Source organism: Rhabdonatronobacter sediminivivens, assembly GCF_013415485.1.
GTDB lineage: Bacteria > Pseudomonadota > Alphaproteobacteria > Rhodobacterales > Rhodobacteraceae > Rhabdonatronobacter > Rhabdonatronobacter sediminivivens.
Genome location: NZ_JACBXS010000008.1, coordinates 1 through 55568 on the forward strand (window position 1 = coordinate 1; position 55568 = coordinate 55568).

General features: G+C 65.8%; 53 protein-coding genes, 1 tRNA gene and 2 pseudogenes (1 of these 56 running past the window's edge). 18 read left to right on the forward strand and 38 right to left on the reverse strand.

Annotated features, from left to right (window positions below; all coding sequences use genetic code 11):
* From HUK65_RS05280 to recR, 3 genes and pseudogenes are all read left to right on the forward strand, one after another.
* Positions 1 to 534 (forward strand): annotated as a pseudogene (locus tag HUK65_RS05280) (DNA polymerase III subunit gamma/tau); the annotation flags it as partial.
* Positions 535 to 555: 21 nt separating this feature from the next.
* Complete coding sequence (locus HUK65_RS05285; protein ID WP_179905105.1) at positions 556 to 900, forward strand: YbaB/EbfC family nucleoid-associated protein; 345 nt, start codon at positions 556 to 558, stop codon at positions 898 to 900.
* A gap of 15 nt (positions 901 to 915) precedes the next feature.
* Positions 916 to 1521 carry a recombination mediator RecR gene (gene recR / locus HUK65_RS05290; RefSeq protein ID WP_179905106.1) on the forward strand — a complete coding sequence of 202 codons (606 nt, stop codon included), beginning with the start codon at positions 916 to 918 and terminating at the stop codon, positions 1519 to 1521.
* A 92-nt stretch (positions 1522 to 1613) separates the two neighbouring features.
* Here the strand turns inward: recR and ykgO are convergent, their stop codons facing one another.
* The gene (gene ykgO / locus HUK65_RS05295) at positions 1614 to 1739 is read right to left on the reverse strand and encodes a type B 50S ribosomal protein L36 (protein WP_072247233.1); all 126 of its coding nucleotides are present in this window, start codon (positions 1737 to 1739) and stop codon (positions 1614 to 1616) included.
* 66 nt (positions 1740 to 1805) lie between these two features.
* Positions 1806 to 1880, reverse strand: a tRNA-Val gene (locus tag HUK65_RS05300).
* Between the two features lie 165 nt (positions 1881 to 2045).
* Here HUK65_RS05300 and HUK65_RS05305 point away from each other — a divergent pair.
* Positions 2046 to 2912 (forward strand): N-formylglutamate amidohydrolase, encoded by an 867-nt coding sequence (locus HUK65_RS05305; RefSeq protein WP_179905107.1) that lies wholly within the window; start codon positions 2046 to 2048, stop codon positions 2910 to 2912.
* Positions 2913 to 2917: 5 nt separating this feature from the next.
* Here HUK65_RS05305 and HUK65_RS05310 read toward each other — a convergent pair whose 3' ends face one another.
* The 3 genes from HUK65_RS05310 to HUK65_RS05320 form a co-directional block, all read right to left on the reverse strand.
* Positions 2918 to 4171 carry a DNA polymerase IV gene (locus HUK65_RS05310; protein ID WP_179905108.1) on the reverse strand — a complete coding sequence of 418 codons (1254 nt, stop codon included), beginning with the start codon at positions 4169 to 4171 and terminating at the stop codon, positions 2918 to 2920.
* A 142-nt stretch (positions 4172 to 4313) separates the two neighbouring features.
* On the reverse strand, positions 4314 to 6326 hold the full coding sequence (locus tag HUK65_RS05315) for a M3 family metallopeptidase (protein ID WP_179905109.1): 2013 nt from the start codon (positions 6324 to 6326) through the stop codon (positions 4314 to 4316).
* A gap of 64 nt (positions 6327 to 6390) precedes the next feature.
* Positions 6391 to 7482 (reverse strand): glycosyltransferase family 2 protein, encoded by a 1092-nt coding sequence (locus tag HUK65_RS05320; protein WP_235441780.1) that lies wholly within the window; start codon positions 7480 to 7482, stop codon positions 6391 to 6393.
* Positions 7483 to 7523: 41 nt separating this feature from the next.
* Here HUK65_RS05320 and lysA point away from each other — a divergent pair, with 41 nt between their 5' ends.
* Positions 7524 to 8789, forward strand: coding sequence for a diaminopimelate decarboxylase (lysA, locus tag HUK65_RS05325; RefSeq protein ID WP_179905110.1), 1266 nt, complete (start codon positions 7524 to 7526; stop codon positions 8787 to 8789).
* A 25-nt stretch (positions 8790 to 8814) separates the two neighbouring features.
* A complete protein-coding gene (locus HUK65_RS05330) occupies positions 8815 to 11265 on the forward strand; it encodes a DUF4175 domain-containing protein (RefSeq protein ID WP_179905111.1) in 2451 nt (816 codons plus the stop codon).
* A 219-nt stretch (positions 11266 to 11484) separates the two neighbouring features.
* On the opposite strand, the gene ruvB is transcribed toward HUK65_RS05330, so the two are convergent.
* From ruvB to ruvC, 4 genes are read right to left on the reverse strand one after another with little or no spacing between them, the layout of a single operon-like run.
* Positions 11485 to 12516: a Holliday junction branch migration DNA helicase RuvB gene (gene ruvB, locus HUK65_RS05335; RefSeq protein WP_179905112.1), complete on the reverse strand. Its 1032-nt coding sequence runs from the start codon at positions 12514 to 12516 to the stop codon at positions 11485 to 11487.
* Complete coding sequence (locus HUK65_RS05340) at positions 12513 to 13391, reverse strand: GIY-YIG nuclease family protein (RefSeq protein ID WP_179905113.1); 879 nt, start codon at positions 13389 to 13391, stop codon at positions 12513 to 12515. Before HUK65_RS05340 ends, ruvB begins: the two co-directional genes overlap by 4 nt.
* Before the next feature lie 6 nt (positions 13392 to 13397).
* Complete coding sequence (ruvA, locus tag HUK65_RS05345) at positions 13398 to 14087, reverse strand: Holliday junction branch migration protein RuvA (protein WP_179905114.1); 690 nt, start codon at positions 14085 to 14087, stop codon at positions 13398 to 13400.
* Positions 14084 to 14593, reverse strand: a complete 510-nt coding sequence (gene ruvC, locus HUK65_RS05350; RefSeq protein ID WP_179905115.1) for a crossover junction endodeoxyribonuclease RuvC — start codon at positions 14591 to 14593, stop codon at positions 14084 to 14086. The genes ruvA and ruvC overlap by 4 nt, the downstream gene beginning before the upstream one ends.
* Positions 14594 to 14855: 262 nt before the next feature.
* On the opposite strand from ruvC, the gene HUK65_RS05355 reads away from it, so the two are divergent.
* The 4 genes from HUK65_RS05355 (at position 14856) to ettA (ending at position 18255) form a co-directional block, all read left to right on the forward strand.
* Positions 14856 to 15065, forward strand: coding sequence for a DUF1127 domain-containing protein (locus HUK65_RS05355; RefSeq protein WP_235441781.1), 210 nt, complete (start codon positions 14856 to 14858; stop codon positions 15063 to 15065).
* Positions 15066 to 15411: 346 nt separating this feature from the next.
* A complete protein-coding gene (locus tag HUK65_RS05360) occupies positions 15412 to 15723 on the forward strand; it encodes an ETC complex I subunit (protein ID WP_179905116.1) in 312 nt (103 codons plus the stop codon).
* Between the two features lie 237 nt (positions 15724 to 15960).
* Positions 15961 to 16476, forward strand: a complete 516-nt coding sequence (locus HUK65_RS05365; protein WP_179905117.1) for a Hint domain-containing protein — start codon at positions 15961 to 15963, stop codon at positions 16474 to 16476.
* A 123-nt stretch (positions 16477 to 16599) separates the two neighbouring features.
* The gene (ettA, locus tag HUK65_RS05370; RefSeq protein WP_179905118.1) at positions 16600 to 18255 is read left to right on the forward strand and encodes an energy-dependent translational throttle protein EttA; all 1656 of its coding nucleotides are present in this window, start codon (positions 16600 to 16602) and stop codon (positions 18253 to 18255) included.
* Between the two features lie 52 nt (positions 18256 to 18307).
* On the opposite strand, the gene HUK65_RS05375 is transcribed toward ettA, so the two are convergent.
* The 6 genes and pseudogenes from HUK65_RS05375 to HUK65_RS05395 all read right to left on the reverse strand — a co-directional run bounded on the left by HUK65_RS05375 (position 18308) and on the right by HUK65_RS05395 (position 23229).
* Entirely contained in the window at positions 18308 to 18520 is a 213-nt protein-coding gene (locus HUK65_RS05375) for a hypothetical protein (protein WP_179905119.1), read from the reverse strand.
* The gene (locus HUK65_RS05380; protein WP_179905120.1) at positions 18507 to 19016 is read right to left on the reverse strand and encodes a hypothetical protein; all 510 of its coding nucleotides are present in this window, start codon (positions 19014 to 19016) and stop codon (positions 18507 to 18509) included. The genes HUK65_RS05375 and HUK65_RS05380 overlap by 14 nt, the downstream gene beginning before the upstream one ends.
* Before the next feature lie 366 nt (positions 19017 to 19382).
* Positions 19383 to 19493: pseudogene (locus tag HUK65_RS18655) on the reverse strand (30S ribosomal protein S15); the annotation flags it as partial.
* A gap of 42 nt (positions 19494 to 19535) precedes the next feature.
* Positions 19536 to 20324, reverse strand: coding sequence for an FAD binding domain-containing protein (locus HUK65_RS05385; RefSeq protein WP_179905121.1), 789 nt, complete (start codon positions 20322 to 20324; stop codon positions 19536 to 19538).
* A gap of 12 nt (positions 20325 to 20336) precedes the next feature.
* The gene (locus tag HUK65_RS05390) at positions 20337 to 22706 is read right to left on the reverse strand and encodes a xanthine dehydrogenase family protein molybdopterin-binding subunit (protein WP_179905122.1); all 2370 of its coding nucleotides are present in this window, start codon (positions 22704 to 22706) and stop codon (positions 20337 to 20339) included.
* Between the two features lie 31 nt (positions 22707 to 22737).
* Positions 22738 to 23229: a (2Fe-2S)-binding protein gene (locus HUK65_RS05395; RefSeq protein WP_179905123.1), complete on the reverse strand. Its 492-nt coding sequence runs from the start codon at positions 23227 to 23229 to the stop codon at positions 22738 to 22740.
* Between the two features lie 254 nt (positions 23230 to 23483).
* On the opposite strand from HUK65_RS05395, the gene leuB reads away from it, so the two are divergent.
* On the forward strand, positions 23484 to 24590 hold the full coding sequence (gene leuB, locus HUK65_RS05400) for a 3-isopropylmalate dehydrogenase (RefSeq protein ID WP_179905124.1): 1107 nt from the start codon (positions 23484 to 23486) through the stop codon (positions 24588 to 24590).
* Positions 24591 to 24604: 14 nt separating this feature from the next.
* On the opposite strand, the gene lnt is transcribed toward leuB, so the two are convergent.
* The 7 genes from lnt to dalA form a co-directional block, all read right to left on the reverse strand.
* Positions 24605 to 26134 carry an apolipoprotein N-acyltransferase gene (lnt, locus tag HUK65_RS05405; RefSeq protein ID WP_235441782.1) on the reverse strand — a complete coding sequence of 510 codons (1530 nt, stop codon included), beginning with the start codon at positions 26132 to 26134 and terminating at the stop codon, positions 24605 to 24607.
* A gap of 4 nt (positions 26135 to 26138) precedes the next feature.
* Positions 26139 to 27008, reverse strand: a complete 870-nt coding sequence (locus HUK65_RS05410; RefSeq protein WP_179905125.1) for a hemolysin family protein — start codon at positions 27006 to 27008, stop codon at positions 26139 to 26141.
* An 18-nt stretch (positions 27009 to 27026) separates the two neighbouring features.
* Positions 27027 to 27530 (reverse strand): rRNA maturation RNase YbeY, encoded by a 504-nt coding sequence (gene ybeY, locus HUK65_RS05415; protein ID WP_179905227.1) that lies wholly within the window; start codon positions 27528 to 27530, stop codon positions 27027 to 27029.
* Positions 27531 to 27546: 16 nt separating this feature from the next.
* The gene (locus HUK65_RS05420; RefSeq protein ID WP_235441783.1) at positions 27547 to 28560 is read right to left on the reverse strand and encodes a PhoH family protein; all 1014 of its coding nucleotides are present in this window, start codon (positions 28558 to 28560) and stop codon (positions 27547 to 27549) included.
* A gap of 122 nt (positions 28561 to 28682) precedes the next feature.
* Entirely contained in the window at positions 28683 to 28895 is a 213-nt protein-coding gene (locus tag HUK65_RS05425) for a DUF2798 domain-containing protein (RefSeq protein ID WP_179905127.1), read from the reverse strand.
* A gap of 57 nt (positions 28896 to 28952) precedes the next feature.
* Entirely contained in the window at positions 28953 to 31904 is a 2952-nt protein-coding gene (ileS, locus tag HUK65_RS05430) for an isoleucine--tRNA ligase (protein ID WP_179905128.1), read from the reverse strand.
* A gap of 205 nt (positions 31905 to 32109) precedes the next feature.
* Positions 32110 to 32652, reverse strand: a complete 543-nt coding sequence (gene dalA / locus HUK65_RS05435; RefSeq protein WP_235441784.1) for a divisome-associated lipoprotein DalA — start codon at positions 32650 to 32652, stop codon at positions 32110 to 32112.
* 334 nt (positions 32653 to 32986) lie between these two features.
* On the opposite strand from dalA, the gene HUK65_RS05440 reads away from it, so the two are divergent.
* Entirely contained in the window at positions 32987 to 33184 is a 198-nt protein-coding gene (locus HUK65_RS05440) for a hypothetical protein (protein ID WP_179905130.1), read from the forward strand.
* A 223-nt stretch (positions 33185 to 33407) separates the two neighbouring features.
* Here the strand turns inward: HUK65_RS05440 and HUK65_RS05445 are convergent, their stop codons facing one another.
* Together HUK65_RS05445 and HUK65_RS05450 are read right to left on the reverse strand one after the other, a co-directional pair.
* Positions 33408 to 33908, reverse strand: a complete 501-nt coding sequence (locus HUK65_RS05445) for an Lrp/AsnC family transcriptional regulator (protein ID WP_179905131.1) — start codon at positions 33906 to 33908, stop codon at positions 33408 to 33410.
* A gap of 119 nt (positions 33909 to 34027) precedes the next feature.
* Positions 34028 to 35593 carry a trimethylamine methyltransferase family protein gene (locus HUK65_RS05450; RefSeq protein ID WP_179905132.1) on the reverse strand — a complete coding sequence of 522 codons (1566 nt, stop codon included), beginning with the start codon at positions 35591 to 35593 and terminating at the stop codon, positions 34028 to 34030.
* Between the two features lie 147 nt (positions 35594 to 35740).
* Between HUK65_RS05450 and HUK65_RS05455 the strand changes: the two genes are divergently transcribed.
* Positions 35741 to 36613 (forward strand): LysR family transcriptional regulator, encoded by an 873-nt coding sequence (locus HUK65_RS05455; protein ID WP_179905133.1) that lies wholly within the window; start codon positions 35741 to 35743, stop codon positions 36611 to 36613.
* 20 nt (positions 36614 to 36633) lie between these two features.
* On the opposite strand, the gene HUK65_RS05460 is transcribed toward HUK65_RS05455, so the two are convergent.
* Genes HUK65_RS05460 through ubiA form a run of 3 tightly spaced genes read right to left on the reverse strand, consistent with a single transcriptional unit; the run spans position 36634 to position 39972 of the window.
* Entirely contained in the window at positions 36634 to 36951 is a 318-nt protein-coding gene (locus HUK65_RS05460; protein ID WP_179905134.1) for a hypothetical protein, read from the reverse strand.
* A 40-nt stretch (positions 36952 to 36991) separates the two neighbouring features.
* The gene (locus tag HUK65_RS05465; RefSeq protein WP_179905135.1) at positions 36992 to 38932 is read right to left on the reverse strand and encodes an OmpA family protein; all 1941 of its coding nucleotides are present in this window, start codon (positions 38930 to 38932) and stop codon (positions 36992 to 36994) included.
* Between the two features lie 59 nt (positions 38933 to 38991).
* Positions 38992 to 39972 (reverse strand): 4-hydroxybenzoate octaprenyltransferase, encoded by a 981-nt coding sequence (gene ubiA, locus HUK65_RS05470; RefSeq protein ID WP_179905136.1) that lies wholly within the window; start codon positions 39970 to 39972, stop codon positions 38992 to 38994.
* 12 nt (positions 39973 to 39984) lie between these two features.
* On the opposite strand from ubiA, the gene HUK65_RS05475 reads away from it, so the two are divergent.
* From HUK65_RS05475 to HUK65_RS05485, 3 genes are read left to right on the forward strand one after another with little or no spacing between them, the layout of a single operon-like run.
* Entirely contained in the window at positions 39985 to 40719 is a 735-nt protein-coding gene (locus HUK65_RS05475; protein ID WP_179905137.1) for a 16S rRNA (uracil(1498)-N(3))-methyltransferase, read from the forward strand.
* Positions 40716 to 41237 (forward strand): hypothetical protein, encoded by a 522-nt coding sequence (locus tag HUK65_RS05480; protein WP_179905138.1) that lies wholly within the window; start codon positions 40716 to 40718, stop codon positions 41235 to 41237. Before HUK65_RS05475 ends, HUK65_RS05480 begins: the two co-directional genes overlap by 4 nt.
* A gap of 56 nt (positions 41238 to 41293) precedes the next feature.
* Positions 41294 to 42667 (forward strand): glutamate--cysteine ligase, encoded by a 1374-nt coding sequence (locus HUK65_RS05485; RefSeq protein ID WP_179905139.1) that lies wholly within the window; start codon positions 41294 to 41296, stop codon positions 42665 to 42667.
* 197 nt (positions 42668 to 42864) lie between these two features.
* Here HUK65_RS05485 and ccoS read toward each other — a convergent pair whose 3' ends face one another.
* The 9 genes from ccoS to ccoN all read right to left on the reverse strand — a co-directional run bounded on the left by ccoS (position 42865) and on the right by ccoN (position 52105).
* A complete protein-coding gene (gene ccoS / locus HUK65_RS05490; RefSeq protein ID WP_179905140.1) occupies positions 42865 to 43041 on the reverse strand; it encodes a cbb3-type cytochrome oxidase assembly protein CcoS in 177 nt (58 codons plus the stop codon).
* 49 nt (positions 43042 to 43090) lie between these two features.
* Positions 43091 to 45277, reverse strand: a complete 2187-nt coding sequence (locus tag HUK65_RS05495) for a heavy metal translocating P-type ATPase (protein ID WP_179905141.1) — start codon at positions 45275 to 45277, stop codon at positions 43091 to 43093.
* A 12-nt stretch (positions 45278 to 45289) separates the two neighbouring features.
* Complete coding sequence (locus HUK65_RS05500; protein WP_179905142.1) at positions 45290 to 45766, reverse strand: FixH family protein; 477 nt, start codon at positions 45764 to 45766, stop codon at positions 45290 to 45292.
* Positions 45763 to 47190 (reverse strand): cytochrome c oxidase accessory protein CcoG, encoded by a 1428-nt coding sequence (gene ccoG / locus HUK65_RS05505; RefSeq protein ID WP_327787036.1) that lies wholly within the window; start codon positions 47188 to 47190, stop codon positions 45763 to 45765. The genes HUK65_RS05500 and ccoG overlap by 4 nt, the downstream gene beginning before the upstream one ends.
* Before the next feature lie 254 nt (positions 47191 to 47444).
* Positions 47445 to 48344 (reverse strand): LysR family transcriptional regulator, encoded by a 900-nt coding sequence (locus HUK65_RS05510; RefSeq protein WP_235441785.1) that lies wholly within the window; start codon positions 48342 to 48344, stop codon positions 47445 to 47447.
* A 271-nt stretch (positions 48345 to 48615) separates the two neighbouring features.
* Positions 48616 to 49536, reverse strand: a complete 921-nt coding sequence (ccoP, locus tag HUK65_RS05515) for a cytochrome-c oxidase, cbb3-type subunit III (RefSeq protein ID WP_179905143.1) — start codon at positions 49534 to 49536, stop codon at positions 48616 to 48618.
* On the reverse strand, positions 49536 to 49751 hold the full coding sequence (locus HUK65_RS05520) for a cbb3-type cytochrome c oxidase subunit 3 (protein ID WP_179905144.1): 216 nt from the start codon (positions 49749 to 49751) through the stop codon (positions 49536 to 49538). Before HUK65_RS05520 ends, ccoP begins: the two co-directional genes overlap by 1 nt.
* A gap of 10 nt (positions 49752 to 49761) precedes the next feature.
* Entirely contained in the window at positions 49762 to 50493 is a 732-nt protein-coding gene (gene ccoO, locus HUK65_RS05525) for a cytochrome-c oxidase, cbb3-type subunit II (RefSeq protein ID WP_179905145.1), read from the reverse strand.
* Between the two features lie 10 nt (positions 50494 to 50503).
* On the reverse strand, positions 50504 to 52105 hold the full coding sequence (ccoN, locus tag HUK65_RS05530; RefSeq protein ID WP_179905146.1) for a cytochrome-c oxidase, cbb3-type subunit I: 1602 nt from the start codon (positions 52103 to 52105) through the stop codon (positions 50504 to 50506).
* A 206-nt stretch (positions 52106 to 52311) separates the two neighbouring features.
* On the opposite strand from ccoN, the gene HUK65_RS05535 reads away from it, so the two are divergent.
* Entirely contained in the window at positions 52312 to 53151 is an 840-nt protein-coding gene (locus HUK65_RS05535; RefSeq protein ID WP_327787037.1) for a universal stress protein, read from the forward strand.
* Positions 53152 to 53250: 99 nt separating this feature from the next.
* Here HUK65_RS05535 and HUK65_RS05540 read toward each other — a convergent pair whose 3' ends face one another.
* On the reverse strand, positions 53251 to 53967 hold the full coding sequence (locus tag HUK65_RS05540; protein ID WP_179905147.1) for a class I SAM-dependent methyltransferase: 717 nt from the start codon (positions 53965 to 53967) through the stop codon (positions 53251 to 53253).
* Positions 53968 to 54139: 172 nt separating this feature from the next.
* Between HUK65_RS05540 and HUK65_RS05545 the strand changes: the two genes are divergently transcribed.
* On the forward strand, positions 54140 to 55012 hold the full coding sequence (locus tag HUK65_RS05545) for a BUD32 family EKC/KEOPS complex subunit (protein WP_179905148.1): 873 nt from the start codon (positions 54140 to 54142) through the stop codon (positions 55010 to 55012).
* A gap of 122 nt (positions 55013 to 55134) precedes the next feature.
* On the opposite strand, the gene fnrL is transcribed toward HUK65_RS05545, so the two are convergent.
* Positions 55135 to 55568 carry the 3' portion of a transcriptional regulator FnrL gene (gene fnrL / locus HUK65_RS05550; protein ID WP_179905149.1) on the reverse strand. 319 nt of this gene lie beyond the right edge of the window, so 434 of the gene's 753 nt are visible here — the last part of the coding sequence; its start codon lies beyond the right edge, outside the window; it ends in the stop codon at positions 55135 to 55137.

Genomic DNA, 55568 nt, shown 5'->3' on the forward strand with positions numbered 1-55568 from the left:
CCCGCGCCCGCGCCCTCCGCCGCGCCTGCAGGGCGCGGCGTGCGGCCCGGTTCCGGGCCGCAGGCGGCGCTCGCCCCCACCCCGGACGATCCGCTTGTGGCTTACGGGCAATTCGACGCCGTTGTTGCCCTGATCCGCGAACGGCGTGACATGCGCCTGCTGGTCGAGGTCGAAACCTGCCTGAAACTGGTGCGCTACAGTCCGGGCCGAATCGAATTCGAACCCACGGCCGAGGCTGCCCCCGATCTGGCTGCCCGGCTGGCGGGGCGGTTGCAGGACTGGACCGGCGCGCGCTGGGGGGTCTCGGTCGTGTCTGGCGGTGGGGCGCCAACCATCGCCCAGACCCGCGATGCCGCCGAGTCCGCCGCGCGCACCGCCGCGCTGGACAACCCGCTGGTCAAGGCTGTCTTCGATGCCTTCCCCGGCGCGCGGATTGACGCCCTGCGCCACCCCGACACCCGCCCCGAGACCGCCGCCGCCAGCGAGGCGCTGCCCGAGGTCGAGGATGAATGGGACCCGTTTGAACAGGACTGAAAACAGGAAAGGAACTGCACGATGCTGAAAGGTTTGGGCGGCCTGGGTGACATGGGCAAGATGATGAAGGCTGCACAAGAGATGCAGACCAAGATGACCCAGCTCCAGGAAGAACTGAAATCCATCATGGTGACCGGCGAATCCGGCGCCGGTCTGGTCAAGGCCACGGCCACCGCAAAGGGCGAATTGACGGCGCTTGATATCGACCCGTCGATCTTCAACTCCGACGACAAGGAAGTGGTCGAAGACCTGATCCTGGCCGCGATCAAGGATGCCCAGTCAAAAGCGCAGGCCCGCGCGCAGGAAGAAATGGGCAAGATCGCCGAAAGCATGGGCCTGCCGCGCGACATGAACCTGCCGATGTAAGCGGGGTCGCACGACATGTCGCCGCCGACGGAGCCGGGCGAGATCGATGCGCTGATCGCACAGGTTGCGCGTCTGCCGGGACTGGGGCCACGCTCGGCGCGGCGGCTGGTGCTGCATCTGGTGCGACGTCGCGCGCAGGTGCTGGACCCGCTGGCCCGCGCCCTGGCACGCGTCGCCGAAGCCGCCCGGGAATGCAGCCTGTGCGGCAATATCTCCACCTCCGAGATCTGCCCCATCTGCACCGATCCGCGCCGCGCCTCCGGGGAAATCTGCGTGGTCGAAGAAGTCTCGGACCTCTGGGCGATGGAGCGCGGCGGCGCCTTTTGCGGGCGCTACCACGTGCTCGGCGGCACGCTCTCGGCGCTGGATGCCATCGGCCCCGAGGACCTGCGCATTCCCGCACTGGTCAACCGTGTTCGGGATGAGGGTATTTCCGAGGTCATCCTGGCCCTGAACGCCACCGTGGATGGCCAGACCACTGCGCATTACATCGCCGAGATGCTGGAACCCTGCGGCGTGCGCGTGAGCGCCCTGGCCCAGGGCGTGCCCATGGGCGGAGAGCTGGACTATCTGGACGATGGCACCATCGGCGCGGCCCTCAGGGCACGCAAGACCCTGTAGCACCATCGCATTCCGGCACTGGCCAAAAGGAAAGCCGCCAGCTCCCTTCGAAGCCGGCGGTCAATCAATTCCATGCTCAAGAAGCCCGTGACTCAGCCCTGGCGTGCCTTGAACTTCTTCTGGGTCTTGTTGATCACATACACCCGCCCCTTGCGGCGGACGATCTGACAATCGCGGTGGCGCTGCTTGAGCGACCGGAGCGAATTCTTGACCTTCATCGGCCTTCTCCTCAATCGCGGCGCCAGGCGCCTTCGAATAACAACCTGCCTTGCGACAGAAACAAATGGTGGGCACGACAAGGTTCGAACTTGTGACCCCTACGATGTCAACGTAGTGCTCTACCACTGAGCTACGCGCCCTGACCGTCCCGTTGGCTTCCGTCGCCAGCCCTTGCAGACCGGACACCGAAGCGACCGGGACCGCATCGATAGGCGGCGTATAAAAGGGATATCCGGCATGTTCAAGGGGTTTTGGCATCCCTCGATTCCGCGCTATACTTGGATATCAGGAAGGAAATGAGCGCAATGACAACGGCCTATCATCTCAGGGAACCGAATGTGGTGCAAGGGCCGGTCGTTTTTGCCTCTCCGCACAGCGCGCGCGACTATCCGCCCGAGTTGATTCGCCACAGCGTGCTGGACCTGGCGACCCTGCGCTCATCCGAAGATGCCTATGTGGACCTGCTGGTCGGGGCAGCGCCGGACCATGGCGCGCCGCTGCTGCTGGGCGGCGCGCCGCGCGCCTATGTGGATTACAATCGCGCGGCGGGCGAACTGGACCCGGCGCTGATCGCGGATATCAGCCGGGGCACGCTGAACCCCCGCGTCGCCTCGGGGCTGGGCGTGATCCCGCGCGTGGTCGCTCGCGGGCGCGCCATCTATCGCGGCAAGATCTCTCGGGCCGAGGCCGAGCACCGCCTGCGCACCTGCTGGCACCCCTATCATGCGCGACTCGCCGAACTGCTTGAAGCGCAACGCCTGCGCTTTGGCCAGGCGATCCTGCTGGACATGCATTCCATGCCGCATGAGGCTGTCATCACCGAAGCCCGCCGCGGCGGCCAACGCCCCGATATTGTCATTGGCGACCGTTTCGGCGCCTCGGCGGCACCCGAAATCGTTGCCGCGGTCGAAGCTGCCTTTGCGGATACAGGCCTGCGCGTGGCCCGCAACGTCCCCTTTGCAGGCGCCTATATGGTGCAGGCCTATGGCCGGCCGGCGCTTGACCAGCACGCGGTCCAGATCGAAATCGACCGCGCGCTGTACCTGGATGAAACCCGGATGGCCCCGCACAGCGGCTTCAACGCCTTCCAGCGCATGATGAACGGTATCGTTGCCAACCTCGCCAGTATCGGACGCAGTCAGGCCAGCACCCCGCCGCTCGCCGCTGAATAACACCGTCAGCGCAACGCCCGCCCCTTGATGATTGCCCCGGCACCAAAGCGCGCCCGGATACGGTCTGCGGCCCGCTCGGCTGCCGCGCGCCGCCCCGCATCCGGATCAGCCAGATCCGGCATCGGCAGGGCATCATCGCTGGGCACCAGCCCCGAGATCCCCACACCGATCAGCCGGAACGGACCGCGTTCCCCGGACCGCGCGAACAAGGCCGCTGCACTGCGATAGATCACATCTGCCAGCTGCGCCGGCGCTGCCAGGGTGCTGCGCCGCGTCAGGATCCGGTGCGAAGACCGCTTCAGCTTCAACGTCACAACCTGGCCCGCCACACCCTTCGCCTTGGCACGATCAGCCACCTGCTCGGACAACCGCCACAGATGGCCATCCAGAAGCTCCGGATCGGCCAGATCCTCGGGCAGGGTGGTTTCCTTGGAAATCGACTTCACCGGCGCATTCGCGGTGATCCGCCGCGCGTCCTCGCCGCGCGCCAGGTGCCACAGCCGCGCGCCCATACCGCCAAACCGCGCCTCCAGCGCCGCCCGCTCCCACCGCAGCAGATCATCGATACGGCGAATCCCCTCCGCTTCCAGCCGCGCCAACAAGGATGCCCCCACCCCCCAAAGCATCCCCACCGGCTTTCCCCGCAGGAAGGCTGCCGTCTCGCCACGTCCGATCACCGAGAACCCCGAAGGCTTGTCCAGATCCGAAGCCAGCTTGGCCAGAAACTTGTTATGCGCCAGCCCGATCGAGACCGTAACCCCCAACTCCGCCCGGATCAGCCGCGCCAGGTCCGCCAGCACGACCGCCGGCGGCGCCCCGTGCAGCCGCTCGGTCCCGCGCAGGTCCATGAACGCCTCATCCAGCGACAAGGGCTCCACGGCCGGCGTCAGCGCCTCCATGCGCGCCCGGATCGCGCGCGAAACCTCCACATAGGCGTCAAACCGCGGCGCCAACACCACGGCATCGGGGCACAAACGCAAGGCCTGGAACATCGGCATGGCCGAACGCACCCCATGAACGCGCGCGATATAGCACGCCGTGGACACCACGCCCCGGCGCCCGCCGCCCACAATCACCGGACGGTCGCGCAACGCCGGATTGTCGCGCTTTTCCACGCTGGCATAGAAGGCATCACAATCTAGATGCGCAATTCCCAGCTCAAACAGCTCGTCATGCGCGATCCCCCGCGGACTGCGACAGGCCGGGCACCGCCCTCGACCCTCAAACACATGCAGACAATCCCGACACAGCGCCGTCATGCCCCGTCCTCGCCCCCATTCATCCTTGCCCAAATATCCCGGGGGAGTCCCCGCCCCGCGGGGACGGGGGCAGCGCCCCCAATCCGCACGCAGTGCCAGAAAGCTTGCGCGCGGCACGCGCGCACCGCAAGGTCACGTTTTCTCAGGCCGCCAGTCCACGTCCGCGCAAGAGGGCATCCACCCCCGGCATCCGGCCCCGAAACCGGGTATACAGCTCCTCCGGCTCCTCGGATCCGCCCGCAGCCAGCACGCAGGCCTCCAGCCGGCGCGCAACCGCCGGGTCGAATGGATCGCCCGCCTCCCCAAAGGCCGCGAAAGCATCCGCATCCATCACCTCGGACCACATGTAGCTGTAGTACCCGCTGGAATACCCGTCCCCCGCAAAGACATGCAGGAAATGCGGCGATGCGTGGCGCATCCGGATCGCGCGCGGCAGGCCGAGCGCCGCCAGCACCTCGGCCTGGCGCTGCATCGGATCGGCGGGGGCCGGGCCGTCATGCAGCTCCAGATCCACCAGAGCCGAGGCCACATATTCCACCGTCGCAAACCCCTGGTCGAAATTCTGCGCGGCCAGCAGCCGCTCCAGCATCTCGGCGGGCATCGGCGCACCGCTCACCACATGGCGCGCATGTTGGCGCAGCACCTCGGGCACCTCCAGCCAGTGTTCGTAAAGCTGGCTGGGCAGTTCCACGAAATCCCGCGCGACCGAGGTGCCCGAGACAAACCCATGCGTCACGTCCGAAAGCAGATGGTGCAGCGCGTGGCCGAACTCGTGAAACAGGGTGCGCGCATCGTCCCAGGACAGCAGCGCCGGATCGCCCTTGGCAAAGTTGCACACATTCACCGCCACCGCCCGGCGGTCCCCTCCCAGCTTGCGCTGGCTGCGAAAGGCCGAACACCAAGCGCCCGATCGCTTGCTGGGCCGGGCGAAGTAATCCCCGATGAACACCCCCATATGGCGCCCGTCGCGGGTGACCTCCCACGCCCGCGCATCCTTGTGGTGCAGCGGCACATCCAGCGGGCGGAACTCCAGCCCGAACAGCCGGTGCGCGCAGTCAAAGGCGGCGGCGATCATCGCCTCCAGCCCCAGATACGGCTTGATGGCGGCATCCTCCAGATCATGCTCGGCCCGGCGGCGCTTGTCAGCATAGTAGCGCCAGTCCCAGGGCTCCAGCGGGCCGGTATGGCCATCGGCGTGCAGCATGGCCTCCAGCACTGCCGCATCCGCCTCGGCGGCGGTTTTTGCCGGCGCCCAGACCGCCATCAGCAGATCGCGCACCGCCTGCGAGGTCCGGGCCATTTCCGGCTCCAGCTTCCAGGCGGCAAAGCTGTCATGGCCCAGCAGCGCGGCACGCTCGGCGCGCAGCTCCAGAATCTCCCTGATCAGCGCGCGATTGTCCGTCTCGCCCCCGTTTTCCCCGCGCGAGGTCCAGGCCTGATACGCCCGCTGGCGCAGCTCCCGCCGCGGGGAATGCTCCAGAAACGGCACGATGAGCGAGCGGTTGAGCGAGATGACATGGCCGGGCATGTCGCGTTCGCGCGCGGCATCGGCGGCGGCGGCGCGCAGGAAATCGGGCAGCCCTTCCAACTCATCCTCGGCCAGCGGCATGACCCACTCGCGCTCCTCGGCCAGGACATTCTGGGCGAATTGGGTGCCCAGGCTGGCCAGCCGGGACTTGATGGCGGTCATCCGCGCCGCTGCCTCGCCCTGCAGCGCGGCGCCGGCGCGCAGGAACATGCGGTGATACAGCTCCAGCACGCGGGCCTGTTCGGGGCTCAGGTCCAGCGCCGCGCGCCCCTCCCACAGGGTCTGGACCCGTTGGAACAGCGCCGCGTTCGAGGTGATCTCCGAGGCATAGGCCGACAGCTTCGGCGACAGGTCCCGCTGCAGGGCCTCTCGCGCGGGGTTGGAATCGGTTCCGGCCAGGTTGAAGAACACCGCCGCCACCTTGTCCAGGGCTTCATCGGCCAGTTCCATCGCCTCGATCGTGTTGGCGAAGCTGGGGGCTTCGGGGTTCCGGGCGATGGCATCATGGGCGGCGCGGCCCTCGGCCATGGCGGCCTCGAACGCGGGGGCGAAATCCTCGTCTGACAGGCGGTCGAAGGGTGGCAGGGCGAAATCGGTCTGCCAGTCCTCCAGAAGCGGGTTGGTCATCGGCCGGTCCTTTCGGGTATTGTTCGCCTATAGGTAGCCTGCCGCCGCCCCCCCTTCAATCACCCTAGCCCCACCCCCCGCGCGAGATCAGGCCCAGCCGTTCCAACTGCCGCCAGCCCTGATACCGGGCCGAGGCCGCGCACCACAGGTCCGGCGCCGACATGACCGCATCATAATAGTCATCGAACACCGGGGCATTGCCGAAATGTTCCCCGCGCGCCTTTTCCACCCGGGCACGCTCCACCACCAGATGCAGGAATTTGGTGTGCAGCAGCGCCCCCGAAGCCAGCATCCCCCCATCCGCCGCATAAACACGGTTCAGCGCACGCGGCAGCGCCGAATGGGTGGAGTTCACCCAGACGCAATCGCGCCCCCACTTGACCAGCGGCAGCTTGGTCAATGTGGGCGCGCGGTTGGGCATGGCGCCAAAGAAGGTCCGCGCCCGCACCCCGCCCTGCATCAGCAGACAATCCAGCAGCGGGTTGTGGCGCAAGGTGTAGTTCCCGGCATCGAACCACGGCAGCACCGCCACCGGATCGGTGCCGGGGCAGTAGGGCTGCGCATTCAGCGGACCCTTCGGATACAGCTCCAGCATCATGGCGGCAAAGCTGCGCTGGCCGCTACGCTCCAGCCAGGCGGTCAGCGCGGGCAGCGGGCGGGTCTGCCAATGCGGATAGATCAGCAATTCATCGGCATCCACCTGCACGCACCAATGCCCCAGCCCGTGGCGCAGCATCAGCGCGGTGATCCAGTCCTGCCCGAAGCGCGCCGCCTTGTAGCTGGCCGAGGTCCCCCAGACCGAGATATCGGGCTGCTCCAGCAGAAACTCGCGCGTGCCGTCATCGCTGGCATTGTCGATGAACAGGAAATGCCCCACGCCCAGGCGCCGGTAATGCTGCAACATCCAGGGCAGGCGCGCGGCCTCGTTCCGCACAGTGGAAAACAGCAGGATCTCGCCCCGCCCCCAGCGGCGGCGGCGCAGGCAGCGCAGCTCCCGCCCCTTCCACAGGGCGCGCGCCTGCAGGCGGCGGGCCTTCAGGCGCATCCGGAATTCGAACCACGCGGCGGTTCGGGGGGGCGGCGGGCGATACATGCGCGCAGCAGACACCAGAGCCCGGGCCAGCGCAAGTGTGCGGGCAGTGGCATCCGCGGGCAAGCTGCGCTATCTGGGCAGCAACAGCAGCCAGAGGCCCCGCCATGGATCATTTTCTTTACCGCGACGGCGTCCTGCACGCCGAGGATGTGTCGCTGGCCGAGATCGCCGCCACGGTCGGCACGCCCTTCTATTGCTATTCGGACGCCACCCTGACCCGCCATTTCCGCCTGTTCCAGGAGGCGCTGGCCGGGCTGGACCATCTGATCTGCTACGCGGTCAAGGCTAACAGCAATCAGGCGGTGCTGCGCACCCTTGGCGCCTTGGGGGCGGGGATGGATGTGGTTTCGGGCGGGGAATACCGCCGGGCAAGGGCCGCGGGCGTGCCGGGGGCGCGGATCGTCTTTTCCGGCGTGGGCAAGACGCAGGCAGAGATGCGCCACGCGCTGGAACACGGCATCCGCCAGTTCAACGTGGAATCCGAGGCCGAGCTGCACGCCCTGTCCGAGGTTGCCGCCAGCATGGGCGCCACCGCCCCCATCTGCCTGCGCGTCAACCCCGATGTGGACGCCAAGACCCATGAAAAGATCTCTACCGGGCGCAAGGAAGACAAGTTCGGCGTCCCCATCGCCCGCGCGCGCGAGATCTACGCGCAGGCCGCCACCCTGCCGGGGTTGCAGGTGGTCGGCGTGGACATGCATATCGGCAGCCAGCTGACCGATCTGGCGCCGTTCGAGGCCGCCTATACCAAGCTGGCCGATCTGACCCGCGCCCTGCGCGCCGATGGCCACCAGATCACCCGGCTGGACCTGGGCGGCGGCCTGGGCATCCCCTATGCGCGTTCGAACGAGGTGCCGCCCCTGCCGCTGGACTATGGCGCCATGGTGCAGCGCATCTTTGGCGATATGGAGGTGGAGATCGAGATCGAACCGGGGCGCCTGATCGTGGGCAATGCGGGCGTACTGGTGGCGCAGGTGATCTATCGCAAGCAGGGCGAGGGGCGCGATTTCCTGATCCTGGACGCTGCCATGAACGATTTGATCCGCCCGGCCATGTATGGGGCGCACCATGACATCGTGCCGCTGGATCAGGCCGCGGCGGGGGCAGAAGCCCTGCCCCATGACATCGTCGGCCCGGTCTGCGAATCGGGCGATACCTTCGCCAAGGCCCGCCCCATGCCGCCGCTGGAGGCCGGCGCGCTGGTCGCCTTCCGCTCGGCCGGGGCGTATGGCGCGGTCATGGCCAGCGAATACAACACCCGCCCCCTGATCCCCGAGGTCATGGTGAAGGGCGATCAATTTGCGGTCATCCGCCCGCGCCCGACCTTTGACGAAATCATCAACCGCGATACCATACCCGCGTGGCTGTGATCCCAACCCAGCCCGAAAGGGAGACATGAGACCAAACGGCCTGGACCCGTCGAGCATCCTGAAGCGCCAGATACGTCGCACCCTTTCCGGGTTGTGGGCCGAACGTCTGTCGCGCGCCTTCTGGCCCTTCACCACGCTTGCGCTGTTCTGCGCCGCTGCGTTGGGCTTTGGCCTGCAGGATGTGCTGCCGCCGCTGGTGTCGACCTGGGTGGCGCTGGGGTCCGGGGTGGCGCTGCTGGGGTTGCTGGCGCTGGGGCTGTGGCGCTTTTCGCCGCCGCGCCGGGTGAATGCGCTGGACCGGCTGGACCGCTCCCTGCCCGCGCGCCCGCTTTCGGCACTGGCGGATGCGCAGGCGATCGGGCGGGATGATCCGGCCTCCGGCATGGTCTGGCAGGCGCATCTGCGGCGGATGCTGGCGATCCTGGCCACCGCGCGGCCCGTGCCGGGCGATCTGAGGCTGGCCCGCCATGACCGTTTCGCCCTGCGCTATGTGGCGCTGACCGCCTTTGGCCTGTCTCTGCTCTTTGGCGCGCCTTCGCGCATCACCGAAGCCACGGAAATCGCGCAGCTTCCCGGCCGGGCCGAGGCCGTGGGCCTTGGCCCTTCGTGGGAGGCCTGGGCCCAGCCCCCGTCCTATACCGGGCGGCCCAGCCTCTATCTGAACGAGGTTGACCGCACCGTGCTGCAACTGCCCGAAGGCACCCGCGTTACCGTCCGCTTCTATGGCCAGCCCGGCGTGATGAGCGTGGTCGAATCGGTTTCCGGGCGGGATGAGGCCGAGCCTGAGGACATGGCCCAGGATTTCGAGATCACCCGCACCGGGCGGCTGAGCGTGCGCGGCCCCGCCGGGCGCGACTGGGAGATCACCATGCTGGAAGATCAGCCGCCCGAGGTTGAACTGATCGGCATGATGGAGCGGGAGCGCGGCGGCCAGATGCGGCAGGATTACCGCGCCGAAGATGACTACGGCATCACCGGCGGCAGCGCCGAGATCGCCCTGAACCTGGACGCGGTGGACCGCCGCTTTGGCCTTGCCGCCGATCCGGACCCGCGCGAGCCGATCACCCTGGACCTGCCGATGCCCGTCAGCGGCTCGCGCACGGACTTCACCGAAAGCCTGTTCGGCGATATGTCCCAGCACCCCTGGGCCAACATGCCCGTGACCATCGCGCTGCAAGTGGAGGACGCGCGCGGCCAGATGGGCGAGACCGGCCCGCAGGAAGTCACCCTCCCCGGTCGCCGCTTCTTTGACCCGATGGCCGCCGCCGTGATCGAATTGCGCCGCGATATCCTGTGGTCGCAGGAGAACACGGCCCGCGCCGACCAGCTGATGCGCGCCATCGCCCACCGCCCCGAAGACGCGTTTCGCAGCGACAACGCCATTCCCCGCTTCCGCTCAGCCCAGGCGCTTCTGCGCGCCAGCCTTGATGACGGGCTGAATGAGTCCACCCGCGAAGAGCTGGCCCAGACCCTGTGGGATCTGGCAATCCTGCTGGAAGAGGGTGATCTGGCCGATGCCCGCGAACGCCTGCGCCGCGCACAGGAACGTCTTGATGAGGCCATGCGCTCGGGCGCCGACCCGTCCGAGGTGCAGGAACTGATGGACGAGTTGCGCGAAGCCTTGCGCGACTACATGGAGGAAATGGCCCAGCAGCCCCGCGAACGCGGCGAAGCGCCCCCGGATGGCGAGTCCATGGAAATCACCCAGGATCAGATCCAGGAGCTTCTGGACCGGATCGAGGAGCTGATGGAAGAAGGCCGCATGGACGAGGCCGCCGAGTTGATGGCGCAGCTCAACATGCTGCTGGAAAACCTTGAATTCGTCGAAGGCGATGGCGAAGGCGGCCCGGGCAACGAGGCGATGGAGGGCCTGGGCGACACCCTGCGCGACCAGCAGGATCTGGCCGATGACACGTTCCGCGAGTTTCAGGAACAATTCAACCGCGGCGCCCCGGATGCCGATGGCGAGGGCGAGCCGCAGGGCAGTGATGAGCTGGCCGAACGCCAGCAAGCCCTACGCGACATGCTGCGCGAACAGCAACTGCAACCCCTGCCCGGCGAAGGCACGCCGGAAGGGGATGCCGCGCTGGAAGCGCTGGAAGACGCCCAGCGCGCCATGGAAGAAGCCGAGGAAGCCCTGCGCGACGGCGACACCACCGGCGCCCTTGACCGCCAGGCCGAGGCGATGGAGGCCCTGCGCGAAGGCATGCGCAACATGAACGAGGCGCTGGCCCAGGACCGCCGCGACCGGGGCGAGGAAGGCCAGCAGACCGGTGAAAACGGCCGCGACGGCAGCCGTGACCCGCTGGGCCGGTCCCTTGGCGGTGAGATCGGCACGGACGATGACATGCTGCAGGGTGAGGACACGCGGCGGCGCGCGCAGGAACTGCTGGACGAAATCCGCCGCCGTTCGGCCGAACTGGACCGCCCGGATGCAGAACTGGACTACCTGCGTCGCCTTCTGGACCGGTTCTGACCCGGGCTACGGCGCGCAGGACGCGCGCGCCCCAAGCGCAGGCAGTCCCCACGGTGTCCCGGGCGTGGACTGAACTGATTGACGGCGCTGCCTCCCCACCACGGACGCACGGCGCCCATGCCCACGCAAGAAAAGCGCCGCGCCCGCCCGAACTTGGGCGTCAGGTAGCTTTGCAATCGCGTGGCAGCCAGACACGCCCGGCGCGGCCTGCTGTGCCTTTCACGTCTCGAACAGGCGCCCCTGGGCATCCGGGCGCGGGGCTGTCAGGCCCAGATGCGTCCAGGCCTTGGCCGCCAGCATCCGGCCGCGTGGGGTGCGGGCGATCAGCCCCTGTTGGAGCAGGAAGGGTTCGATCACCTCCTCGATCGCATCGCGGCTTTCGGACAGGGCGGCGGCGATGGTTTCCACCCCCACCGGCCCGCCACCGTAGTTTTCGGCCAGAAGCGACAGATACCGCCGGTCGGCGCCATCAAGCCCCAGGTGGTCCACGCCCAGCCGGGTCAGCGCGCTGTCGGCCAGCGCCCGGGTCAGCTTTCCATCCCCCTCAACCAGGGCAAAATCCACCACGCGGCGCAACAACCGGCCCGCGATCCGGGGCGTGCCGCGCGCGCGGCGTGCGATCTCCTCGACCCCTTCGGGATCGGCGGGCACCCCCATCAGCCGCGCGCCCCGGCCCACGATCTCGCACAACTCACCCACGGTATAGAACTGCAGCCGCGTGGGAATACCGAAACGGTCCCGCAGCGGCGTGGTCAGCAGACCCAGCCGCGTGGTGGCCCCCACCAGCGTAAAAGGCTGCAATTCGATCCGCACCGTGCGCGCCGCCGGGCCTTCGCCGATGACCAGATCCAGCTGGAAATCTTCCAGCGCGGGGTAAAGCACTTCCTCAACCGCCGGGTTCAGGCGGTGAATCTCGTCGATGAACAGCACGTCGCGCGCTTCCAGATTGGTCAGGATCGCCGCCAGGTCCCCCGCCTTGGCCAGCACCGGCCCCGAGGTCATCCGAAACCCCACGCCGAGTTCGCGCGCCATGATCTGCGCGAGCGTGGTCTTGCCCAGACCGGGCGGACCGTAGAAGAGCGTGTGATCCATCGCCTCGGTCCGCATCCGGGCGGACTGGATGAAGACGCGCAGGTTGGCGCGGGCCTCGGCCTGGCCGATGAACTCCTCAAGCGTCTGCGGGCGCAGCGCCTTGTCGGGGGCGTCATCGGGCAGCGGTTCGGGGCGCAGGGTTGGGTCGGAGGGGGTCATGCGTTCAACCCATAACGCCGGGTGTGCAATCGGTCCATCCAGTTCTGCTCGCAGGTGATGACCTCCTCGGCGGTGGCGGCGGGGCTGAGCAGTTCCAGGATGGAGAACCGGAACTGCGACGTGTCGCGCCGGCGAAGTTCCACCGTGACTCCGATTTCTCCTGCCACATGGGCCTGCCAACGGCCCAGCAGGTTATCCTCGCCATAGGCGGCGCCGACATAGCGCGCCCCGTCGCGCTCATCGACGATCAGATACACGCCGCGCCATTGGTGCAGCGTGGTGATCCAGTCGCGTGGCAGGTGGCGCAGCTCATCGGTGGTCAGCCGCAGCGCGCGCCAATCCGGCACCGGCGGCGCCAGGGTCGCGCGCAGCGTGATCTCGCGCACCGGCAGGGATGTGCGCTCGGCCAGCCGCATGTAGTTGCGCGCGCCGGGGTCGGTGACCACCAGCCGCCCGCGCAGGTCCGACAGCACATCCAGCGGACGCAGATCAAAGAGCGCACGCGCGGCGATACCGCGGGCGCGGGCCTCGGCGCTCAGCCCGCCTTGGCCGAGGCGGGCGCGCATCTCGGCCTGCAACGGCATGGCGTCCAGTTCGGCGGCGGGCACGTCGCGCCATCCCGCCTGCAGGTAGAGGCCGATGAATGTCAGCTCCCCCTCCGCCCGTGACAGAAAGGCGGCCATGGTGCGGCGGGCCTTTAGCGTGGCCTCGGGGATGGTGGGATGGGTGGATTGATAGGCCTCGAACAGCCCGGGCGCCGATTCGGCCATGACACAAAGCGCTGCGCGGATGCGTGGGTCGCGCGGCTTGTGCAGGGCCAGAGCGGTCATGGCGGGGTCGATGTCATGGGCGCGCAGAAGGTCGTTGAACTGCATTGCAGCTCAGCCCTTTGGCGCAAGCAGCCGCAAGGCCGCGCGGATCAGCGCGGCGGTGTCAGCCTCGGGGGTGGCATCCTGGGCTTCGGCCACGGCGCGGGCGGCATCGGCGGGGCCATAGCCCAGATTGGCCAGGGCGGACATGGCCTCGGGCACGGCGGCGGCGTTGGGGCTGGCGGGTGCACTGACCGGAGCGGGCGGCGGCGGAACCGGCACGGAAGGGGCATGGTCCGCCTCGGGCACACCGGGAGGCGCACCGGGGGGCGCGGCAGCGGGCGCCATCTGCGCCATCAGCGCGGGCGCCTTGTCGCGCAACTCGTTGACCACACGTTGCGCCAGCTTCGGCCCCACCCCGGGCGCCTTGCGCACGGATGCTGCATCGCCCAACGCAATCGCACGGGCCACGCCTTCGGGGCCCAGCGCGCCCAGAATGGCCATCGACGCCTTGGCCCCCACCCCCTGGACCGAGGTCAGCAACCGGTGCCATTCCTTCTCGAGCAACGACGGGAAGCCATAGAGCTGCAACAGATCCTCGCGCACCACCAGATCGGTATAGAGCGCGACCGCCTGCCCCGGGCCGGGCAAGCCCAGCATGGTCCGGTCCGAGACATGGACGATATATCCTACCCCGCCAACATCGATCAGCACATGGTCACTGGCGCGGTAGTCCAGCCGCCCCGCAATCCGCCCGATCATCGTACGCCCCCGGCCACCGCCGCCGCCAACCGGCCCGCCGACTGGCAGTGCCATGCGTGGCAGATCGCCACCGCCAGCGCATCCGCCGCATCCGGCCCTGCAATCGCCACCCCCGGCAGTTGCATGCGCACCATGTGATCCACCTGCACCTTGGCCGCCTTGCCCACGCCGACCACCGCCTTCTTCACCGCATTGGGCGCGTATTCGCCCACCACCAGCCCCGCCTGCGCGGGAACCAGCAGGGCAATCCCCCGCGCCGATCCCAGTTTCAGTGTCGCCACGGCGTCCTTGTTGACGAATGTCTGTTCCACCGCGGCCTGGGTGGGGCCATGGCGCTGCAACACCCGGGTCAGTTGCCCGTGCAGGTCCAGAAGCCGGCTGGCCAGATCTGCCGCCGGGTCGGACACACAGACCCCGTTGGCCACATGCGACAGCCGCGTTCCGGCCACATCGATGACCCCCCAGCCAAGGTTGCGCAACCCCGGATCGATCCCGATAACCCGCATGCCTGCCCCTTTTCCCGCGCCCGGTTCGCCCGGGCCTGTTGCCGTGTTTGACCAGTCCTAGCACGAAGCAAGAACATTCTCCAGTCTGAATACCGCCGCCACCCGCCGCAAACCCCGCTCTCACAAGGCTCTGTCATGCCTTTTGTGCATGTGTGCTATGCACCGAATCCAGCTTGTTCCGCGTTCACAAACTGCCTAGATGCCCATCAGCGAGGCATAATGCTTCAGCAGTTTCCACCCCCCCTTGCCAATGGAGCAACTCATGGCATTCTTCATGCAAAGCCGCCCTCATGCCGAGGGTGTATTCGGTGTTTTCCGGGGGTTTTCGTTCGCCGATATTATCGCTGTGTTCAAAACCTGGAATGACAAAAGGATCACCCGCGCGCAACTGAACATGCTGTCGGACCGCGAACTTGATGATATCGGCCTGTCCCGCAGCGATATCGAGGGCGTTATCAGCCGTATGAGCTGAACCGGGGCTGCAGTCCGAACCGGGCCGCACCATCGAAACGGATCCGCCGTCGGAGCAATCCGGCGGCGGTTTGCGTCAGGGGGTGCTGCAGTCCGCGCGGGCTGAAAACTGGCATCAAAGGGAAAAGCTGTCCCTGAGATGCGCTTTTTTCAGGCCCAAGCTTGCCCCGCGGGGGGCGCGCCATATCTTTGGAGTGCAGGCGGGAAGGCGCGCAGCCGGAAGACCTACCCCTCGCTCCCTCCTTTCGGATCGTGCGGTTTTTCCGCTTGCACCCGGATGGTTGTCGCGCCCCCTTGCAAAACCGCGCCGGAACTTTGATAAGGGGGCGTCTTTGCAAGAGGATGTCATGCGCGCTCGCATTTATCGCCCCGCACGAAATGCCATGCAGTCCGGCACTGCCCGCTCCCGCGACTGGGTGCTGGAGTTCTCTCCGGCCGAGGCGCGGAGGATCGATCCCTTGATGGGCTGGACCAGTTCCTCGGATATGGACAGCCAGGTGCGTCTGCATTTTGACACGCGCGACGCCGCCGAGGCCTACGCCAAATCGCGTGGGCTGGATTTTGTCGTCGTGGCACCCCGGACCCGCCGCGCGAATATCCGGCCTGGAGGCTATGCCGACAATTTCGCCCATTCGCGGCGGCAGGTCTGGACGCACTGACCACGCCCGCGATACCGGAACACAGCCCCGCATGCGTTGCAACGGGACACGTCCCCGTGGGTGCCCGTCGCGCGACACTGCGGACCGGGCCGCGCTGATCCGGCGCCTGCAAAGCACAGCCGCGCCTGGCTGCCTTGCCGCCGGCGCAATCCTGCCCAGTTCAAGCCATCATCCCAGTTTACGCAATCTTCAGGGTTGCGCGTCATCCTGCAACCTGGCCACAGGTAGGAGCCGACGATGTTTGACACCACGATCGTCCCGCGCGCGACCGCGCCACAGGCAACCACCCTGCCACGGGTTCCGCGGCTTTGCGGGTTCGGTGCGGGAACGTTGATCGAAACCGCAAGCGGCCCTGTTGCAGTCGAATCGCTTCTGGCCGGGGACATGTTGCTGACTGCCGATGGCGCGCAGGCCGTTCTTCGGGGGATGCAGGTTGTCACACTGCATGATGCGCTGGCGGTTGTCATTGCTCCGGCGTCATCCGAAGGGGGGCTGACGGGAACCGGCATCGTGATCGGTCCGGAACAGGCCATCGCACGCCCGGACATGCTGGCCGGATCCGGGCTCACCCTGCGCTCGGCCGAACCCTCCCGCCTGATCCATAGCATGCCTGGCCTGCGCATGCAGCGGGTGCCGACCCTGCGGCTCTATCAACTGCAATGCGACCGGGACGTGACAATCGTCACCCACGGGCTGCATGCGTTGCTGCCGACGATCCGGATGGATCACGCCCCTGCCCCGCACCTGCACTGATTGCCGCGCTAAGCCATCCTTCCACTGATCGATTGACCCGCCCCGTTCCACTGGCGCCGCTTGCAGCGAAGGGTCTGCCGCGCTAGGGGTGTTTGCAACCCCAAACACCAGTGGAGCGGACGCATGGCCTCGTATCAGTATGTCTATCACATGGATGGCGTCTCCAAGACCTATCCCGGCGGGAAGAAATGCTTCGAGAACATCCGCCTGTCCTTCCTGCCGGGCGTCAAGATCGGCGTCGTGGGCGTCAACGGTGCGGGCAAGTCCACCCTGTTGCGCATCATGGCCGGCCAGGATAAGGATTTCACCGGCGAGGCCTGGGCCGCCAAGGGCGCCAAGGTCGGCTACCTGCCGCAGGAACCTCAGCTGGACCCCGCGCTTAGCGTGCGCGAGAATGTCATGCTGGGCGTGGCCGAGAAGAAGGGCAAGCTGGACCGCTTCAACGAACTGGCCATGAACTACTCGGACGAAACCGCCGAGGAAATGGCCGAACTGCAGGACCAGATCGACGCCGAGAATCTGTGGGATCTGGACAGCCAGATCGACGTGGCGATGGAGGCCTTGCGCTGCCCCCCCGATGACGCCCCGGTGGACACGCTCTCGGGCGGCGAGAAACGCCGCGTGGCGCTGTGCAAGCTGCTGCTGGAAGCCCCGGACATGCTGCTGCTGGACGAGCCCACCAACCACCTGGACGCGGAAACCATCGCCTGGCTGCAAAAGCACCTGATCGAGTACAAGGGCACCATCCTGATCGTCACCCATGACCGCTATTTCCTGGATGACATCACCGGCTGGATCCTGGAACTGGACCGTGGCCGCGGCATCCCCTATGAGGGAAATTACTCCGCCTGGCTGGAACAGAAGGCCAAGCGCCTGGCCCAGGAAGCGCGCGAGGACAAGGCGCGGCAGAAATCGCTGGAGCGCGAGTTGGAATGGATCCGCGCCGGCGCCAAGGCCCGGCAGGCGAAATCCAAGGCCCGGATTTCCGCCTATGAGGAAAAAGCCAGCCAGTCCGAGCGTGAAAAGATCAGCCGCGCGCAGATCATCATCCCCAACGGCCCGCGCCTGGGCGGCAAGGTGATCGATGTGACCAACCTCAAGAAAGGCTATGGCGACCGCCTGCTGATCGAGGATCTGACCTTCGCCCTGCCCCCCGGCGGCATCGTCGGCGTGATCGGCCCCAATGGCGCGGGCAAATCGACGCTGTTCCGCATGCTCACCGGGCAGGAGGCGCCGGACGACGGCAGCATCGAATTCGGCGACACGGTGAAGCTGGCCTATGTGGACCAGTCCCGCGATGCGCTGGATGCCAACAAGACCGTGTGGGAGGAGATCAGCGACGGGCTGGACGTGATCCAGCTTGGCGATGCCGAGGTGAACTCCCGCGCCTATGTCGGCGCCTTCAACTTCAAGGGCGGCGATCAGCAGAAGAAGGTGGGGCTGCTGTCAGGCGGCGAGCGCAACCGGGTGCATATGGCGAAACTCTTGCGCGCGGGCGGGAATGTGCTGCTGCTCGACGAGCCGACCAACGATCTGGATGTGGAGACATTGCAGGCTTTGGAAGCGGCGCTGGAAGATTTCGCGGGCTGCGCAGTGATCATCTCGCACGACCGCTTCTTCCTTGACCGGCTGTGCACGCATATCCTGGCCTTTGAGGGCGAGGCGCATGTGGAATGGTTCGAGGGCAATTTCGAGGCCTATGAAGAGGACAAGAAACGGCGTCTGGGACCGGATGCGCTGGAGCCGAAGCGGGTGAAGTACAAGAAGTTTGCGAGGTGAAAAAGGGAGGGCTTTGGCCCTCCCTTAACGTTTTATCCTTGTTGCAGTCGGATCATGCGCAGGCGAGCATCATGGTCCCGCCACCGTCCTGCCTAGGCATGTCAGAACGTCTTTTGACGTCAGAATTTGCTTCTTGACGGATGATGTCAGGATCAAGCTCCATGATACGCTTCACTTCGCTGCGAGCAATCCATGCCTGGAGAGGCGAGTCCTTCCGCTCTGCAGCAGCTCGCATGAGTTCTATCTGCTTGTCACGGCGAATCATCTGATGCCTCTCTTTCATTCTTTAAGGTTCCGATCCATAACACAGAGCCCAAGTACTCGTCTACGCTCAAGAGCTTATACTCTTGCTGCACTGTGTTAGCCACGACACTGAGCATCGCAGCAAGCTGCGAGTCATGCCTGTAGGCTTGTGTATATATGTGGAAGGTTTCCAATTTCTCAAGACTAAGTAGCTTTCGGACAGCAAAAGACGTCGCAAGACAGAAGGGTAACCAAACGTCTGCGGGAAGACGTTCCAGGGCCTCATGTAAAGAATATGTGTAAGTCCCACCTGTTGCGGGGTCGTAGATGAGAAGCTCCAAGCTCAGTTCTCGGACTTGATCCTCACCAGGAACCATCAGCGAACAGGCAGTCGCAACGACGTGCAGATCTTCGACATCGTCCTTGGCGAACGGCACCATCACCAAAGTTTGCCCGCCCGCCTCAACTGGGAAGGCGGGAACATGGTCACCGTCCCTGAAAACTACGCGAATTGCCACGACTACGAGCCTTTCCTGACTTCATTTCACGTACATGACACATGCGTATGGCTCGATCAAGAGCACTGACCGTGTCGCTACCGAGGCGACGTTTAAACAATAGTCTGCGTTACAACATGTTGTAAGCTCCGAAGCGCCTGCCGGGATGGAGGGGGAGCGTCGCGCCAGTGGCGCGGCGTAAGCCCCCGGAATGGCAGGCGCTGCCCGGCGTTGCCGCCGGGCGGGACGGTTGGTGCGGTGGTGCGTCATGGGGGGGTGTTGCGTCCCCTGTCGGCGCCTGATGCGCGCGGTCTCCGACACCTGCCCCCCCAAACGCAGAACGCCCGCCGTGCGGCGGGCGTCCGGGAAGCGAAATCGGGCCAGCCCTCAGCGGCGGATGCCCTGCTTGGCAATCAGCACGCGGTCGCGCGCGTCACCCTTGCTGCGCAAGTCGTCCAGCAGCTTGCGACGCGTCGCCACCAGTTTCAGCAGCCCACGGGGGGACGGGCGACGCGCGTTTTCACCTCACTGCACCCCCGCTCACCCCGCCGCGGCCACCGCGCGGCGGGTCATCACTGCGGCCAGGTGGGCGCGGTAGTCCGGGGTGCCGTGGAGGTCTCCGATCATGCCCTCGGCCGGGAGGGTGAGGCCGGAGAGCGCCTCGGGGGTGAAGCTCTCCTTCAGGGCGGCCTCGGCCTCGGTCCAGCGGAAGACGCCGCCTTCGGAGGCGCCGGTGATCGCCACCCGCACCGTCCCCGCGAACCGCGCCACGAACGCCGCCGCCAGCGCAAAGCGTGACGCCGGCTGGTGGAACTTGGCATAGGCGGCCTTTTGCGGGATGGGGAAGCGGACCGAGGTGATGATCTCGCCCTCCTCCAGCGCGGTGGCGAACATGCCGTCAAAGAAGTCATCCGCCGCGATCTCTCGGGCGTTGGTGACGATGGTGGCGCCAGAGCCCAGCACCCCCGCCGGATAGCAGGCCGAGGGGTCGTTATTCGCCAGCGACCCGCCGATGGTGCCCATCGCGCGCACCGCCGGGTCGCCGATCTGCCCCGCCAGCGCCGCAAGGCCGGGATACTCCGCCGCCGCCTCGGTCGCCACGCGGGCATGGGTGGTGGCCGCGCCGACCACCAGCACATCGCCGTCACGGCAGACGCCCTGCAACTCAGGTATGCCGCGCAGGCTGACCATGACCGAGGGCGCGTTGAGCCGCTGTTTCATCGAGGGCAGCAGCGTCTGCCCGCCTGCCAGCGGGATCGCATCCTCGGCCGCCAGCGCCTTGACCGCCCCGTCGATGGAGCCGGGTTTCACGAAATCGAAGTCATACATGGCCGTGTCCCCTTATTTCTGCATGGCCGCCCAGACGCGCGACGGCGTCAGGGGCATGTCGATATGGCTGACATGCGTGTGCCCGGCACGGTGCAGCGCGTCGATCACCGCATTGACCACCGCGGGCGGCGAGCCGATGGCTCCCGCCTCGCCGCAGCCTTTCACGCCCAGCGGGTTATGGGTGCAGGGCGTGTTGCAGCTATGGTCCACCTTGAAGCCGGGGAAGTCATCGGCGCGGGGCATGGCGTAATCCATGAAGGAGCCTGACAGAAGCTGCCCGCTGTCATCGAACACGCAGTTCTCCATCAGCGCCTGGCCGATCCCCTGGGCCAGCCCGCCATGGACCTGGCCTTCGACGATCATGGGGTTGACCACATTGCCGAAATCATCGGCGGCGGCGAAGCCCACGATATCGACCTTGCCGGTTTCGGGGTCGATCTCGACCTCACAGCCATAGGCGCCGGCGGGGTAGGTGAAGTTCGAGGGGTCGTAGAAGGCGGTTTCCTCCAGCCCCGGTTCCAGATCCTCCAGCGGGTAGTTGTGGGGGACATAGGCGGCCAGCGTCACCCCAGACCAGTCCACGGATTTATCGGTGCCTGCGACCGAGAATTTGCCGTCCTTCAGCTCAATATCCTCGGGGGCGCATTCCAGCAGGTGGGCGGCGATCTTCTTGGCCTTGTCCACCACCTTGTTCGTGGCGCGCACAATGGCCGAGCCACCGACAGCGAGACTGCGCGAGCCATAGGTGCCCATGCCCATGGGGGAGTTCGAGGTATCGCCGTGGTGGATTTCGATGGTCGAGGCATCGACCCCGATCATGTCGGCCACCACCTGGGCGAATGTGGTTTCGTGCCCCTGTCCGTGGCTGTGGCTGCCGGTATAGACACTGATCGATCCGGTGGCATTCACGCGGATGGTGGCGGATTCGTAAAGCCCCGCGCGGGCGCCCAGTTGGCCAACGAGGTTCGAGGGCGCGATGCCGCAAGCCTCGATATAGCTGGCCACGCCAAAGCCGCGCAGCTTGCCGCGGTTTGCTGACTCCGCGGCCCGGGCGGCGAAACCGGCGTGGTCGGTGATCTCCAGCAGCTTGTCCATGGTGGCGTCGTAGTTGCCGGTGTCATAGACCACGGCCACGGGCGTCTGATACGGATACTGGTCCGGCTTGATGAAGTTCTGGCGGCGCAGTGCGATGGGGTCCACGCCCAGGTCACGCGCGGCCTTGTCGATGATCCGCTCCAGCTGATAGGTGGCCTCGGGCCGGCCGGCGCCGCGATAGGCGTCCACCGGCACGGTATTGGTGAACACGGCCTTGACATTCACATAGATCAGCGGCGTGCGGTAGTTGCCCGCCATCAACGTCCCGTGCAGCCAGGTGGGGATCGAGGGCGCAAACGTGCTGAGATAGGCGCCCATATTGGCGTAGGTCTCGGTCCGGATGGCGGTGAAATTGTGATCGGCATCCAGCGCCAGTTCCATCTTGGTGCGGTGGTCGCGGCCCTGGGCATCCGAAATGAACGCTTCGGAGCGCGAGCAGGTCCATTTCACCGGGCGCTTTAGGGCGCGAGCGGCGAAGGTGCAGAAGGCTTCTTCGGCGTAGTGATAGATTTTCGACCCGAAGCCGCCGCCCACATCCGGGGCCACCACGCGCAGCTTGTGTTCGGGGATGTTGAGGACAAAGGCCCCCATCAGCAGCCGGATGACGTGGGGGTTCTGGCTGGTGGTGTAAAGCGTGCTCTGATCGCCCCAGGGGTCATAATCGCCCACGGCGACGCGCGGCTCCATGGGGTTGGCGACAAGGCGGTTGTTCACCAGTTCCAGGCTGACCACATGGGCGGCCTTGTCGAAAGCCTCATCCACGGCGGCCTTGTTCTCCTCGACAAAGCCCCAGTCATAGCAGAGGTTCGAGGTCAGCTCGTCATGCACCTTGGGCGCGCCTTCGGCGAGGGCGGCCTTCATGTCGATGACGGCGGGCAGTTCTTCGATGTCCACCTCGATCGCCTCGGCGGCGTCGCGGGCCTGTTCCGCCGTTTCGGCCACCACGGCGGCGATGGGGTCGCCCACATGGCGGACCTTGCCCTCGGCCAGGATGGGGTGTTTGGGTTCCTGCATCGGCTGGCCATGCTTGTCGGTGACCTGCCAGCCGCAGGGCAGCCCGCCCGCGCTTTCGAAATCGGCCGCCGTGAAGATACGCAGGACGCCGGGCATGTCCGCGGCTACCGTGGTGTCGATGCCGTTGATCCGCCCATGGGCCACGTCCGAGCGCAGGAAATGCACGAAGGCCTGCCCACGCAGGTTGATGTCATCGGTATACTTGCCGTTGCCGGTCAGAAACCGCAGGTCTTCGCGCCGCTTGGTGCTGGCGCCGATGCCGTCCTTTGGCATGTTGTCCTCCCTGAAAAATTCGGTGCCGCGCTTATTCGGCGGCGATCCCAAGCCCGCTGACATCCTGGCCTGACGCCGCCAGCACCGCCTTGACGATGTTATGGTAGCCCGTGCAGCGGCAGATGTTGCCTTCGAGGTAGTGTCGCACCTCGGCCTCGGTCGGTTTTGGGTTTTCCTTCAGCAGCGCGGCGGCGGCCATGACCATGCCCGGGGTGCAGAAGCCGCATTGCAGGCCGTGATGGTCCTGGAACGCCTGCTGGATGGCGCTGAGGCTGCCATCGGCATTGGCCATGCCCTCGATGGTGCGGACCTCGGCCCCGTCCAGATCCATGGCCAGGGCGGTGCAGCTTTTCACCGGCTGGCCGTCCACATGCACCACGCAGGCCCCGCATTGCGAGGTATCGCAGCCCACATGCGTGCCGGTGAGGCCCAGCCCCTCGCGCAGCCATGTGGACAGCAATGTGCGGCCTTCGGCCTCGGCCGTCATCTGGCGGCCGTTGACGGTCATGGTTACCTTGCCCATGCATTCCTCCCTGTTCCTGTTGGCGCATGAAACCACGGCGGACGGGGGTCCGCCAATGCGACCTTGGGCGCATGTCCCGGGCGGGGCGCTCCCGCCCCCGGATCAGCGCGGCAAGCCGCGCAGCCCGGCGTTGGGCCGGGCCCGCGCGCGCGGGCGCGCGGGTCGGCGCTGCGGAACGGGCGGGCGAGGTGCGCTTGACGGGGCGGCAAGCAGGCACTAGCGATTGCGCGTCACATAGCGAAGGAGCGCGCCCCATGTCCAATCCCTCGATCCTGATCCTGCCCGGCGATGGTATCGGCCCCGAAGTCATGACCGAGGTGCGCAAGGTCATCGACTGGTTCGGCGCCAGGCGCGGGCTGGCCTTTGACGTGACCGAGGATCTGGTGGGGGGCGCGGCCTATGACGCCCATGGCACGCCCCTGAGTGACGAAACCATGGAGCGCGCGCAAGCCGCCGATGCGGTGTTGCTGGGCGCCGTGGGCGGGCCGAAATACGACGAGCTGGATTTCAGCGTGAAGCCGGAGCGCGGGCTGCTGCGCCTGCGCAAGGAGATGGACCTCTATTCCAACCTGCGCCCGGCGCAGTGCTTCGACGCGCTGGCCGATTTCTCCAGCCTGAAGCGCGAGGTCGTTGCGGGGCTGGATATCGTCATCGTGCGCGAGCTGACCTCGGGGATCTATTTCGGCGAGCCGCGCGGGATTGTCATGGAGGGCAATGAGCGCGTGGGGATCAATACCCAGCGCTATACGGAATCCGAGATCGCGCGGGTGGCACGCTCGGCCTTTGAGCTGGCGCGCAAGCGCGGGAACAAGGTCTGTTCCATGGAAAAGGCCAATGTCATGGAATCCGGGATCTTGTGGCGCGAGGTTGTCCAGAAGGTCCAAGACGAGGAATATCCGGATGTGGAGCTGTCGCATATGTATGCCGATGCCGGCGCCATGCAGCTGTGCCGCTGGCCCAAGCAGTTCGACGTGATCGTCACCGACAACCTGTTCGGGGACCTGCTGTCGGATGCAGCGGCAATGCTGACCGGCAGCCTCGGCATGCTGCCTTCGGCCTCTCTGGGGGCGCCGATGGCGAACGGGCGGCCAAAGGCGCTCTATGAGCCGGTGCATGGCTCGGCCCCCGATATTGCCGGGCAGGGCAAGGCGAACCCGATCGCCTGTATCCTGAGCTTCGCCATGGCGCTGCGCTACAGCTTCGACAAGGGGGCCGAGGCCGACCGGCTGGAGGCCGCCGTGGAGAAGGTGCTGGCCGATGGGCTGCGTACGGCCGATTTGCTGGGGCCTGACGGGGGCGGGTTTGTGTCCACCACCGAGATGGGTGACGCCATCATCGCCGCGCTGGACGCAGGCGCCTGACCTAATCCTGTGACCTAATCCTGCGGGTGCCGTGACATGCGGCGCCCGCCCAGCCCGATGGCCAGTGCCAAGAGCGCCAGCACCAGCGCCATGGGCGTATCGCCCAGGCGCGCATAGGGCGGCGGCGGCAGCGCCCCGGGCAGCGCCGCATCCAGAACACCGGGCTGGTTCAGCGGCAGCGATGCGATGATCCCGCCACGGGCGTCGATCACGGCGGAAATGCCCGTGTTGGCGGCGCGCACCATGGGCAGGCCGGTTTCCACCGCGCGCAGCCGTCCCTGCGCCAGATGCTGATGCGGCCCTGACCAGTTTCCGAACCAGGCGTCGTTGGTCACTTGCAAGATCCAGTCCGGCCGCGGCGCAAGGCGGTGGTGGCGGGCGAAGATCGATTCGTAGCAAATGGTCGGCAGGACCCGGCCAAAGCGGCCCCAATCCAGCGTTTCCGGCCCAGCGCCCGCGCTGTAGCCGGCCAGAATCTGCGAGGCAAAGCCCCCATAGCCGCGTCCCAGAAGCGCCTCGGCCAGGGGTATGTATTCGCCAAAGGGCACCAGATGGTGCTTGTCATAGATCTCGGTCACGGCGCCATCCGGGTCCAGCAGCGCCAGGCTGTTGAAGAAGCCGCCATTGTCGAACCGCTGCACGCCCAGCGCCACATGGGCATCGCCCGATGCAGCGGCGATGCTGTCCAGCCCGGCACCGGGGTTGTTCAGCAGGAACGGAACCGAGGTTTCAGGCCAGATGACCAGATCCGGCGCCGGATCGCCCGGGGCGGGAATGGCCGCGGTCATCTCCAGATGGCGCTGGAAGAAATGCCAGCGGTAATCCGGGTGCCATTTCAGATGCTGCGGCGCGTTGACCTGCACCACGCGCAGGTCCAGCGCGATCTGCGGGGCGGGCAAGGGCTGTGCCAGCCGCGCCTGCCCCCAGAACCAGCCCGCCGAAAGCAGCACCACGCCAGCGGCGGCAAGCGCCGCACGCACGGCCTGCCCCTGCGCCAGAAACGGCAAGGCGGCGAGGGTCAGGATCAGCAAGCTCAACCCCGGCGCCCCGGCCAGGGCTGCCAACTGGGCAACGGGGGTATCGATGAAGGCATGTCCGACCATCGCCCAGGGAAAGCCCCCGAACAGCCATCCGCGCAGCATCTCCGCGGCCGTCATGGTCACCGCCAGCGCCAGGGGGCACCAGCGGCCCGGGTTCAGCCAAGCCGCCACGGCCCCGGCCAGGGCCCAGAACAGCGCCATCCCCGCCGCCATCGCCAGCAACGCAAAAGGCGCCATCCAGCCGTGGATATGGGGTTCCACCATGAAGGGATGAATAATCCAGTTCAGCGAGACCGCGAAAAACCCGCAGCCGGTGGCAAAGAGCCGCGCGGCCAGCACCCGGGGCGCCCGGGCCGCCGGCAGCAGCCACAGCAACACACCAAAGCCCAGAAGCGTGGCCCACCACCAGTCCAGCGGCGCCTGCCCCGTGGCCATGACCGCCCCCACCGCCGCGAAGGGCGCCCCGCGCCGCAGCGCCCCGGCCATACGCCTGCGCAGACGCATCCCGTCAGCTTGCCGCCTGCGCCGAGGGCAGCCTGACGCGCAACCGCTTGATCCGCCGGGCATCGGCGTCGATCACCTCGAACGAGACACCATCGGGGTGGTCGATCACCTCGGACCGCGCCGGGACCCGTTCGGCCAACATGAAGACCAGACCGCCCAGAGTGTCGACCTCCTCGGTATCCTCGGCCTCGGCCAGTTTCATGCCGATTTCGGACTCGAATTCCTCCAGCGGGGTGCGGGCTTCGGCCAACCAGATGCCGGGGCGCTCCTGGGTGAAGGGCGCTTCCTCGTCGGTGTCATGCTCATCCTCGATCTCGCCCACCACCTGCTCGACCAGATCCTCGATGGTCAGCAGCCCGTCCACGCCGCCGAACTCATCGATCACCAGCGCCATGTGGCGGCGTTCGGACTGCATCTTCTGCAACAAGACCGCCAGCGGCATCGAGGGCGGGACAAACAGCACCGGGCGCAGCAACGGCTCCAGATCGATATCATGGCTGTTGCCGTTGAACCCGTAGGTCAGCGCCAGATCCTTCAGGTGCAACATGCCCAGCGGGCGGTCCAGCGTGTCCAGATACACCGGCAGGCGCGAGAAGCCGCTTTCGCGGAACACGCGCACCAGCTCATCGCGCGCCACATCCAACGGCACGGCGGCGATTTCGGCCTTGGGGATCGAAACATCATCCACGCGCAGCTTGCGCAGATTGGCCAGCCCGGGCAAGGCGCCCTTCAGCATGGTTCCAGCAGTGTCGTCATCTTCGTCTTCGGGGGTCAAAGCGCCAAATAATCGGCCGAAAAAGCCGCGCTGCTCTGCTTCCCTGGGATCTTCAAGCGCGCCTTGCGCTGCGCTAGATCCGTCCGTGGTGTCGCCCATTGGTCCTTTCCATGGTCATCAGGGGGCCTCTGCCCCGGCTTCATATGGGTTCGCCACCCCGATGCTGGCAAGTATCTCTGCTTCGGTATTTTCCATCAACGCGGCATCTTTGTCACGGATATGGTCATATCCCAGCAGATGCAGCACGGAATGTGTGACCAGATGGGCCACATGTGCGTCAAACCGCTTGCCCTGTTCTTCGGCTTCACGTTTGCAGGTCTCGTAGGCCAGCGCGATATTGCCCAGCGGCTCCGGCTCTTCCGGCTGCGGGTCCGGCGGCGGTGCGGGGAGGCCGCCGTCTTCCTCGGCGGCCAGATCCCATTCCGGCCAGCTCAGGACATTGGTGGGCGCGGGCTTGCCCCTGAAATCGGCGTTCAGGGCGGCGATCCGGGCATCATTGCAGGCCAGCAGGACGATTTCATAGCCGCTGGTTGCGTGACCCAGATGCGCCAGCGTGGCCCGGGCGGCCCTGGCGACCACGGGCGCCAGATCATCCCCCTCCCAGCGCGGATCATCGATCATCAGCGCCACAAGAGGCTCAGCCACTGCTGCCCTCATCCGCCTCATAGGCCTTGATGATTCGCGCAACAAGCGGGTGGCGCACCACATCGGCGGCGGTGAAATAGCTGAAGCGGATGCCTTCGACCCCATCGAGGATCCGCTCCGCGGCCCGCAGCCCCGATTGCACCCCGCGCGGCAGGTCCACCTGGCTGCGATCACCCGTGATCGCCATGCGCGAGCCCTCGCCCAGCCGGGTCAGGAACATCTTCATCTGCATTTCGGTGGCGTTCTGCGCCTCGTCCAGCACCACGAAAGCATTGGACAGCGTCCGCCCGCGCATGAAGGCCAGCGGCGCAATCTCGATCCGCCGCTCCTCCATCAGCTTGGCCAGTTGCTTGCCGGGCAGGAAATCGTTCAGCGCGTCATAAAGCGGCTGCATGTAAGGGTCGATCTTCTCCTTCATGTCGCCGGGCAGGAAGCCCAGCCGCTCCCCGGCCTCGACCGCCGGGCGTGAGAGGATGATCTTGTCCACATGCCCCTCGATGAACATGTGCACGGCGACGGCCACGGCGATATAGGTCTTGCCGGTGCCCGCGGGGCCGATGCCGAAATTCAGCTCCTTCTCCATCAACGCGCGGGTATAGGCCTGCTGGGCCTTGGTGCGCGGGCTGATGGTCTTCTTGCGGGTGCGGATTTCCATATGACCGGTGCGGAACATTTCCAGCTGTTCCTGCCCCCCCTCCTCGGGGGCCGAAGCCCCCAGCCGGATCAGCGCGGCGATGTCGGCATGGTCAACTGCCCTGCCCTGCTGCAACATGGCATACATGGCGGTCAGAACCTCGGCCGCTACCGCGCGGCTTTCGGCAGGCCCGATCAACACAAGTTCATTGCCCCTGCGGATGATCTGGATGCCCAGATGGCTTTCAAGCTGGGTCAGGTTCCGGTCGAATTCACCGCAAAGGTCGATCAACAAGCGGTTGTCTTCGAATTCCAGACGGGTTTCGATGCTGCCTTCCGGCTCTGGCGGGGGGGTCAGCGCACTAATTCCCAAGCATGTCTCCCTGATGCAGTCCCTGTATTGATGCTGCCAAGCTGATGCGGCACACGCAAGCACAACTTGGCGCATTTGTCGGAATTGTCACAATTCGGCGCCCGGGGCTGCACGTCCGCGCATCAGCGCGTGGCCAGTCTTTCGGCCCATCCACGGGCCAGAGGACCCACGAACATGGCCAGCGGCACCGCAATCACCCAGGCCACCGCCCAGGCACCGAGCCAACGCCCCATGTAACCCGTTCCCAGCCCGGTATTCACCGCCGTGATGATGCCCGACATGATGACGGACATCATCGTTCCCATGATCAGGCCGTTCAGCACCCTCAATTTCATCGCACGTGCTCCGCAATTACATTCATCTATTCGCATGTAATTTCGGAGTGTGCGACATCAACCCCCGACAGCAACACCCCAGCCCAGCCGCATCAAGGCATCGCTACAGCGCTGACAGGTGCCCGGATGCGCATGATGTCCGACATCGGGCAGGACCTTCCAGCAGCGCTGACATTTCGCGCCCTCGGCCCGGGCAAAGACGACGGCAACGCCATCGACCTCGGGCAGGGTAAAGGCGCCCTCGGGGGCCGGGTCGCTGCTCAGCACAATGTTCGAGGTGATGCACAGATCGGCAAAATCCAGGCTCTCCAGGACCGCGCGCAGGTTGGCGTCCTGCACATGCACCACCGGAGCAGCTTCAAGACTGGCGCCGATCACCTTCTCGCGGCGCTGCACTTCCAGCGCTGCGGTGACCACCCGGCGCACAGCGCGGATGCCGAACCACTTGCCAGCCAGCGCGCCATTCTCCCACCCCGCCGGGGTCGCCGGAAAATCCTGCAGATGGACCGAGGACTCCTCCCCCGGGAAGCGCGAGAGCCACACATCCTCCATGGTAAACACCAGGATCGGCGCCAGCCATGTGGTCAGCCGGTGGAACAACGCATCCAGCACCGTCCGCGCCGCGCGCCGCCGCAGGCTGTCCGCAGGGTCGCAATACAGCGCGTCCTTGCGCACATCGAAATAAAACGCCGACAGGTCCGAGGTCGCAAAGGTAAAGAGCTTCTGAAAGACGCCCTGGAAGTCATGGGCCGCGTAGCCCTCGCGCACCTGCCCGTCCAGAGCCGCCAACCGGTGCAGCACCCAGCGTTCAAGTTCAGGCATGTCGGCGGGGTCCACACGCTCGGCCTCGTCCCAGCCTTCCAGATTGGCCAGCATGAAGCGCAGCGTGTTGCGCAAACGCCGGTAGCTGTCGGCCACGCCCTTCAGGATCTTGTCCCCGATCCGCTGGTCCACCGTGAAATCCGACTGCGCCACCCACAGGCGCAGGATATCGGCGCCATACTGGTCGATCACCTCCTGCGGCCCGATCGTATTGCCCAGGGACTTGGACATTTTCATGCCCTTTTCGTCCAGGGTAAAGCCGTGGGTCAGCACCCCGCGATAGGGCGCGCGCCCCTTGGTCGCACAGGCTTGCAGCATCGAGGAATGGAACCACCCCCGGTGCTGGTCGGTCCCCTCCAGATACAGATCGGCGATCCCGTCCTCGGCCCCGTCCGCGCGGTCACGCAGCACGAAAGCATGGGTGGAGCCGCTGTCGAACCACACATCCAGAATGTCAAAAACCTGTTCATAGGCGTCCGCATCATGCAGCCCATCAAGGATACGCTCCTTGAATCCTTGCACATACCAGACATCGGCGCCCTCGGCCTCGAAGGCGGCGACGATCCGCGCGTTCACCTCCGGGTCGCGCAGCAGGAAGTCCGGGTCCTCGGGCTTGGCGCCCTTGCGCACGAAGCAGGTGAGCGGCACCCCCCAGGCCCGCTGACGCGAGAGCACCCAATCGGGCCGCGCCTCGATCATCGAATACAGCCGGTTGCGCCCGGTCTGCGGGGTCCATTTCACCAGCCGGTCGATGGATTCCAGCGCGCGGGCGCGGATGGTGTTGCCATGCGCGCCCATCCCGTCATCCAGCGGCTTGTCGATGGCCGCGAACCACTGCGCGGTGTTGCGATAGATCAGCGGCGCTTTCGACCGCCAGCTATGCGGATAGGAATGGCGCATCTTGCCCTTGGCAAACAGCGCCCCCGCCCAGGCCAGTTGCTTGATGACGGCCACATTGGCGCCGCCCTCCTTGCCATCGGGCCGGATGATCACCTCACCCCCGAAAAGCGGCAGATCGGCGCGGTAGCTGCCATCCTCCAGCACGTTGTAGGTCATGGGCAGGCCATGCTTCAACCCGATCTGGTAATCGTCATCACCATGGCTGGGCGCGGTGTGCACGAATCCCGTGCCCGCATCATCGGTGACATGATCGCCGGGCAGCATGGGGACGTCGAAATCCCATTCGCCCGCAGCCCCGTCAACGCCGCGCAGCGGGTGCGCCAGCACCAGTGCTGCCAGCTCTGCGGCCGTGACATCGCGCCGCCGCTCTGCCACGACCTTCGCCGCCGCAAAGACGCTCTCCGCCAGGGCATCCGCCACCAGCACCAGCCCGCCGGGCACCTCCTTGGCGCCCTCGGCCACTTCGGTGACCTCATAAAGCCCGTAGGCCAGTTCAGGCCCGAAACAGACCGCACGGTTCTGCGGGATAGTCCAGGGCGTCGTGGTCCAGATCACCACCGACAGCCCCATTTTCTTGCTGGAAATACTCAAATCCGACGCTGCATCCCCGAAAGCCGTGACGGGGAACTTCACCCACACCTGATGCGACGTATGCTCATGATACTCCACCTCGGCCTCGGCCAGGGCGGTCTTTTCCACCGGCGACCACATCACGGGCTTCGACCCCTGATAGAGCGTGCCGTTCATCAGGAATTTCATGAACTCCCCGGCGATCACCGCCTCGGCGTGGTAATCCATGGTCAGATAGGGGTCATCCCACTTGCCGGTGATCCCCAGCCGCTTGAACTCCTCGCGCTGCACATCAATCCAGCCCTCGGCGAAGCGGCGGCATTCCTGTCGGAAATCGACGATATCCACCGCGTCCTTGTCCAGCCCCTTGGCGCGATACTGCTCCTCGATCTTCCATTCGATCGGCAGGCCGTGGCAATCCCAGCCCGGCACATAACGCGCATCATGGCCGCGCATCTGCGCCGAACGGACCACGAAGTCCTTGAGCACCTTGTTCAGCGCATGCCCGATATGCAGATGCCCATTCGCATAGGGCGGGCCGTCATGCAGCACGAACGGCGGACGCCCGGAACCAGTTTCACGCAGACGGTCATAGATGCGCAGGCGTTCCCAACGGGCCAGCCACTCGGGCTCGCGCAGCGGCAAGCCCGCACGCATGGGGAAGTCGGTTTCGGGCAGGAACAGCGTGTCCTTGAAATCAGGCTGATCGGCGCTCATGGCAAAGGGTGCTTTCTGTCAGGGGCAAGGTTTCAGACGGTGGTGCATGGAGATGGCGGCACATGCAATATCCCGGCGCCCTGAGAGGTCAGAGCACCGGGCCGGTAATTCGCATATCCATATCGTCCTGCCAGGGCATGGGCCGCGTTATAGGCCGCAGCCGAAACAGCGTCCAGAGGGCAGACCCGGCAAATCCGGCCCGCCGTCAGTTGGCGGCAAGTTCCAGGTCCGGAACCGGAACCGGCGTGTCAAGGCCAGGCGCACCCATGACCACCGCCCACCACAGCTTGCCGTTGTCATCCTGATGCCAGGCCACGCCCAGATCCCGCGCCCGCGGGTCCAGGACGACCGAGCGGGTCTCGCGCTCCTGCATCCAGGCGTTCAGCGTCTCGGTCTCGGTCTCGAAGGTCTCGGACACCATCTCGCCGACGAAAACGCCGCTATAGCCCGCACGGCGGGTGCGCTGCATGGGGCTGGACCCGTCCGAGCCCCAGTGCCACGGGCGGCTCTGAAACGACATGTCGCTGGCATGGGTGGCCGCGGCCGAGGTCAGTTGCGCGTTCAGCTCCACCGGTTGCAGCCCGTTTTGCTGGCGCAGCGTGTTGATACCGTCACGCATGCGCGTCTGCACACGGGGCGCATCCGCATCCGAAATCCGATAGACCGCCGGCACCGGGCGCCCATCGGGCCCCGTCCGCATGGGCGTCGTCGTGGTTTCACAAGCCGCCAGCGCCACAACCGCGACCATGGAAGCAATCGCATATCGCCGCATCTGCCATCCCCCAGAGTTCATCGCTGCGTCTTATCCATTCCGTCGCACGGATTCAAACCCAAGAGATCGTGATGATGCTCAAGAGCGACAGTTATGCGACACGATAGGCCTTGATCTTTCAGGTTTACCTGTCGGCGACACACTCCGCCGCATGAGGGGTGTTGCCAAATTGACGACGACCAGCCAAACTGACTCGTGAACACGGCGTGAGGCGTTGCAATCCGCCTGACAAGGTGTTTGAGAAAAGAGACGACTTATCGTCTTGGGTGCGCGTGTGAGACCTGCACACGGGCAAATACTGGAGGTTGAAATGAAAAAAATCGCACTGGCGGCAGCCCTTTCCATGGCAGCTACCTCGTCCTTCGCTGGCAGCCACGGCACCAGCAAATACGCCGAGCCCGTGATCGAGCCGGAAGTGATCGTGGAAGACACCCGCTCGACCGCAGCTGGCATCGTTGTGCCGATCATGCTGCTGGTCGTTCTGGCCGCTGCTGTGGCCGCACGCTGATAAGCGCTGCAACACATGAATGAAGGGCGACGGTCATCCGTCGCCCTTTTTCGTTTGAATGATGCGGTTTGCCGGAACCCCGGCCCTGGCCAGACCGCTCCTGCGCGGCTGGCGCCTTGGCCTGCCCTGATGTGCCTTTTGGACATCTTGCACAGGATTGGGCCAGGCCCGCGGGGGGCTTCCCCTGACCGCAAGTCGCCAAAATCACGGCAGATGGGGCCGGTCAGCCCAGGCGGGCGTAGCGGTCTTCCAGAACGTCGAAGGGCACGCCGGGTTCATCCTTGGCACAGCGGATCACCAGCGATGTCTTGACGCTGGCCACATTCTCTGCAGCCGTCAGTTCCTCGGTCAGAAAGCGCTGAAAGGTCGACAGATCCGGCGCCACGCATTTCAGGATAAAATCGATTTCGCCATTGAGCATGTGGCATTCGCGCACCAGTGGCCAGTCGCGGCACCGCTGCTCAAAGGCAGACAAATCAACCTCGGCCTGCGAATGCAGACCGACCATGGCAAAGACCTGGACCTCGAAGCCCAGTTCACGCTCGTTGACGCGTGCGTGATAGCCTGAGATGAAGCCGGATTCCTCCAGCGTGCGCACGCGCCGCAGGCAGGGCGGCGCCGAAATACCCACGCGTTTGGCCAATTCGACATTGGTCATCCGGCCGTCCGCCTGCAACTCGGCCAGTATCTTGCGGTCGATCGGATCCAGTTTCGCTCCGGGCATGAATGTTTGCGCTCCCTCGTGACTGCCCTCATGTAGGCGCTGGACCCAGATTGCGCAATATTCTTTCGCATCTGCGCAAGATTTTTGCGCCTCGGGCGGTCAGGGCGGCAAGTGTGCCATCAGGAGCGGAAGCGGATCGGGAATTCGGCGCGGATCGCGCGGTCCAGATCCGGGGCAATGGTGCAACCCGCCTGCGACAGGATGCGCTGCATCCGGGTGCGCGCATTGCCCACCAGATCCGGGCGGCCGGCCTCTTCCCATTCGCGCGGGCTCATGCGGTTTGACAGCGCCGGATACAGGTATTCGCTCTGCATCAGCTTCAAGGTCTGGTCCGAGCCCAGGTAATGCCCTGGTCCGTCCAGACAGACCGCGCGCATTGCTTCAAGCGAGACCGACTCATCGCTCACATCGATCCCGCGCACACAGCGCAGCGCCTGCCCCAGCAGGTCATCGCCCAGCACCATCGATTCCGGGCAGAACCCCAGAAGTGAGGCATGCATCCCCACCGATTCATAAACCATGTTCAACCCCGCCAACCCCGCAAGCACGTTCGAGGTCGCCTGCTCCCATCCGGCCTGCATGTCCGGCAGTTTCGAATCGGCCATTCCCGCGGCGGCCCCACCCGGCAGGCCATAGAATCGGTGCATCTGCGCGCAGCCCGCGCTCAGCAGCGCCTGTTCCGCGCTGCCCCCGGACATGGCCCCGGTGCGCAGGTCCGAAACAAAGGGCCAGGTGCCAAAGATCGCGGGCGCCCCGGGCCGGACGCTGTTGACATAGACCACCCCGGCCAGGCATTCCGCCACCGCCTGCACGATGGCCAGCGCGATCGGCGCCGGTGCCGTCGCCCCCGCCTGCCCCGCCGACAGCAGCAGCACCGGCATTCCCGCACGGATGCAATGTTCCATCGTCTCGCAGCTTTCGGTGGCGAATTTCATGGGCGGGACAACGAAACAATTGCTGTTGGATACAAACGGCCGCGCGCGCCAGGCGTCCTCCCCTCCGGCGATCCGATGCAGCAGATCCATGCAGCCGGCCACATGCGCCGGGTCCGAAAATGACGTGCCCACATGCTTCCTGGTGCCCGCGACACAGGCGTAGAGCGTGTTCAGATCCATCTCGAAATTGTCGGCGATATCGCGGCAGACCATGACCCGCTGAAAGAAATGCAGGTTATCCAGATGCTGCGCCAGACGCGCTGCGTCATAGAGGTCCTGCGCTGTGGAATCGCGGTAATCGCCGGTTTCAGGGTCCACCACATGCACCGCAGCCCCGGCGGTGCCATAATGGACCCGGGCGCCGGACAATGTCAGGTCATGATCAGGATCGCGGGCGCAGAGTGTCAGGTCGCGCGCGGCAAGGGCCAGCATGTCCTCGACCAGGGTGCGTGAAAAGCGCAACCGCCCGTCATCGCCCTGCACCGCCCCCGCCGCTGTCATCGCCAGCACCCCCGAAGGCGGCGCATCCGCCAGACCGATGGTTTCCAGCGCATCCAGTGCAGCGTTGTGAATGCGCAGCACATCGGCATCGGCCAGGGGGCGGTACTGTCCGCCCTCCATCCCGGGGCGGACCGGGCGCACGGCCTTGTCCAGCGGTGCGGCGCGCGCGGCCACACGCGCCGCCCGGCCGCCGCTGCGCGGCGCGCGTTTCGCCATCACGGCCTCTGCATGTTCGGGGGCATCCTCCATGGCGCATTCCTTCTGCCGGTGCGGGCGGCACCCCAATGGCCGCGCCCTGCGATCATCTGTCAGTATCTGGCGCGCCTGAGGGATTTTCAATTCGGCCAGGCCGATGCTATTGATCGATATAACCGATCAAACCTCGGAGCGCCCCGGATGCAGATGGACTGGATCGACACGTTTCTGGACCTGATCGACAGTGGCAGCTTTCACCGCAGCGCCGAGCGGCTGGGTGTGGGCCAATCCACGGTATCCGCCCGGATCAAGGCGCTGGAAGAGACCGTCGGCGCGCGGCTGCTGACACGCTCACGCGCAGGGACCCGGCCCACCACCGCCGGGCTGCGCTTCATCCCCGAAGCCCGCGCCCTGCGCCGCGTCTGGCAAGGCGCCTGCCGCCAGGCGCGTGGGTCCGGGGCGCAGGCCCTGACCGTGCATCTGGGTTTCCAGCATGATCTGGTGGGCGATGCATTGGGCAACTGGCTGCTGGCCTTTCGCTCCAGGCTGCCCGAAACGGCGGTCTATGTGGAGCTGGATTATTCACCGCAGATGTGCGCCAACATCGAGACCGGCACGCTGGATTTTGCGGTGATGTTCACGCCGCGCCCCCTGCCGGACCTGCATTTCGTGGGGCTGGGCGAACTGCGCTATCAGATGATGAGCACCTGCGCCGCACGGCTGGCCGAGGTCACGCCAGACCGCTACATCCGCGGCAATGTCGCCCCGGCCTTTGCAGCGGCGCATCGGCAGGCGCTGCCAGGTCTGGAGGATGCGCCGCTGGCCAGCGGCCATGCCCCGGCGGTGGCCAGCCTGTTGCGTGCGGTCGGCGGCAGCGCCTATCTGCCGGGCGCCATGGCCCACAGGTTGCAGGCCGAAGGGGTGGCGCAGCCAGTCCCTGATGCCCCCGTGCTGGGACAGCCGGTTCATGCGGCGATGCTGCTTTCGCAACGCACGCGGCGGCTGCAATCGGTGCTTCTGGCCATTGCGCGCAGCCAGTTCGACATGCTGAACACCAGCGCCCAGACGCCGTGAGCCTGGGCCTGAGGCCCCTGTCAGGATTGATCGAGCTGCCGGCGCAGATATTCGATTTCGCCGCGGGCCGCGCGCAAACCGTCCATGGCGGCCTGCAGTTCGGCCTCGGTCTGGGTCAGTTTCTGCGTCAGCTCGTATTCGCGGGCTTCGATATAGGAAATCGCCTGATCGCGGATATCCTCGGCCTCCTGCAGCTCCTGCGCCATGCGGTCCAGTTCGCCCATGTCGGCATGGCTGACAGCGGTGAACCGGTGGAGCAGCCAATAGGCAAACCAACCCAGCGCAAAGGCCACGAACAGAATCAGCGCCGTGACAATGACGAATTCGGTGCGGTTCATTGATCTGACGGTCCTTCTGTCCTGCCTGCGCGCGGGCGCCTCAGTCGCGCGCCGGGCGCGGCGCCGGGCGCGGGGCCTCGCCCGCGCCTTCGGTTACACGAATTTCCAGCTGCGCCTCAAGCTCGGGGTCGCGTTCGGTGGGGATGACGGGTTCTGCCGCAATTGTGCTCAGCAGGCGGAATTCGATGCGGCGGTTGGCCTCGCGCCCCTCGGCGGTGGCGTTGTCGGCGATGGGGCGCTCTTCGCCATAGCCCTGCGCCACCAGCCCGGACACCAGCACCTGCCGCGCCAGCAGCGCATCCAGCACGGCCTCGGCCCGGCGCTGGCTCAGGCGCATGTTGCCCTCGGCGCTGCCCTGGCTGTCAGTATGCCCGCCGATCTCCATTTCCAGCGCGCCGCATTCGCGCATGACCTCGGCGATCTGGTCCAGCGTGGCGCCCGTCCCCGAATCGATTCGCGCCGCACCGGGGTCAAAGGTGATCTGGCGCTCGGCAAGGATCTCGCGGATCCAGCCTTCGCAGCGTTCGGGCGTGGGGATCTGCGACGCCGGGTCCAGCCGTTCATCATAAGTGACATTCACCCGGAAATCCGCCCCCTGCCCCAGCTTTTCCGACAGGATGCGCGAGACCATGTCGCTGCTGTCCTCGTTGCCGCTGACGCCGCGCAGTTCGATCCGGTCCGGCCGCACGGTGACGGTGCCGTTGTCCAGCTCGGCCAGCGCCTCCAGCGCGCTCAGCGCCTTGAGCGGCCAGCCCTCGGGCAGCGCCGGGTCCAGCCGTGCCGCCATCTGCACCGCCTGCGACCCGAAGCGCGCGCGGGCAAAGGCATGGACGGCATCGCGCATGCGCTCATCGGTCAGCCGCCCGCGCAGCTGCACCATTCCGTCCGAGGTCAGCGCAGCCACGAATTCCACCGGTTCATCGGCGGATTCGGGCTCGTCCTCGGGGGCGTCCAACCGCACCGATTCCAGCGAGAACACATCCGGCAGCGCCCCTTCCAGCTCTCCCACAACGCGGTCAAAGGCGGATTGCGAGACATCATGCGGCACCACCAGCGAGATATCGGTGTCCGACAGGGTGATCGACCCTGCGCCCAGCGTGCCCAGCGCCGTGACGGACTGCGCGGCGGCCTCTGCCCAGCGCGGGGTGGGCGATCCCATGCCCAGGGTGCAGTTGATCGCGCTCTCCATTCCGACTGCGCGGGCAGCGGCAATGATCTCGTCACGGGCAGCCTCGGACCCGGCGGAGCAGGCATCGAACCGCGGGCGGGCGTCTTCGATCGTGAAGCGCAGCGTGAATGGCGTGATCACAGGGCGCGGCGCAGTGATGTCCAGCACCAGGGTCAGCCCCGAGGGGCGCCCCTGCCGCAACCGGGTTTCCATCTCACGGCGGTGCTGGGCGCTGTCGGCCAGGGCCGCGATTTCCACCCGGTTGGCCGAGATCGACACCTTGCTGACCGGCATGACCCGCAGCGAGTCCAGCGCAAAGCTGACGGCGCGGCTCCAGCCATCGGGCAGCGGGTGGTCGGCGGTTTCCAGCATTTCGGTCACGGTGACGGAGTCACCCAGCGCTGACAGCCGCGTCACAACCGTTTCCGGGTCATAGACCGTCGGCACCAGCCCGATGATCGAGATATCGTCGCGGTTGCGCAAAAGCTCCATCTGGAACCGGGGCGGTTCGATCTCCATCCCCGGGGCGACGTCGATCTCGTCCAGGATGCGGGTGCCATCCACCACGGCGCCAGCCAGGCTCAGTGCGCGGAAACGGGCTGCCTCGGACGGGCCTTGTCCGCGCAGGGTCACCAGAAGGCCATCGATCCCGACCTCGACCCAGGTCAGCCCTTCGGCCGTCAGGCGCGATTCGATCTCGGCGCGGGTCTGACGCTCGATCAGACTGACCGAGGCAACGGCCACCCCTACCGCCAGCACCGCAGCGCCGACAAAGGCCACGATGGCAATAACCGCATTACGCGAAGGCTTCATCCCGAACGTCCCCTGTGGATGGTCCTGTGCCTCCTATCCGCTGGGCCGGGGGGCTGCAATCAAACGAAATGTGTAATGGCCAGAAACAGCGCAACAATCAGCCCGGCATCGCGGTTGGAGCGAAAGGTCGACAGGCAGATGTCCGGGTCATCGATATCCAGCTTGCCCAGTTGCCAGTTCATGTGCCAGCCCATAGCCCAGGCCGCCGCCAGCCCCAGCGACATCTTCAACGGGTTTGCCAGCGGCGCCAGCGCATAGATCACCGCCAGCGACATCAGCACCACGGTGGCCACCAGGAACCCGCGCAGCCAGGTCATGGTGTTGTCCCCGAACAGAAGCGCCGTGGATTTGACGCCGATCAGCGCGTCGTCTTCCTTGTCCTGATGGGCATAGATGGTGTCATAGAAGATGGTCCAGCAGATACCGGCCATGTACAGGAACACCGCCGGCAGGGCCAGGGATCCGGTCTGCGCCGTCCAGGCCAGCAGGGCGCCCCAGTTGAAGGCCAGGCCCAGAAAGATCTGCGGCCACCAGGTAAAACGCTTGGCAAAGGGATAGATCGCCACCAGCCCCAGCGACAGCACCCCCAGCGCGATGGCCGTCCAGTTGAAGGTCAGCAGGATCAGCAGGCCGATGCCGCATTGCGCGCCCATCCAGATCAACGCCTCACGCACGGTGACCTGCCCCGCCGGGATTGGACGTGAGCGGGTCCGCGCCACCTTGTCGTCGATGTTGCGGTCGGTGATGTCATTCCAGGTGCAGCCCGCCCCGCGCATGACAAACGCCCCGATGCCGCAGCCCACAAGGATCCAGATGGTCAGCCAGCCCGCGCGCTCGGGCAGCGCCAGCGCGCCCAGCAGCGCCCCCCACCAGCAGGGCAGCAACAGCAACCACGTGCCGATAGGCCGGTCCGCCCGCGACAGCCGCAGAAAGGGACGCGCGCGCGGCGGGGCCAGGGTATCCACCCAGTTGTCGTCAGGCGCATCCGCCACCGTGTCGCCAGCGCGCTGGTGCTCTGGCCTTTCGTCTGGCTCGGTCATATGGTCGGCCCCATGAAAGTGGAAGCGGACATCCCGCGTGTGCGGCTCTATGTAAAGCACCCGCTGGGGGCGGGGCAACCGCTGGCGCTGTCGCGCGATCAGGCGCATTACCTGTTCAACGTCATGCGGCTGGGTCCGGGTGAAGCCGTGGCGGTGTTCAACGGTCTGGATGGCGCCTGGCTGACCCGGGTGGCCGAGGCGGACAAACGTGGCGGCACGCTGGAGTGCGTGCGACAAATCGCGCCGCAGCACGACCCGCCGGATTTGTGGCTGCTGTTTGCACCCATCAAGAAGGCGCGCACCGATTTCATCGTGGAAAAGGCCACCGAACTGGGGGTGGCGCGGATCATCCCCGTGCAGACGCGGTTTACCAATTCCGAACGCATCCGCCAGGATCGGCTGCAGGCCCATGCGGTCGAGGCCGCCGAGCAATGCGGTGCCACCTTCGTCCCCGAAGTGGCCGCATTGGAACGTCTGGACCGCCTGCTGGCAGGCTGGGATGATGGCCGCCGCATTCTCTGGGCGGATGAGGGGCTTGCGCAGGGCACAGGTCTGGGCGGGCTGCCCCATGGCGCCTGGGCCGTGCTGATCGGCCCCGAAGGCGGCTTTGCCGAATCCGAACGTACCCGGCTGGCGGCCCTGCCATATGTGCACCCTGTCAGCCTGGGCCCGCGCATCCTGCGCGCCGATACCGCTGCCGTGGCGGCACTGACCCTGTGGCAGGCCCATCTGGGAGACTGGACATGATCCGCCCTGAGCTGCGCGAAACCCTCTGGCGCTGGCGCGAGGCCCTGAGCGGTGCCGCGGTGGCGCTGGCGGGCCTGCTGTGGCTGGCCACCGCCGGGGCGGGATTTTTCCAGGCGCTGGCCGGTCTGGTGGTGCTGGCAGGACTGGGCATCGGCTGGATCGGCTATCGCCGGGTGCGCTTTGCCGGTGCCACGCCCGGGCCGGGGCTGGTGCAGGTGGTCGAGGGGCAGATTTCCTATTTCGGCCCGCACCAGGGCGGTTTCGTCGCCCTGCGGGACCTGGAAGAGCTGCATCTGATCGACCATGGCCGCGCATGGCTGCTGGTGCAGGCGCAGGATGTCCCGGTCTCCATCCCCGTTGGTGCCGAAGGCGCCGAGGCGCTGTTCGACGCCTTTGCCAGCCTGGACGGCATGAACATGCCCGCGCTTCTGCGCGCGCTGGATGCGCCCGACCCGCCCGCAAGCCAGGTGCTCTGGCGCCATCCCCGGCTGATGGCGCATCGCCGCGCCTTGACTTGACCCCCGCCCCGGACCAAGTGTCGCCCCGCAGACAAGCAAGATCGGAGCCCAACGCCATGTCCATCCCCCAATCCGGCGGCGGAGCGCCGATCGAGTCCAAGGCAGAGCTGGCCACCTATCTGGAAGCGGGCTGCAAGACTAAGGAAGACTGGCGCATCGGCACCGAGCATGAGAAATTCGGCTATTGCAAGGATACGCTGCGCCCCCTGCCCTATGACGGCCCCCGCTCGATCCGGGCGATGCTGGAGGGGATGCGTGACCGCTTCGGCTGGCGCCCGGTCAGCGAAGGCGACCACATCATCGGGCTGGAGAAGGACGGCGCCAATATCAGCCTGGAGCCCGGCGGGCAGTTCGAGCTTTCCGGCGCGCCGCTGGAAACCATCCACCAGACCTGCGACGAGGTGAACGACCACCTGCGCGAGGTCAAGGAAGTCGCCGATACCATCGGTGCCGGGTTCATCGGCCTGGGCGCCGCGCCGTTCTGGTCCCATGACGACATGCCCGTGATGCCAAAAGGCCGCTACGCGCTGATGACCGGATATATGGACCGGGTCGGCACCCATGGCACGCAGATGATGTATCGCACCTGCACCGTGCAGGTGAACCTGGATTTCGGCTCGGAAGCGGACATGGTGCAGAAACTGCGCGTGGCGCTGGCGTTGCAGCCGGTGGCCACGGCCCTGTTTGCCAACTCGCCCTTCTTCGAAGGCAAGCCCAACGGGCACAAATCCTGGCGCGCGCGCATCTGGCGCGACCTGGACCCGGCGCGCACGGGCATGTTGCCCTTCGTGTTCGACGACGGCTTCGGGTTCGAGGCCTGGGTGGACTATGCGCTCGATGTGCCGATGTATTTCGTCTATCGCGATGGCCGCTATATCGACGCGCTGGGACAGAGCTTCCGCGATTTCATGGCCGGCAAGCTTCCGGCGCTCCCGGGCGAGAAACCCACCCTCAGCGACTGGGCCGACCACCTGACCACCATCTTCCCCGAGGCCCGGCTGAAACGCTTCATCGAAATGCGTGGCGCCGATGGCGGGCCGTGGCGGCGGCTCTGCGCGCTGCCCGCGCTCTGGGTCGGGCTGACCTATGACCAGGGCGCACTGGACGCCGCCTGGGATCTGGCCCGCGGCTGGGACGCCGACACCCGCGAAGCGCTGCGCGTTGCCGCCAGCGTGGACGGGCTGCAGGCGCAGGTCGGCAATATCCGGATGCATGATCTTGCACGCGAGGTGGTGGCGATCGCCGAAACCGGGCTGAAATCCCGCGCACGCCCCGGCGCAGGCGGGTTGCTGCCCGATGAAACGCATTTCCTCAACGCGCTGAAAGAAAGCCTGGAAACCGGCCAGACCCCGGCGGATGAGTTGCTCGCCCGCTACCACGGCGACTGGAACGGCGACCTGAGCCGCATCTACGCCGAATACAGCTACTGAAACGCAGGCACTGCCGGGAAAGGGGGGCTCCCGCCCCCTGGCACCCTGCAAGTTCCTTGCAGCGCCCCAGGCGTTGGGCCCGGCCGCGCGCGCCCTGCGCGCGCGGCCGCCACGCCCAACGGGATGAGCCGCGCGCTTGCGCGTGGCGAAGACGGGCGGGAGCCTCCCGTTCCGGGGGGAGTGGCGCCGTCAGCCACTCAGGGCTTGTCCTTCTCCACAGGCTTGGGCGCGTCGTCAAATTCGGGGTTCAGGATACGGCGGCTGTCGCCTTCGGGGTCATCGTACATGCCGCGCTTGAGTGTCCAGTAGAACGCCCCCAGCCCCAGCAACCCCAGAAACAGCGACACCGGGATCAGGATTGCCAGCACTTCCATTGCATTCACTCCGTTTTCGCACGTCCCCGCCCCAGGGCCGCCAAGGAGGTCATTTCAGCCGCAGCGCATTCAGCGATACGGTGATCGACGACAGCGACATCACCACGGCCGCCCATAGCGGTGTGCAATACCCCAGAAGCGCCACCGGCACAAACACGGCATTATAGATCCCGGACTGCCAGAAATTCTCGCGGATACGGCGGACCGAGCTTCGGGCCGTGCGCAGCGCGTCGGCAATCGGTCCGATGTCGCGGCCCAGCAGGACCATGTCCGAAGCCGCGCGGGCTGCATCCAGCGCCGTGGCCGGCGAGATCGACACATGCGCCGCCGAGAGCGCCACAGTGTCATTGAGCCCGTCGCCGACCATCAGCACCTTGTGCCCTGCCTCCTGCAACGCGGCGATCCTTGCGGCCTTTTCCTGCGGAAGCGCACCGGCCTGCCACTGCGGGATGCCCAGCCGCCGGGCCATGGCCTCGACCGCCGGCGCCACATCGCCCGAAATCAGCCAGACATCCTTGCCCTGTGCCTTCAGCGCCTGCACCACCTCCTCGGCGCCGGGGCGGAGCGCATCGGTGAAGGTGAAGCTGTGCGTGGCATCGCCGATGCACAGATAGGCGCCGGTGGTCGCGGCATGGGTTGCCCCGACCCAGCCCGCGCGGCCCAGCTTGACCGGTTCCCCCTGCCAGATGCCCTGCACACCATAACCCGGCGCTTCACGCAGTTCCTCCACAACCGCCGGGTCCAGACCACGATCGCGCAGTGCCTTGGCAAGGGCGCGCGCCAGCGGGTGGCCGGACCCTTCGGCCAAGGCCAGCGCCACCGACAACGCCCGCGTCGGATGGTCGTCCAGATTGTCGGGCACCGGCATGCCCATGGTCAGGGTGCCGGTCTTGTCAAACACCACCGTATCAACCTCGGCCAGCCGTTCCAGCGCGGTGCCGTCCTTGATCAGCAGTCCCTTTCGAAACAGCCGTCCGCTGGCAGCCGTGACAACCGCCGGCACGGCAAGGCCCAGCGCGCAGGGGCAGGTGATGATCAACGTTGCCACCGCGATATTGACCGAGAGCCGCAGATCACCACCTGAAATCCACATCCAGGCGACAAACGCGCCCAGCGACAGCAGCGGGATCGTTGGCGCATAGGCGCGCGCGGCACGGTCCGCCAGCGTGGTATAGCGGTTGCGCGCCGATTCGGCGGCGGCGACCAGATCAGCCATGCGGTGCAACGAGCTGTCCCGCCCCGCCGCCGTGACCCGCACGGTCAGCGGGCCGGTCAGGTTGACTTCGCCGGTGCTGACCTGCGCGCCAGGGGCCGCAACCACGGGCAGGGTCTCGCCGGTCAGCAGCGCGCGGTCCAGTTCGGACCGGCCGGCAACGATCTCTCCATCCACGGGCATCCGGCCGCCCGGGCGCACCAGCACCAGATCCCCCTGCGCCAGATCGGCGACCGAGACCGGGACCTCGGCCCCGCCCTCCAGCCGGATGGCGCGGGGCACTTCCAGCGCGGCCAGTTCCTGCGCGGCGGACCGCGCCACCGCGCGGGCGCGGAAATCCAGATACCGCCCCGCCAGCAGGAAAAAGGTCAGCATGACCGAGGCTTCGAAATACGCGTGCTGCCCCGAATGCAGCGTCTCAAAGAGCGAGATCACCACCGTCAACACGATTGCCAGAGAAATCGGCGCATCCATGCCCAGCCGCCCCGCCCGCAGCCCGGCCAGCGCATTGCGAAAGAAGGGCTGCCCGGAAAACGCCACCGTGGGAATGGCGATCATGGCCGAGATCAGATGAAACATATCCCGCGTGGCATCCGACGCCCCGGCCCAGACGGCCACCGACAACAGCATGATGTTCATCATGGCAAAACCGGCCACACCCAGACGCATCAGCAGGTCACGCCCCTGCTTGTCGGTCTCGGTCATCGACAGGGTGCCGGGGTCCAGCTCATGCGCCTCATAGCCCAGCCGGTCCAGCCGGTCGATGACGGCCTGCGCGTCAATCTCGGGCGCAGCATCGACGCTCAGACGCTTCAGCGTCAGGTTCAGCCGGGCCGAGCGCACCCCTTCCATGCGGTGCAGGTCACGCTCGATGCTGGAAATGCAGCCGGCGCAATGGACCGCGGGCACCGACAGCAGCAGCCGCGCGCCCGCAGGTGCTGCACGTTCCGCCAGATCGGCAGCCGAAGGGGCTGCCGCGCAGGCAGGACAGGCCGAAACCGAAGGCTGGACCCGGGCATTCATTTGTGCGGCCCCCTAGCCAGTCACATGCAGGATGACCCGCTGGCGGAACTCGGTCCCGTCGGGGGCATGGGCCACAAGGCGGATGTTCCAGTTGCCGGGGCGGATATCCACCGGCGCAGTAAACGTGCCACTGTAGTAGCTGAATTCAGGCACAAAATCATCCTGGACATGTGTGGCGCGCCCCACCACGGCCTGCATCGAGGCCACATCAACCGCACCCCCGTCGGCATCCGCGAAGGCGATCGTCAGCAGCCCGTCCTCTACCCGCGCCCGCACATCCCAGCCCAGGGCCAACTGCGCGGCCAGTTCCTCGTTGAAATTCTGGCTGGCGACAAAGGAATTGTCCACCTCAAGCCCCGGAAAGCTCTGCACCGCGCGCACCGCAAGGGTCAGATTGGCCGTCAGGATCACGGCAAAGGCCCCCACGGCGATCATCAGCACCTTGCGCCCTGTCAGTGGCTTGCCCCGCCCCGCACTGCGATCGGTCATTGGTTTCTCCCGTTGAAGATTGTGTCGGCATAGATGCGCTCTGCCTCGCCGTCGATCGAGGCCCAGATCCGCACCGGTGTCTGGTGCCCGACGGCGGCGGGGCTGTCGGGGCGGGCGGTCAGGTAGACCCGCTGTGACAGCTGTTCATCGGCGGGCACCATGACCACCAGACCGGGCTGCCCTTCCAGCGCCAGGGTGATCCCCTCGGCGCCGGTGTGGGACAGTATGAAGGGGCGCGGCTCTCCATGCATGTTGCGCAGCCGCACGTCATAGGCGTTGCGCACGGCACCATCAGAGAGCACCACATGGGTGGGATTGCGAATGGGCGAGACGCTCATGTCGATATCCGACCGCAGGAACAGCGCCACGATGAGCGCCAGGCCGATCCCGGCCCAAAGCACGGTGTAAAGGATCGTGCGCGGGCGGAACACATGGCTCCAGACGGATTTCGGCGTCTCGCCGCCGCGCTCGCGGATTTCATCGGACAGGGCCAGATAGCCTATCAGCCCGCGCGGCTTGCCGATCCGGTCCATGACATCGTCACAGGCATCAATGCACAGCCCGCAGGTGATGCAGGCCAGTTGTTGACCATCGCGGATATCAATCCCCATGGGGCAGACATTGACGCAGGCCATGCAGTCGATGCAATCGCCTTGCGATGGCGCCGCCTGCCCCTTCTTCAGCTTGCCGCGCGGTTCACCGCGCCAGTCGCGGTAGCCGATGGTGATGGTGTCCTCATCCATCATCGCGGCCTGGATGCGCGGCCAGGGGCAGCCATAGATGCAGACCTGTTCGCGGAAAAAGCCGCCGAACAGGAAGGTGGTCATGGTCAGGATCAGCACCGTGATATAGGCCACCGGATGCGCCTGCCCGGTGAACAGCTCCACGAACAATGTCGGCGCATCGGCGAAATAGAACACCCAGGCCCCGCCCGTGGCCATGGCGATCAGGAACCAGACCGTCCATTTCAGGCTGTATTTGCCGATCTTCTCGCCTGTCCAGCGCTGGCGGTGCAGACGCAGCCGGGCGTTGCGGTCGCCCTCGATCCAGCGTTCGACCTGGATGAACAGGTCGGTCCAGACGGTCTGCGGGCAGGCGTAGCCGCACCACACCCGCCCCAGCGCCGAGGTGAACAGAAACAGCCCGATCCCCGCCATGATCAGCAGCCCGGCGACGAAATAGAATTCATGCGGCCAGATCTCGACCATGAAGAAGAAGAAGCGCCGGTTGCCCAGATCCAGCAGCACTGCCTGGTCCGGCAGGTTCGGCCCCCGGTCCCAGCGGATCCACGGCGTGACGTAGTAGATCCCCAGCATGAGCGCCAGCAGCCACCATTTCATGGTGCGGAATGACCCCTTCACCCGGCGCGGAAAGATCGGCTCGCGCGCGGCATAGAGGGATTGGGACGTTTCTTCGGAACTCACGGCGCATTCTCCGGTTGGTGGCGCGGGGTCAGTCCTTGTTTCATGCCAGAATGGCCTCAACTTTGACCTGAGTCAAAAATAGACATTCACGGTGCATCTTCGCCTGCGACCCCTGCGCGCAGGGTACGCCTGCCCTGCGCATGAAAAAGCACCGGCCCCCCAAAACGCGCGAACAGGAAAGGGAACCGGTGCAGCCCTGCGAACAGGGCGTGCCCCTTCATGCGCTCTTTCGGTGCAGGGCGCCTTGACCTGCATCAAACGGGCGGAAAGGCCGCCTGATCTGCGGCGACCTGCCGCAGCGCCCAGCGCAGAAAGGCCCGCAGGGGCGGGCGCTGCACTCCGGGGCGGGTCAGCAGGTAATAGCCCGTGGGGGCAGGGTCACGATACATCTCCTGCAACAGGCCGCAGGCGATATCGGCCGTGACAAAGGCATGGGCGGCCACCGCCAGCCCCTGCCCTGCGCGGGCCGCATCCAGCATCATGTTGCCCGGCAGATGGGTCAACCCGATGCCCTGCGCCCGGGTCACGCCGTTTCTGGCCAGAAAACGCGTGGCCTCGCTGGTTTCCAGCTCGGTCAGCCAGGGCAAATCCGCCAGCGCCGCCAGATCGCCCGCGCGCCGCGCGGCGATCAGTCCCGGCGCCCCCACCACCACCAGTGGCGAGGGCAGCAGCAGCTCGGCCTCCAGCCCCGGCCAGGAGCCGGTGCCATGGCGCACGGCCAGATCGAAGCCCCCCGGCTCCAACCGCCGCACTTTGGGCGTGGGGTCGATGACCAGGTCGATACCAGGGTGCTGAACGCGGAAGCTGCCCAGACGCGGCACCAGCCAGCCCGAGGCGAACATGGGCGTGGTGGTGATCTGCAGCGGACGCAGCGCATCGGCCTGGCCCAGTTCGGCCACCGCGGAGTGGATGGCGCCGAACCCCTCGCGCAGGGCATCTGCCAGGCGATGACCATCGGCGGTGAGTTCCAGCGCACGCCCATGGCGCGACACCAGCGCCACGCCCAGCCGTTCCTCCAGCGCGCGGATCTGCTGGCTGATCGCGGCATGGGTGACACCGATCCGCGCCCCGGCCTGCGCCACGGAGCCGGTTTCGGCCCAGGCGGAAAAGGCGCGCAGTGCCGAAAGTGGCGGCATGTTGCGCCAGTCAATCATGTAAGCCTGGCTTTCATTTCTGAAATCTTCCTGACTGGGGCCCCGCATGCATGGCTGCTATTCATGGCGTACCACCAACGCCCCCGAAGGAACAGGAGAAAACCATGTTAGCAGTTCTTGCAGACAGCCTTGCCCTGGCCACGCGCCGGGAACCTCAGCGCCCCACGGCGCAGCAGCCCCCGCTGAGCCGCAAACCGGCGGAGCCGAAGAACGCATGAAAAAACCGGCCCCCAACGGGGGCCGGTCACCACAAGGTCAGGCGCAGGCCGGATTACTGGCCGCCGCCAAGCTGGTGCACATAGGCCGCCACGGCGCGGATTTCAGCCTCGCGCAGGCGGGTTTCGAAGCCCGGCATCACCCCGAAGCGGCTGTAGTAAATGCTGTGGCGAATAGCCTCTTCGCTGCCGCCATAGAACCAGACCTGGTTGTTCAGCGCCGGGGCACCGAGTTCGTAATCTCCCTCACCGCCGTCGCCGTGGCATGAGGCACAGTTCCACTCATACTCCTCGGCCCCGGCATCGGCCAAGGCCTCGTCATGGTCCTGACCGGACATGCGCAGGACGTAATGAGTGATCTCGGTGATCTCCTGATCATCCAGCAGGCCGTCGACCCCGAAGGCGGGCATCTGCGACCAGCGTGCCTCAGGGTAATCATCGTTGCGGATGCCCCAGGTGACGGTTGTGGTGATGTCCTCCATCGTTCCGCCCCAGAGCCAGGCGTCATTGAGCAGGTTCGGATAGCCTGCCGCCTGCACACCCGCGCCCCCGGTGCCGTGGCACTGCGAACACTGGGCCGCAAACACCGACGCACCGGCGTTGACAGCGAAGCGATGCAGGTCCGGGTCCTCGCGGATGGCATCAAGATCGGTTTCCACCAACTGGGCGAACCAGGTCTCGTTGCGGGCCTCGAACTCATCGATCTCGGCCGCGACATTGGCGCGCGAGGAATAGCCCAGCAGCCCCGAGGTCGCGCTCTGGATGCCCGGCCAGGCCGGATAGGCGATCCAGTATCCGACCGACCACACCACGGTGATCAGGAAGATCCAGACCCACCAGCGGGGCATGGGATTGTCGTATTCCTCGATCCCGTCCCAGCTGTGCCCGGTGGTGGGCGGATCCTGCTTCAGCTTGGACTGCGGGTCCGGATACTGACGCGAAGCGGGGGTAATCTTTTCCTTGGGATTGTCAGCCATCAGCGGGCCTCTTTCTCTGCGCGGCGATCATCGCTGCGCGGCGTCTCCGGGGGTGCCGGCTTGTCATCATTGCGAAAGATCATGTTCCTGGTCTCATCATGGACCTTCCTGGACCCGGGGCGGAAGATGAACACTACCACCCCGATGAAAAACAGGAACATGAACAGAAGGTGCCAGCTGTCGGCAAATGTCCGAAGCCATGTATAGGTTTCCATAACGCCCTCCTCAGCGGCTGGCCGCAGGCACGAAGGTTTCGAAATCCACCAGCGTGCCCAGCATCTGCATATAGGCGATGATCGCGTCCATCTCGGTTACCTGGGGCTGGCCGTCGAAATTGCGCTGCTGCGCACCGGGGTAGCGGTCCACCACACCGGGGTCACCATCGAGGTCCGCCTGGGCGAAGAAGTCGCTGACGGCGTTGTCCATCATCTCATCGTCATAGGGATGGCCCAGCACGCGATAGACCCGCATGATGTCGCGCACATGTTCGGCATCCGATGTGCCCAGGGTGCGGTTCATCATGAAGCCATAGCTGGGCATGATCGATTCCGGCACCACCGACTGCGGGTCGATCATGTGCTGGACATGCCAGTCATCGCTGTAACGCCCGCCCAGACGCGCCAGATCCGGCCCCGTCCGCTTGGAGCCCCACTGGAACGGATGGTCATACATGGACTCGGCGGCCAGGCTGTAGTGGCCATAGCGTTCCACCTCGTCCCGCATGGGGCGGATCATCTGGCTGTGGCAGTTGTAGCACCCCTCGCGCAGGTAGATCTCGCGCCCGGCGATTTCCAGCGGCGAATAGGGGCGCACGCCTTCCACCTCCTCGATGGTGTTTTCCAGGTAGAACAAGGGCACGATCTGCACGATGCCCCCGATGGTGACCACCAGGAAGCTGAGGACCAGCAGCAGGGTGGCGTGCGTCTCGATCTTCTTGTGATGTCTGAAAATGCTCATCACGCCCTCCTTATTCAGCGGCCACGGCAGCGGTGGCCGGCTTGCGCTCGGCCGTGCTGGTGACGGTTTTCCACAGGTTGTAGCACATGATGATCGCCCCCAGCAGGAACATCAGCCCGCCCAGCGTGCGCACCACATACATCGGGAACTTGGCGGCCACGGTGTCGGCGAAGGAGTTCACCAGGAAGCCCTGCGCATCAACCTCGCGCCACATCAGCCCCTCCATGATGCCGGTCACCCACATCGAGGCCGCGTAAAGCACGATCCCCAGCGTGGCGAGCCAGAAGTGCCAGCTGACCAGCCGCAGCGAATACAGCCCTTCGCGCTGCCACAACTTCGGCACCAGGTAGTAGAGCGCGCCGAAGGTGATCATGCCGTTCCAGCCCAGCGCGCCCGAATGCACGTGCCCGACGGTCCAGTCGGTGTAATGGCTCAGCGCGTTGACGGTCTTGATGGACATCATCGGCCCTTCGAAGGTGGCCATGCCGTAGAAGCCCACGGCGACCACCATCATCCGGATCACCGGATCGGTGCGCAGCTTGTCCCAGGCGCCCGAGAGCGTCATCAGCCCGTTGATCATGCCGCCCCAGGACGGCATCCACAGCATGATGGAAAAGGTCATACCCAGCGTCTGCGCCCAGTCCGGCAGCGCGGTGTAATGCAGATGGTGCGGACCGGCCCAGATATACAGGAAGATCAGCGCCCAGAAGTGCACGATCGACAGCTTGTAGCTGTAGACCGGACGCTCGGCCTGCTTGGGGATGAAGTAATACATCATGCCCAGGAAGCCTGCGGTCAGGAAGAAGCCCACGGCGTTGTGGCCATACCACCACTGGATCATGGCAGATTGCACACCGGACCACAGGGGCACGGATTTCGAACCGAAGACCGACACCGGGATCGACACGTTGTTGACGATATGCAGCATCGCCACAGTGACGATGAACGCCATGTAGAACCAGTTGGCCACGTAGATATGCGGCTCACGCCGATTGATGATCGTGCCCATGAAGACCAGCAGGAACGCCACCCAGACGATGGTCAGCCACAGGTCCGTCAGCCATTCGGGTTCGGCATATTCATTGCCCTGGGTAGAGCCCAGCACGTAACCCGTTGCCGCCATCACGATGAAGAGCTGATAGCCCCAGAACACGAACCAGGCCAGATTCCCCCCCCAGAGCCGCGCCGCCGAGGTCCGCTGCACCACATAGAAGGCCGTTGCAATCAGCGCGTTACCCCCAAATGCGAAAATCACCGCCGAGGTATGCAGCGGGCGCAACCGGCCAAAATTCAGATAGCCCTGTGCCCAGTCGAAATTCAGCTGCGGCCAGGTCAGCTGCGCGGCAATGAAAACGCCCGCGGCAAACCCGATGACGCCCCAGAATGCCGTCGCAATGACGCCCGCGCGCACGACGCCATCCATGTATTCATTGGGATTGTGTACCGGCGCAGGTTCACCGACACGGCGAATCTGCCACAGGAACAGGCCCGCTGCAGTCAGGAAAATGATGATGGCGTGGACCAAATAGGCCAGATCGCGCGCGAAATTGGCTGCAATCGCGGCAAAAACCACGATCACGCCAAGCACGATCAGCTTAACGTAATCCCACATGTTGTGTGTCCCTTTTTGGTGCCGGCACAATTCACTGCGCCGAAAACTTGTCTCGCACGGTCGCCTTCTGGCATGACAAGGGTGTTGGACACTTTGATTCAGGTCAAGTTGAATAGCGCCCAGACCTTGCGCCAAATCAACGCAACATGGCCGGTTTCGTCTAGACTGAAGCCTTGGAACACCAGCCAGACCGGGAGGATACGGCCTTGCCCTACAAGTCCCTGACCATGTTTTTTGCAGCCGAGCCGGGCATGCGCACGGCGGTTGACGCCGCTGTCAGCTTCGCGCGACTGCATGACGCGCATCTGGATGTCTGCTGTCTGGGGGTGGACAATACCCAGGCCGCGGGCTTCTACGCCGGTGCCCCGGCCATGATCTATCAGGAAGCCCTGGACCAGGCCCGCGCCGAGGCGGAGGCGCTGGAGGCCAAGGCCCGCGATCAGTTGCGCAATGCCGATATCCGCTGGTCCACTGACAGCGCGGTGGTGACCCTGGGGGGCGTGGCGTCCTTTGTGGGGCTGAAGGCGCGGTTTTCGGACCTGGTGCTGATGCCGCGCCCCTATGGCAATCAGCGCGGCATCAACGATGAGGCGATGATCGAATCCGCCCTGTTCGACGGTCAGGCCGCGGTGTTGGTGCTGCCCGAAGGGATGGACCGGATTGACAGCTTCGACCGGATTGTCCTGGCCTGGAACCAGAGCAACGAAGCCCTGCGCGCCGCGCGCCGGTCACTGCCGCTGCTCAAAGCCGCCGATCACGTCAGCATCGCCATCATCGACCCGCCGACCCATGGGCCGGAACGCTCGGACCCCGGTGGATTGCTGACGCAGATGCTGTCACGCCATGGCGTCCGGGCCGAGGTATCGGTGCTGGCGAGGACCATGCCCTCGGTCAGTGACACGCTGATGCGCCACATGGACGATCAGCAGGCCGATCTGCTGGTGATGGGCGCCTATGGCCACTCTCGCCTGCGCGAGGCGATCCTGGGCGGGGCCACCCGTGACATGCTGGAAAAGCTGAAAACCCCGGTTTTCATGGCACATTGACCCTGCGGGCGTGCGCGTGTCGCACGCCCGGCTTCGCGCCCGGTCCTTCAAGCCCGGTGTTCAGGCCCGGTGTTCAGGCCCGGTGTTCAGGCCCGGTGTTCAGGCCCGCTTGCGCAACAGGAATACGGCCCGGCGGCGCCCTTCGCGCTGCGCGCGGCGTCCCTGCTTGTTGGTCGTGGTGTCGTCCAGCACCTCGAACCCTGCCGTGTTGAACATGGCCACCAGATCATCAAGATGCAGGCTGTCGCGCATGGGCTTGCCCTCGGCGGGCCAGACGGTGGGCCGGGTGGAAATGCCCATCTCGATGATCGCATGTTCGCGCGTCACCCGCGCCATTTCGGCCAGCGACTGCTTTGCCAGACCAAACGGCAGCACATGGCGCAAGAAGCGCGTGCTGACCACCAGATCGAACTGCCCGTCCGCGTAGGGCAGTTGCGTTGCATCGCCGTGATCAAGCGTTACCGCCAGACCCAGTTCCTCGGCCCGCTTGCGCGTTTCGCCCAGCATCTCATGCGAGGCATCGAACCCCGTCGCCTGATGCCCGCGGTCCTTGTAGAGCGGCAAGTATCGGCCCGTCCCCACGGGGACATCCAGAACACACAGCTCACGCGGCAGGCGCTCCAGATAAGCCTCCACCGCTGCCTGTTCCCGCTGCCAGCGCTTGGACCCCGCACGCTCGGCATCATAGAGCGCGGCCATATCGCCATAGTAGATATCACCCTTCGGCGGGTTGCCCTGGAACAGCTTGCGCAGTGCCCAGCGCAGCCGTGGGATTCGCACCTTCAGGAAACTCAGAGAGAGATTGCGCGCAACCATGACCACTTCCATTGTCCATAATGCGACTGCATCACCCCGGACAGGATATCTGCAGGATCGCCGTTCAGGCGCCGCGATACACCTCTGCGGGCGGCACATCAAGTTTTCAGCATTCCCATCGCGACACCAAACTGTTACAAACAGGCCGGTTTTTCCCTTGCATGAGTTTCCAATGGCCAAGCGACATGTTGATGAAATCCTGACCGTATCCGCGCTGAAGCTGGAACAAGGCGTTCAGAACGTGCGGAAAAATCACCCCGATGCGCGGGTGACCAAACTGGTCGTGGGCAAACATGTCTACTGGATGAAGCAAAGCGAACGCCATGAAACCGTCAAGAAGCGCCTGCGCAAAGGCTGCGGCACCGAAGCCCTGCGTCGGGAGCGCGCGAACCTGAAAGAACTGGCCGCGCGGGGCGTGCCGGTACCCGATGTCGTCGCCTTTGATGACGATTACCTGGTCATTGCCGACTGCGGTCTGACCCTGAATGACCTGTTCCTGTCCCCCGATTACCGTGGAGAAGATGGTGTGCGCGCGTTTTTCGAAGCCGGGCGCGCGCTGGCAAAGCTGCATGGCCAGGGGCTGGCGCTGGGGCGGGGAAAGGCCAAGGATTTCTGCTGGGACGGGCAGACGGTCCGTTTCATCGACCTTGAGGAATCGCCCGCTGCCTTTGATCCGCAGAGCAACGGGCGCACGAACCTGGTCAATTTTGTCTTTCACACCTTTTTCGCGGCGTTCCAGTTGCAGCGCGATGTCTATGCCGAAGCACGCGCCTTCCTGCGCGGATACGCTGCCGATGGCAGCGATGCAACGCGCCAGACGCTTGAATGCGCCTCCAGATGGGCGCGGCGGCGCTGGTGGATGGCTGCACTCAGCATTCCGGTGGGCTTCCTGCGGCCGCTGGGCCGCGCGCCGGATTTCAAAGCCACAGCGCCAACACTGATCCTTCTGGCCTATCCTGTACCGGACCGCCCCGAGGCATTCGCCACTGTGCCGCAACTGGCCGAGGCAATGCCGTCAAGACAGCCCACCAAGGCTGCACGCTGACCTGATCGGGCGCGGTCTGTCAGCCATCTGTCAGCCAGGAACACCCGTTGCGCAGTCACATTATGGCGCGCGTCCCGCCTGCAGGACCCCGGCAGGCGGGTCACACGGGCACTGCCCCGGGCTCAGACCAGGAACCCGCCGTCCGTGTCATCGCCGGTTTCCTCCAGCAGCCGGTCGAAATCCGGCACGGTGATCTGGCGCTTGCCGCGGATTTCAATGATCCCGTCCTTGCGCAGGGCCGAGATCTGGCGGCTGACGGTCTCCAGCGTCAGACCCAGATATTCGGACATGGCCTCACGGGTCAGGGGCAGTTCGAAGCTGATCACGCCCTCAGGCTCGCGCAGTTGCAGCGACGCATCGCGCCGGGCCAGAATGGCCAGCAGGCTGGCTATCTTCTCCCGCGCGGTCTTGCGCCCCAGAAGCAGCATCCATTCCCGCGCCGCGTCCAGTTCATCCAGTGTCATTTCCAGCAGCCGCTGCCCGATATGCGGGGTGCGCAGCATCATCTCCTCGAAGGGTTTCTTGCGGAAACAGCACATGACCACATCGGTGGTGG

Excerpts from the sequence above, each read along its gene's own strand:
- ubiA (WP_179905136.1), bottom strand. The coding sequence starts at position 39,972 with ATGACCGAGCCAGACGAAAGGCCAGAGCACCAGCGCGCTGGCGACACG.
- lysA (WP_179905110.1), top strand. The coding sequence starts at position 7,524 with ATGGATCATTTTCTTTACCGCGACGGCGTCCTGCACGCCGAGGATGTG.
- ruvC (WP_179905115.1), bottom strand. The coding sequence starts at position 14,593 with ATGCGGGTTATCGGGATCGATCCGGGGTTGCGCAACCTTGGCTGGGGG.
- ccoN (WP_179905146.1), bottom strand. The coding sequence starts at position 52,105 with ATGTGGGATTACGTTAAGCTGATCGTGCTTGGCGTGATCGTGGTTTTT.
- HUK65_RS05440 (WP_179905130.1), top strand. The coding sequence starts at position 32,987 with ATGAAAAAAATCGCACTGGCGGCAGCCCTTTCCATGGCAGCTACCTCG.
- HUK65_RS05310 (WP_179905108.1), bottom strand. The coding sequence starts at position 4,171 with ATGACGGCGCTGTGTCGGGATTGTCTGCATGTGTTTGAGGGTCGAGGG.
- HUK65_RS05460 (WP_179905134.1), bottom strand. The coding sequence starts at position 36,951 with ATGAACCGCACCGAATTCGTCATTGTCACGGCGCTGATTCTGTTCGTG.
- ykgO (WP_072247233.1), bottom strand. The coding sequence starts at position 1,739 with ATGAAGGTCAAGAATTCGCTCCGGTCGCTCAAGCAGCGCCACCGCGAT.
- leuB (WP_179905124.1), top strand. The coding sequence starts at position 23,484 with ATGTCCAATCCCTCGATCCTGATCCTGCCCGGCGATGGTATCGGCCCC.
- ccoP (WP_179905143.1), bottom strand. The coding sequence starts at position 49,536 with ATGGCTGACAATCCCAAGGAAAAGATTACCCCCGCTTCGCGTCAGTAT.
- ybeY (WP_179905227.1), bottom strand. The coding sequence starts at position 27,530 with ATGATCGATGATCCGCGCTGGGAGGGGGATGATCTGGCGCCCGTGGTC.
- ileS (WP_179905128.1), bottom strand. The coding sequence starts at position 31,904 with ATGAGCGCCGATCAGCCTGATTTCAAGGACACGCTGTTCCTGCCCGAA.
- HUK65_RS05395 (WP_179905123.1), bottom strand. The coding sequence starts at position 23,229 with ATGGGCAAGGTAACCATGACCGTCAACGGCCGCCAGATGACGGCCGAG.
- dalA (WP_235441784.1), bottom strand. The coding sequence starts at position 32,652 with ATGGTCGCGGTTGTGGCGCTGGCGGCTTGTGAAACCACGACGACGCCC.
- HUK65_RS05480 (WP_179905138.1), top strand. The coding sequence starts at position 40,716 with ATGATCCGCCCTGAGCTGCGCGAAACCCTCTGGCGCTGGCGCGAGGCC.
- HUK65_RS05330 (WP_179905111.1), top strand. The coding sequence starts at position 8,815 with ATGAGACCAAACGGCCTGGACCCGTCGAGCATCCTGAAGCGCCAGATA.
- ruvA (WP_179905114.1), bottom strand. The coding sequence starts at position 14,087 with ATGATCGGGCGGATTGCGGGGCGGCTGGACTACCGCGCCAGTGACCAT.
- HUK65_RS05355 (WP_235441781.1), top strand. The coding sequence starts at position 14,856 with ATGGCATTCTTCATGCAAAGCCGCCCTCATGCCGAGGGTGTATTCGGT.
- HUK65_RS05545 (WP_179905148.1), top strand. The coding sequence starts at position 54,140 with ATGGCCAAGCGACATGTTGATGAAATCCTGACCGTATCCGCGCTGAAG.
- HUK65_RS05485 (WP_179905139.1), top strand. The coding sequence starts at position 41,294 with ATGTCCATCCCCCAATCCGGCGGCGGAGCGCCGATCGAGTCCAAGGCA.
- HUK65_RS05465 (WP_179905135.1), bottom strand. The coding sequence starts at position 38,932 with ATGAAGCCTTCGCGTAATGCGGTTATTGCCATCGTGGCCTTTGTCGGC.
- HUK65_RS05510 (WP_235441785.1), bottom strand. The coding sequence starts at position 48,344 with ATGATTGACTGGCGCAACATGCCGCCACTTTCGGCACTGCGCGCCTTT.
- HUK65_RS05455 (WP_179905133.1), top strand. The coding sequence starts at position 35,741 with ATGCAGATGGACTGGATCGACACGTTTCTGGACCTGATCGACAGTGGC.
- HUK65_RS05315 (WP_179905109.1), bottom strand. The coding sequence starts at position 6,326 with ATGACCAACCCGCTTCTGGAGGACTGGCAGACCGATTTCGCCCTGCCA.
- HUK65_RS05385 (WP_179905121.1), bottom strand. The coding sequence starts at position 20,324 with ATGTATGACTTCGATTTCGTGAAACCCGGCTCCATCGACGGGGCGGTC.
- HUK65_RS05445 (WP_179905131.1), bottom strand. The coding sequence starts at position 33,908 with ATGCCCGGAGCGAAACTGGATCCGATCGACCGCAAGATACTGGCCGAG.
- HUK65_RS05475 (WP_179905137.1), top strand. The coding sequence starts at position 39,985 with ATGAAAGTGGAAGCGGACATCCCGCGTGTGCGGCTCTATGTAAAGCAC.
- ruvB (WP_179905112.1), bottom strand. The coding sequence starts at position 12,516 with ATGACCCCCTCCGACCCAACCCTGCGCCCCGAACCGCTGCCCGATGAC.
- recR (WP_179905106.1), top strand. The coding sequence starts at position 916 with ATGTCGCCGCCGACGGAGCCGGGCGAGATCGATGCGCTGATCGCACAG.
- HUK65_RS05450 (WP_179905132.1), bottom strand. The coding sequence starts at position 35,593 with ATGGAGGATGCCCCCGAACATGCAGAGGCCGTGATGGCGAAACGCGCG.
- HUK65_RS05340 (WP_179905113.1), bottom strand. The coding sequence starts at position 13,391 with ATGCAGTTCAACGACCTTCTGCGCGCCCATGACATCGACCCCGCCATG.
- HUK65_RS05285 (WP_179905105.1), top strand. The coding sequence starts at position 556 with ATGCTGAAAGGTTTGGGCGGCCTGGGTGACATGGGCAAGATGATGAAG.
- HUK65_RS05540 (WP_179905147.1), bottom strand. The coding sequence starts at position 53,967 with ATGGTTGCGCGCAATCTCTCTCTGAGTTTCCTGAAGGTGCGAATCCCA.
- HUK65_RS05375 (WP_179905119.1), bottom strand. The coding sequence starts at position 18,520 with ATGATTCGCCGTGACAAGCAGATAGAACTCATGCGAGCTGCTGCAGAG.
- HUK65_RS05305 (WP_179905107.1), top strand. The coding sequence starts at position 2,046 with ATGACAACGGCCTATCATCTCAGGGAACCGAATGTGGTGCAAGGGCCG.
- HUK65_RS05495 (WP_179905141.1), bottom strand. The coding sequence starts at position 45,277 with ATGAATGCCCGGGTCCAGCCTTCGGTTTCGGCCTGTCCTGCCTGCGCG.
- HUK65_RS05360 (WP_179905116.1), top strand. The coding sequence starts at position 15,412 with ATGCGCGCTCGCATTTATCGCCCCGCACGAAATGCCATGCAGTCCGGC.
- ettA (WP_179905118.1), top strand. The coding sequence starts at position 16,600 with ATGGCCTCGTATCAGTATGTCTATCACATGGATGGCGTCTCCAAGACC.
- HUK65_RS05500 (WP_179905142.1), bottom strand. The coding sequence starts at position 45,766 with ATGACCGATCGCAGTGCGGGGCGGGGCAAGCCACTGACAGGGCGCAAG.
- HUK65_RS05410 (WP_179905125.1), bottom strand. The coding sequence starts at position 27,008 with ATGGGCGACACCACGGACGGATCTAGCGCAGCGCAAGGCGCGCTTGAA.
- HUK65_RS05520 (WP_179905144.1), bottom strand. The coding sequence starts at position 49,751 with ATGGAAACCTATACATGGCTTCGGACATTTGCCGACAGCTGGCACCTT.
- lnt (WP_235441782.1), bottom strand. The coding sequence starts at position 26,134 with ATGCGTCTGCGCAGGCGTATGGCCGGGGCGCTGCGGCGCGGGGCGCCC.
- HUK65_RS05390 (WP_179905122.1), bottom strand. The coding sequence starts at position 22,706 with ATGCCAAAGGACGGCATCGGCGCCAGCACCAAGCGGCGCGAAGACCTG.
- HUK65_RS05365 (WP_179905117.1), top strand. The coding sequence starts at position 15,961 with ATGTTTGACACCACGATCGTCCCGCGCGCGACCGCGCCACAGGCAACC.
- ccoS (WP_179905140.1), bottom strand. The coding sequence starts at position 43,041 with ATGGAAGTGCTGGCAATCCTGATCCCGGTGTCGCTGTTTCTGGGGTTG.
- HUK65_RS05425 (WP_179905127.1), bottom strand. The coding sequence starts at position 28,895 with ATGAAATTGAGGGTGCTGAACGGCCTGATCATGGGAACGATGATGTCC.
- ccoO (WP_179905145.1), bottom strand. The coding sequence starts at position 50,493 with ATGAGCATTTTCAGACATCACAAGAAGATCGAGACGCACGCCACCCTG.